Source organism: Nonomuraea sp. NPDC049649, assembly GCF_040675175.1.
Taxonomy (GTDB): domain Bacteria; phylum Actinomycetota; class Actinomycetes; order Streptosporangiales; family Streptosporangiaceae; genus Nonomuraea.
The window spans coordinates 1-55301 of sequence record NZ_JBFAOH010000023.1; the positions used below are offsets into that span (position 1 = coordinate 1).

The window sequence follows — 55301 nt, forward strand, 5'->3', positions numbered from 1 at the left end:
GTCAAGGGCGAGAACATTCCCGAGCCGGGTATTCCGGAGTCCTTCAAGGTCCTCATCAAGGAGATGCAGTCGCTCTGCCTCAACGTCGAGGTGCTCTCCAGCGACGGCATGTCCATCGAGATGCGCGACACGGACGAGGACGTCTTCCGCGCGGCGGAGGAACTCGGCATCGATCTGTCCCGGCGTGAGCCGAGCAGCGTGGAAGAAGTCTGAGGGGGAGATCGCACAAAATGCTGGACGTCAACTTCTTCGACGAGCTTCGGATCGGGCTGGCGACGGCCGACGATATCCGTCAGTGGTCGCACGGCGAGGTCAAGAAGCCCGAGACCATCAACTACCGGACCCTCAAGCCGGAAAAGGACGGGCTCTTCTGCGAGAAGATCTTCGGTCCGACCCGCGACTGGGAGTGCTACTGCGGTAAGTACAAGCGGGTCCGCTTCAAGGGCATCATCTGTGAGCGCTGCGGCGTCGAGGTGACCCGGGCCAAGGTGCGGCGTGAGCGGATGGGCCACATCGAGCTGGCCGCTCCGGTCACCCACATCTGGTACTTCAAGGGCGTCCCGTCGCGTCTGGGCTACCTGCTCGACCTGGCCCCGAAGGACCTGGAGAAGGTCATTTACTTCGCGGCGTACATGATCACGCATGTCGACACCGAGATGCGTGAGCGTGACCTGCCCTCGCTGGAGGCGAAGATCTCCGTCGAGCGGCAGCACATCGAGCAGCGCCGTGACGCCGACGTCGAGGCCCGGCAGAAGAAGCTTGAGAGCGACCTGGCCGAGCTGGAGGCCGCCGGCGCCAAGGGCGACCAGCGCCGTAAGGTGCGCGAGGGCGCCGAGCGCGAGATGCGCCAGATCCGCGACCGGGCCCAGCGCGAGCTGGACCGGCTCGAGGAGGTCTGGAGCCGCTTCAAGAACCTCAAGGTCCAGGACCTGGAGGGCGACGAGCTGCTCTACCGCGAGATGCGCGACCGTTTCGGCCGCTACTTCAAGGGCGGCATGGGCGCGCAGGCCATCCAGGACCGGCTCGCCAGCTTCGACCTGGAGGCCGAGGCGGAGAACCTGCGCGAGACGATCCGCAGCGGCAAGGGCCAGAAGAAGGCCCGCGCGCTCAAGCGGCTCAAGGTGGTGTCGGCGTTCCTCAACACCACCAACTCGCCGCGCGGCATGGTCCTCGACTGCATTCCGGTCATTCCGCCGGACCTGCGCCCGATGGTGCAGCTCGACGGTGGCCGGTTCGCGACCTCCGACCTGAACGACCTCTACCGCCGGGTCATCAACCGCAACAACCGCCTCAAGCGGCTTCTCGACCTCGGTGCGCCCGAGATCATCGTGAACAACGAGAAGCGGATGCTGCAGGAGGCCGTCGACGCGCTGTTCGACAACGGCCGTCGTGGCCGCCCGGTCACCGGCCCCGGCAACCGCCCGCTGAAGTCGCTCAGCGACATGCTCAAGGGCAAGCAGGGCCGCTTCCGGCAGAACCTGCTGGGCAAGCGTGTCGACTACTCCGGCCGTTCGGTCATCGTCGTCGGCCCGCAGCTCAAGCTGCACCAGTGCGGCCTGCCCAAGCAGATGGCGCTGGAGCTGTTCAAGCCGTTCGTGATGAAGAGGCTCGTGGACCTCAACCACGCGCAGAACATCAAGTCGGCCAAGCGGATGGTCGAGCGCGCCCGCCCGGTCGTGTGGGACGTGCTCGAAGAGGTCATCACCGAGCACCCGGTGCTGCTCAACCGCGCGCCCACGCTCCACCGCCTGGGCATCCAGGCGTTCGAGCCGCAGCTCGTGGAGGGCAAGGCCATCCAGATCCACCCGCTCGTCTGCACGGCGTTCAACGCGGACTTCGACGGCGACCAGATGGCCGTGCACCTGCCGCTGTCGGCTGAGGCCCAGGCCGAGGCACGCATCCTGATGCTCTCGACCAACAACATCCTCAAGCCGGCCGACGGCAAGCCCGTGACGATGCCGACCCAGGACATGGTCATCGGCCTCTACTGGCTGACGACCATGAAGGAGGGCGCGCTGGGCGAGGGCCGCGTGTTCGGCTCGGTGGCCGAGGCACAGATGGCCTTCGACCGCCGCGAGCTCGACATCCAGGCCAAGATCCAGGTCCGGCTCCGGGATGTCCTGCCGCCGCGTGACTGGGTCGCGCCCGAGGGCTGGGAGCAGGGCGACCCGATTCGCCTTGAGACGACGTTCGGCCGCTGCCTGTTCAACCAGACGCTGCCGATGAGCTACCCGTTCGTCAACTTCCAGGTCGGCAAGAAGCAGCTGTCCACGATCGTGAACGAGCTGGCGGAGACCTACCCGAAGATCGAGGTCGCCAACTCGCTCGACGCGCTCAAGGACGCCGGCTTCCGCTGGGCGACCCGCTCCGGCGTCACGATCTCGATCGAGGACGTCGTCGCGCCGCCCAACAAGACCGAGATCATGGAGAGCTACGAGCGCCGCGCCGACAAGGTGCAGCGCGAGTACGAGCGTGGCCTGATCACCGACGAGGAGCGCCGTCAGGAGCTCATCGAGATCTGGACGCACGCCACGGCCGACGTCGAGACCGACATGGTCAACGCCTTCCCGGCGACCAACCCGGTCTGGATGATGGTCAACTCCGGCGCCCGCGGTAACAAGATGCAGGTGCGTCAGATCGCCGGCATCCGCGGCCTGGTGTCCAACACCAAGGGTGAGACGATCCCGCGGCCGATCAAGGCCTCGTTCCGCGAGGGCCTGTCGGTGCTGGAGTACTTCATCTCCACCCACGGACAGCGGAAGGGTCTGGCCGACACCGCGCTGCGGACGGCCGACTCGGGTTACCTCACCCGTCGTCTGGTCGACGTGGCGCAGGACGTCATCGTCCGCGAGATCGACTGCGGCACCGACCGCGCGGTCCCGCTGGCGGTCGGCGAGCGCGACGCGGCGGGCAACCTGGTCAAGGCCGAGAACGCCGAGTCCAACGTGCACGGCCGCATCCTGGCCGAGGACGTCGAGGTCGACGGCAAGGTCATCGTGTCGGCCGGCACCGACATCAACGACCTGCACGTCACCAAGCTGGTCGAGGCCGGCGTGGAGACCGTCCGCACCCGCAGCGCGCTCGTCTGCGAGGCGAAGATCGGTGTCTGCGCCACCTGCTACGGCCGTTCGCTGGCGACCGGCAAGCTCGTGGACGTCGGCGAGGCGGTCGGCATCATCGCCGCCCAGTCGATCGGTGAGCCCGGCACGCAGCTGACGATGCGTACCTTCCACACCGGTGGTGTGGCGGGCGCCGACATCACCCACGGTCTGCCCCGAGTCCAGGAGCTGTTCGAGGCGCGCATCCCCAAGGGTGTCGCCCCGATCTCCGAGGCGGAGGGCCGGGTCCGCATCGACGAGACGGACAAGGCACGCAAGGTCGTCATCATCCCGGACGACGGCTCCGAGGAGATCGCCTACCCGGTCTCGATGCGGGCGCGCCTGCTGGTCTTCGACGGCGACCACGTCAAGGTGGGCCAGCAGCTCGTGGCCGGTGCGGTCAACCCGAACGAGGTGCTGCGCATCCTCGGCCCGCGGGCCGTGCAGCTGCACCTGGTGGCGGAGGTCCAGCAGGTCTACCGCTCGCAGGGTGTGTCGATCCACGACAAGCACATCGAGATAATCGTGCGGCAGATGCTCAAGCGCGTGAACGTGCTGGAGTCCGGTGACACCGACCTGCTGCCCGGTGAGCTCGTCGAGCGGCCGCGGTTCGAGCAGATCAACCGCGAGACCGTCGCCGAGGGCGGCGCCCCGGCGGCCGGACGCCCGGTGCTCATGGGCATCACCAAGGCGTCGCTGGCCACCGAGTCCTGGCTGTCGGCGGCCTCCTTCCAGGAGACGACCAGGGTCCTGACGGACGCGGCGATCCACGCCAAGTCCGACTCGCTCCTGGGCCTGAAGGAGAACGTCATCATCGGTAAGCTCATCCCGGCCGGCACGGGCATGCCCCAGTACCGCAACATCCGGGTGGAGCCGACCGAGGAGGCCAAGGCCGCCATGTACACCGTGGGCGGCTACGACGGTTCCGCGGCGGACTACACGTTCGGCACCGGCAGCGGCGAGGCCGTGCCGCTGGAGGAGTACGACTTCGGTCAGTACAACCGGTAAGACGAGCCGTGGGTGAGCGCCCGGATCCCGCAGGGGGTCCGGGCGCTCGCTCGTTCCGGGGCGAATTGTCACCTTCGCGCCGCGAGATGTTCTTGGTATGGTCGGCGGCAGACCAGATCTCGCTATATCATGAGTGGCGAGCAGTAGCCGGGCCCATGGTGGGTAGGGGCCACGCGACATCCGGAGCGGTAAGGGTTACAAGCCTTGCCGCGCCGTTTTGACGTGTCGCGGGGTCCTGGTAACCTAAACCATCGTGCCCGTAGTTTGCGGGCTCTCGATCGTGCGCTCTTTTATGGCAGCGCAGGTCGACTTCCTAGCTCGTGGCCCTCGCGGATGTGTCAGTGCGGACAGCGCGCGACACGCCCGAGCGCGGGGGCGTGGAGACGAGGGACAATCCGCAGGTCATGACACCGGCAGTGCCTGCGAATTGTGACAACTGACGTAACACCGGCCAGGCACGAAACGGAGTGGCAGTGCCCACTATTCAGCAGTTGGTCCGCAAGGGCCGGCAGGACAAGGTGACGGCGTCCAAGACGCCTGCCCTCAAGGGGAGTCCGCAGCGGCGGGGTGTGTGCCAGCGCGTCTACACCACGACTCCCAAGAAGCCCAACTCGGCACTGCGCAAGGTGGCCCGTGTGCGGCTCACCAACGGCATCGAGGTCACGGCCTACATCCCCGGTGTGGGCCACAACCTGCAGGAGCACTCCATCGTGCTCGTGCGTGGCGGTCGTGTGAAGGACCTGCCGGGTGTTCGCTACAAGATCATCCGTGGTTCGCTCGACACTCAGGGTGTCCGCAACCGCAAGCAGGCCCGTAGCCGTTACGGCGCGAAGAAGGAGAAGAGCTAACTATGCCTCGCAAGGGTTCTCCTGGCCGCCGTCAGCTCATGGCTGACCCGGTTTACAGCTCCCCGCTGGTCACCGCGCTGATCAACAAGGTTCTTCTGGACGGCAAGCGTTCGATCGCGCAGTCGATCGTCTACGGCGCCCTTGAGGGCTGCCGCGAGAAGACGGGCAACGACCCTGTCGTCACGCTGAAGCGCGCGCTCGACAACGTCAAGCCGACCCTCGAGGTCCGCAGCCGTCGTGTCGGTGGTGCGACCTACCAGGTGCCGGTCGAGGTGCGTGCCGCGCGCAGCACCACCCTGGCGCTGCGCTGGCTCGTGCAGTACGCGCGCGCCCGCCGCGAGAAGACCATGACCGAGCGCCTCATGAACGAGCTCCTCGACGCCAGCAACGGTCTCGGGGCGAGCGTGAAGAAGCGCGAGGACACCCACAAGATGGCCGAGTCCAACAAGGCCTTCGCCCACTACCGCTGGTAAACCCGGCGGGTTCGACGAGACGACGAGGACGCGAAGAAAGTGGCCACCACGACCGCACTTGACCTGGCCAAGGTCCGCAACATCGGGATCATGGCCCATATCGACGCGGGCAAGACAACCACGACCGAGCGCATCCTGTTCTACACCGGCATCAACTACAAGCTCGGCGAGACCCACGAGGGCTCGGCGACGATGGACTGGATGGAGCAGGAGCAGGAGCGCGGCATCACGATTACGTCGGCCGCGACCACCTGCATCTGGGACGGTCACACGATCAACATCATCGACACCCCGGGCCACGTCGACTTCACCATCGAGGTCGAGCGCTCGCTGCGTGTCCTCGACGGCGCCGTGGCAGTGTTCGACGGGGTCGCGGGTGTCGAGCCCCAGTCGGAGACGGTGTGGCGTCAGGCTGACGGCTACAACGTCCCGCGCATCTGCTTCGTGAACAAGATGGACCGGGTCGGCGCGGAGTTCCACCGCTGCGTCGACATGATGATCAACCGGCTCGGCGCCACGCCGGCCGTGATCCAGCTTCCGTGGGGCGTTGAGGCCGACTTCAAGGGCGTCATCGACCTCATCAGGATGAAGGCCCTCATCTGGAGCGCCGACGCGGCCAAGGGCGAGATGTACGACGTCGTCGACATCCCGGCCGACCACGCCGACGCCGCCCGTGAGTGGCGCGACAAGCTGGTCGAGACCGTCGCCGAGAACGACGACGAGCTCATGGAGCTCTTCCTGGAGGGCACCGAGCCCACCGAGGAGCAGCTGATCGCGGCCCTGCGCCGCGCCACGATCTCGGGTGCGGTCAACCCGGTGCTGTGCGGCACCGCGTTCAAGAACAAGGGCGTGCAGCCTCTGCTCGACGCGATCGTCGCCTTCCTCCCGGCGCCCACGGACATACCGGCAATAAAGGGTCACGCCGTTGGCGACGAGAGCGTTGCGATGGAGCGTCACGCGGACCCGAAGGAGCCGTTCTCGGCTCTGGCCTTCAAGATCGCGAGCGACCCGCACCTGGGCAAGATCACCTACATCCGCGTCTACTCGGGCACGCTCGAGGCCGGTTCACAGGTCATCAACTCTGTGAAGGGCAAGAAGGAGCGGATCGGCAAGATCTACCAGATGCACGCCAACAAGCGCGAGGAGCGCTCGGTGGCGGTCGCCGGTCAGATCGTCGCGGTGATGGGCCTCAAGGACACCACCACCGGCGACACCCTGTCCGACCCGGTCAAGCAGGTCGTGCTCGAGTCGATGACGTTCCCGGCTCCGGTCATCAACGTCGCGATCGAGCCCAAGACCAAGGGCGACCAGGAGAAGCTGTCGACCGCGATCCAGCGGCTGGCCGAGGAGGACCCGTCCTTCCAGGTCCGCCGTGACGAGGAGACCGGCCAGACGGTCATCTGGGGCATGGGCGAGCTTCACCTCGAGGTCCTGGTCGACCGGATGCGCCGCGAGTTCAAGGTCGAGGCGAACGTCGGCCGTCCGCAGGTCGCCTACCGCGAGACCATTCGCCGCAAGGTGGAGAAGGTCGACTACACCCACAAGAAGCAGACCGGTGGTTCCGGTCAGTTCGCGCGGGTCATCATCGACCTCGAGCCGCTGGGCGAGGGCAACGACGGTTACGAGTTCGAGAACAAGGTCACGGGTGGCCGTGTGCCGCGGGAGTACATCCCGTCGGTCGACGCGGGCGCCCAGGAGGCCGCCGAGTTCGGCGTGCTGGCCGGCTACCCGATGGTGGGCGTGAAGGTGACGCTCCAGGACGGTGCCGCGCACGACGTCGACTCCTCGGAGATGGCGTTCAAGATCGCTGGCTCGATGGCCTTCAAGGAGGCCGCGCGCAAGGCTGACGCCGTGCTCCTCGAGCCGATGATGGCCGTCGAGGTCACCACGCCCGAGGACTACATGGGTGACGTCATCGGCGACCTCAACGGTCGCCGGGGGCAGATCCAGGCGATGGACGAGCGGGCCGGCGCCCGCGTCGTCAAGGCGCTCGTACCGCTGTCTGAGATGTTCGGCTACGTGGGTGACCTGCGTAGCAAGACGCAGGGGCGGGCGAGCTACAGCATGCAGTTCGACTCCTACGCGGAGGTGCCGCCCGGCATCGCCAAGGAGATCGTCGCGAAGGCCCGGGGCGAGTAGCTTCGGTCCCTGGTGGGACGGCTGACAGGCCGTCCCACCGCCTAGGGGTTCGGGATCACCCGGGCCCGAGTGTGTAGACGAAAGTCAGTCAGATTCTCAAGGAGAGAACCAGTGGGCAAGGCCAAGTTCGAGCGGACCAAGCCGCACCTGAACATCGGCACCATTGGGCATATCGACCACGGTAAGACCACACTGACCGCGGCGATCACCAAGGTGCTCCACGACCGTTTCCCCGAGCTGAACGCTGCGACGCCGTTCGACAAGATCGACAAGGCGCCGGAGGAGAAGGCCCGCGGGATCACGATCTCCATTTCGCACGTCGAGTACCAGACCCAGAAGCGCCACTACGCCCACGTGGACTGCCCGGGTCACGCCGACTACGTGAAGAACATGATCACCGGTGCCGCCCAGATGGACGGCGCCATCCTCGTGGTCGCCGCCACCGACGGCCCGATGCCGCAGACGAAGGAGCACGTCCTCCTGGCCCGCCAGGTCGGCGTTCCCTACATCGTCGTGGCCCTCAACAAGTCCGACATGGTCGACGACGAGGAGATCCTCGAGCTCGTCGAGCTGGAGGTCCGTGAGCTCCTGTCCGCGCAGGAGTTCCCCGGCGACGACGTTCCGGTCGTGCGCGTCTCCGCGCTCAAGGCCCTCGAGGGCGACGAGAAGTGGGCCGACAGCATCGTCGAGCTCATGAACGCCGTCGACGAGAACGTGCCGGAGCCGCCGCGGGAGACGGACAAGCCGTTCCTCATGCCGGTCGAGGACGTCTTCTCGATCACCGGCCGCGGCACCGTCGTCACCGGCCGGATCGAGCGCGGCGTCGTCAAGGTCAACGAGCAGGTCGACATCATCGGCATAAAGCCGGAGAAGACGACGACCACCGTCACCAGCATCGAGATGTTCAACAAGATGCTCGACGAGGGTCACGCCGGCGACAACGCCGCCCTGCTGCTCCGCGGCATCAAGCGCGACGACGTCGAGCGCGGCCAGTGCATCATCAAGCCGGGCACGACCACCCCGCACACCGAGTTCGAGGGCCAGGTCTACATCCTGTCCAAGGACGAGGGCGGCCGCCACACGCCGTTCTTCAACAACTACCGCCCGCAGTTCTACTTCCGTACGACTGACGTGACCGGTGTCGTGCACCTCCCCGAGGGCACCGAGATGGTCATGCCGGGCGACAACACCGAAATGCGCGTTGAGCTGATCCAGCCCATCGCCATGGAGGAAGGCCTGAAGTTCGCGATCCGTGAGGGTGGCCGCACCGTCGGCGCCGGCCGGGTCACGAAGATCATCAAGTAGCACGACCGCGGGGCGGCGGTCGGCCCCCGAAGAAGGGGCCGACCGCCGCACCACGACCGGGGCGGGCGGCTGTGCAGCGGCCCGGCCCGCGGCTCCACGAGAAAGCCGTGATTCAGCAGTTCCTTCGGGACTACAACCGAAGTAACTGCCGGATCACGGAAGGAACGGCAGATCCACGCGTCTGTCACGTGGGGCCACACGCACCGAAAGCGGCATAAGCCGCACGATACTTTTTCTGACGACAGCGAAGGACACCGAGGCCACTATGGCGGGACAGAAGATCCGCATCCGGCTTAAGGCCTATGACCATGAGGTCATCGACGTTTCGGCCAAGAAGATCGTCGAGACGGTGACGCGGACTGGCGCGAAGGTCGCGGGCCCGGTGCCGCTGCCGACCGAGAAGAACGTGTACTGCGTCATCCGCTCGCCGCACAAGTACAAGGACAGCCGCGAGCACTTCGAGATGCGTACGCACAAGCGGTTGATTGACATCATCGACCCGACGCCCAAGACCGTCGACTCGCTCATGCGGCTCGACCTCCCCGCGGGCGTCGACATTTCGATCAAGCTCTGAGGGAACGCACTGACATGGCTAAGACGATCAAGGGCGTCCTGGGCAAGAAGCTCGGCATGACCCAGGTCTTCGACGCGGACAACCGGCTGGTTCCGGTGACCGTGGTCGAGGCCGGTCCGTGCGTGGTGACCCGCGTCCGCACCCCCGAGAAGGACGGCTACTCCGCCATCCAGCTCGGCTACGGGCAGGTCGACCCGCGGAAGGTCAACAAGCCGCTCGGCGACTACCTGCGTAAGCACAACATCACGCCGCGCCGCTACTTCGCGGAGGTCCGCACGGACGACGCGAGCGACTACGAGATCGGCCAGGAGCTGCTGGCTGACACCTTCGAAGCCGGCCAGTACGTCGACGTCACTGGCAAGAGCAAGGGCAAGGGCTTCGCCGGTGTCATGAAGCGCCACGGCTTCGGCGGTCTGAGTGCGTCGCACGGCACGCAGCGCAAGCACCGGTCGCCTGGTTCCATCGGTGGCTGCGCCACCCCGGGCCGCGTTTTCAGGGGCACTCGCATGGCGGGGCGGATGGGTAACGTCCGCACGACCGTGCAGAGCCTGAAGGTTCACGCCGTGGACGCCGAGAAGGGTCTGCTCCTTATCAAGGGTGCGATCCCCGGCGCCAACGGCAGCCTGGTCCTCGTCCGCACCGCTGCCAAGAAGGGGGCCGCGAAGTGACCAGCATCGACGTGCTCGACGCGAGCGGCGCCAAGACCGGCTCCGTCGAGCTGCCCGAAGACATCTTCGGCGCGAAGGTCAACGTCCCGCTGATCCACCAGGTTGTGGTGGCGCAGCAGGCGGCGCGCCGGCAGGGCACTCACAAGACCAAGTCCCGCGGCGAGGTCCGCGGTGGCGGCAAGAAGCCGTACCGGCAGAAGGGCACCGGCCGCGCCCGTCAGGGCTCGACCCGTGCGCCGCAGTTCACCGGCGGTGGTGTCGTCCACGGCCCGACGCCGCGCGACTACTCGCAGCGGACGCCCAAGAAGATGAAGGCCGCCGCGCTGCGCGGTGCCCTGTCCGACAGGGCGGCCGCGGGCCGCGTCCACGTGGTGAGCAGCCTGGTCCAGGGCGAGACGCCGAAGACCAAGGCCGCCCTCCAGGCGCTGCGCACCGTCACCCAGGCTAAGACCGTGCTCGTCGTCGTCGACGAGTCCGACGAGCTGACCTGGCTGAGCCTGCGCAACGCGCCTGAGGTCCACCTGCTGGACTCGGGGCAGCTCAACACCTACGACGTGCTCTGCAACGACGCCGTGGTCTTCACCCAGGAGGCCTACGACCAGGTCGTGGCCCGGCTGTCGGCGGGCGCTCGCACTGAGAAGGAAGACGCCTGATGGACAACACCGGTCAGCCGGTCGCGCGTAAGACGACCATGGAGCGGGTCTCCGACCCGCGCGACGTCATCATCAAGCCGGTGGTCTCCGAGAAGAGCTACGGCCTGATCGACGAGAACAACAAGTACACCTTTCTGGTGAAGAACACCGCGAACAAGACCGAGATCAAGATCGCGGTCGAGAAGATCTTCGGGGTCAAGGTCACCGGGGTGAACACGATCAACCGGCAGGGCAAGCGCAAGCGGACCCGGACCGGTTTCGGCAAGCGTCCCGACACCAAGCGCGCGATCGTGAGCTTGGCAGACGGCGATCGGATCGACATCTTCGGGCAGATCGGCTGACCTGATCAGCCGCGCGGGGGGTTCCGCCCCCCGCGTGCCCCCGGGGGTCGCCCTCGGCGACCAGGACCGGGTGCTGCGCACGAATGGTCAATTCGGAACCTGCGGTTTCGACTGGCGGAGCCCGAGGGCTCTGGCATTTGAACGCGGGGCGCTTGACAGGAAATGAGAGATCCGGCTCTCCGGGGCCGGATTCCGACGAAGGATGAACGAAAAAGATGGGCATCCGTAAGTACAAGCCGACGACCCCGGGTCGCCGCGGGGCGAGTGTCTCGGACTTCTCCGAGATCACCCGTAGCGAGCCCGAGAAGTCGCTGCTTGCACCCCTGCACAACAAGGGCGGCCGTAACGTACACGGCCGGGTCACCGCGCGCCACCAGGGCGGCGGTCACAAGCGCGCCTACCGGATCATCGACTTCCGCAGGCACGACAAGGACGGCATTCCGGCCAAGGTCGCTCACATCGAGTACGACCCCAACCGCACCGCCAATATCGCGCTGCTGCACTACGCCGACGGCGAGAAGCGCTACATCATCGCGCCCAGCGGTCTCCAGCAGGGCGACCGGGTGGAGAACGGCCCCTCGGCCGACATCAAGCCCGGCAACTGCCTGCCGCTGCGCAACATCCCGACCGGTACCTTCATCCACGCGGTGGAGCTCCGTCCCGGCGGCGGCGCCAAGCTCGGCCGCTCCGCGGGCGCGCAGATCCAGCTGCTCGCCAAGGAGGGCCTGTACGCCACGCTGCGCATGCCCTCGGGCGAGATGCGCATGGTGGACGTCCGCTGCCGCGCGACGGTGGGCCAGGTCGGCAACGCCGAGCAGGCCAACATCAGTTGGGGCAAGGCCGGACGCATGCGGTGGAAGGGCAAGCGCCCGTCCGTCCGCGGTGTCGCCATGAACCCGGTCGACCACCCGCACGGTGGTGGTGAGGGCAAGACCTCCGGTGGTCGCCACCCGGTGAACCCCAAGGGCAAGCCCGAGGGCCGCACCCGCCAGCCCAACAAGGCCAGCGACCGCCTGATCATTCGCCGGCGTAGCAAGAAGAAGCGGTAGGAGCAGCCAGAATGCCACGTAGCCTTAAGAAGGGCCCTTTCGTCGACGACCACCTGGCCAAGAAGGTGGCGGTGCAGAACGAGAAGGGCACCAAGAACGTCATCAAGACGTGGTCGCGGCGCTCCATGATCGTTCCCGACATGCTCGGGCACACGATCGCCGTGCACGACGGCCGCAAGCACGTCCCGGTGTTCATCACCGAGGCGATGATCGGCCACAAGCTCGGAGAGTTCGCGCCGCCGCGGACCTTCCGCAGCCACGTCAAGGAAGACCGCCGCAGCCGGCGATAGACAGCCTTCAGAAGTAAGAGGAGTAAGCGATGGAAGCCAGGGCTCAGGCGCGGTTCGTCCGCGTCACGCCCCAGAAGGCCCGCCGCGTGGTGGACCTTATTCGCGGGCTGCCCGCTTCGGAGGCGCAGGCCGTGCTGCAGTTCGCTCCCCAGTCGGCGAGCGAGCCTGTTTACAAGGTGCTCTCGAGCGCGATGGCGAACGCGGAGCACAACTTCGATCTCGACCCTCAGTCGCTGGTCGTCAGCCGCGCGTGGGTCGATGAGGGCCCGACCCTGAAGCGGTTCCGGCCGCGTGCGCAGGGTCGCGCCTATCGGATCAACAAGCGGACGAGCCACATCACCGTGATCGTGGAGTCCCGCGAGCCGAAGGGAAGGACCCGATAGTGGGCCAGAAGGTTAACCCGCACGGGTTCCGCCTCGGCATCACGACCGACTTCAAGAGCCGGTGGTACGCCGACAAGCTGTACAAGTCGTACGTGGCCGAGGACGTGGCGATCCGTCGCATGCTGCAGAGGGGCATGGAGCGGGCCGGCATCTCCAAGGTGGAGATCGAGCGTACGACCGACCGCGTCCAGGTCGACATCCACACCGCGCGTCCGGGCATCGTCATCGGCCGCCGCGGCGCGGAGGCCGACCGCATCCGCGGCGACCTGGAGAAGCTGACCAAGAAGCAGGTCCAGCTCAACATCCTCGAGGTGAAGAACCCCGAGACCGACGCCCAGCTCGTCGCGCAGGGCGTGGCCGAGCAGCTGTCCAGCCGCGTCTCGTTCCGGCGTGCCATGCGCAAGGCCATGCAGTCGGCCATGAAGAGCGGCGCCAAGGGCATCCGGGTGCAGTGCTCGGGCCGTCTGGGCGGCGCTGAGATGTCGAGGTCGGAGTTCTACCGCGAGGGCCGGGTGCCGCTGCACACGCTCCGCGCGGACATCGACTACGGCTTCTACGAGGCCCGTACCACCTTCGGCCGGATCGGCGTGAAGGTGTGGATCTACAAGGGCGAGGCCCCGACCAGCCGCGCCGAGCGCGAGGCGGCCGCCGCAGGCGCCCGTGCCGGCCAGCGCCGTGACCGGGACGACCGGAGGGGCGGCGACCGTCCGCGCCGTTCCGGCGCCCGTCGTGGCCGCGGCGACCGTGCCCCCAGGACTGAGGCGGCCGCTCAGGCCGCCCCCGAGACCGGCCCGGCCGCGCAGCCGGGTGCTGAAGGGAGCTGACCATGCTGATCCCGCGCAGGGTCAAGCACCGCAAGCAGCACCGGCCCGACCGCAGCGGAGTCGCCAAGGGCGGCACCAGGGTCGTGTTCGGCGAGTACGGCATTCAGGCGCTTGATCACGGCTACGTGACCAACCGCCAGATCGAGGCCGCTCGTATCGCCATGACGCGTCACATCCGCCGTGGTGGGAAGGTGTGGATCAACATCTACCCCGACCGCCCGCTCACGAAGAAGCCCGCCGAGACCCGGATGGGTTCCGGTAAGGGCTCGCCCGAGTGGTGGGTCGCCAACGTCAAGCCCGGACGCGTGATGTTCGAGCTTGCCGGCGTCGGGGAGTCGGTGGCGCGCGAAGCTCTGCAGCGCGCGATGCACAAGCTGCCGATGAAGTGCAAGATCGTAAAGCGTGAAGTGGGTGAGGCGTGATGGCTAAGGGCCTGACCGCCGGAGAGCTGCGGCTCGAGGACGAGGAAGCTCTCGTCCAGAAGCTGAAGGAGGCGAAGGAGGAACTGTTCAACCTCCGCTTCCAGGCGGCGACCGGTCAGTTGGAGAGCCACGGGCGGCTGCGTGCCGTCCGCCGCGAGATCGCCCGTATCTACACCGTGATGCGCGAGCGGGAGCTCGGCATCGTCACGGTCGAGAAGGAGTCGAGCGATGGCTGAGACCGAGACCACCGAGACCAGCACCGAGACCGGAGCCGAGGCCGCCGAGCGCGGCCGTAGCTTCCGCAAGGTCCGTGAGGGCCTGGTCGTCAGCGACAAGATGGACAAGACCGTCGTCGTCGCCGTCGAGGACCGGGTCAAGCACCGGCTGTACGGCAAGGTCATCCGCCGTACGACCAAGTACAAGGCGCACGACGAGTCCAACGCCTGCGGCGTGGGCGACCGTGTGCTTCTGATGGAGACCCGCCCTCTCTCCGCCACCAAGCGGTGGAGGGTCGTGGAGATCCTCGAGAAGGCCAAGTAGGCCGCCTCGGATAGATCGCGTCTCGTGGGGGTCACACCCCATGACGGCGTCCAAGGACGCGGGGCCGGCAGGCCTCGCGTCGCCTGCGGTGCGGCCTCAGGAGGCTGGTGCTCCGGGCCCCGGGAACCTTCGGGTTCCCTGGGGCCCGGAGGCCGTGCCTGCTGCGGTACGTAGCCGGGGGACCAAGACCATTTCAGGTTCCGCCAGGCTCAGTCGGGAGACCGGGTGAGAACCGGCGCGACTAACAGGAGTTAACGTGATCCAGCAGGAGTCGCGGCTCAAGGTCGCCGACAACACGGGTGCCAAGGAGATTCTCTGCATCCGTGTGCTCGGTGGCTCTGGCCGACGCTACGCCGGTATCGGCGACGTCATCGTCGCCACCGTCAAGGACGCCCTCCCGGGCAGCACGGGCGTCAAGAAGGGCGATGTGGTGAGAGCCGTCATCGTCCGCACCGCCAAGGAGCGCCGCCGGCCCGACGGCTCCTACATCCGGTTCGACGAGAACGCCGCCGTGATCATCAAGGACAGCGGCGACCCTCGCGGCACTCGTATCTTCGGCCCGGTCGGCCGTGAGCTGCGCGACAAGAAGTTCATGCGCATCATCTCGCTCGCTCCGGAGGTGCTGTAATGCCGAAGCTCCACGTCAAGAAGGGTGACCTGGTCACGGTCATCGCCGGCAAGGACAAGGGCGCCAAGGGCCGCATCATCGCCACGCTGCCGCGCGAGGACCGCGTGGTGGTCGAGGGCGTCAACATGATCACGAAGCACTCGAAGGAGACCGACCAGGGTCCGCGCGGCGCCAAGTCCGGCGGCGTGCAGACCATGGAAGCTCCGATCCACGTGAGCAACGTGAAGAAGGTCAAGGACGACAGCCCGAAGGGCAAGGCCGCCGACAAGCCCGCCGACAAGAAGGCTGAGAAGGCCGACGAGACGGGTGAGGACAGCTGATGACTGCTACGACCACTGAGACCGAGCGCCCGACGCCGCGCCTCAAGACGAAGTACCGCGAGGAGATCGCGGCCAAGCTTCGCGAGGAGTTCGGCATCCAGAACGTCATGGAGACGCCGGGCCTGGTGAAGATCAAGGTCAACATGGGTGTCGGCGAGGCGGCCCGCGACTCGAAGCTGATCGAGGGCGCCGTCCGCGACCTGACCGCGATCACCGGCCAGAAGCCGGCCGTCGTCCGCGCCCGCCGGTCCATCGCCCAGTTCAAGCTGCGCGAGGGCATGCCGATCGGTGCGCACGTCACGCTCCGCGGCGACCGGATGTGGGAGTTCCTCGACAGGCTGCTGTCGCTGGCGCTGCCCCGGATCCGTGACTTCCGCGGCCTGTCGCCGAAGCAGTTCGACGGCAACGGCAACTACACCTTCGGCCTGACCGAGCAGGTCATGTTCCACGAGGTCGACCAGGACAAGGTCGACCGGCCGCGGGGCATGGACATCACGATCGTGACCACGGCGAAGAACGACGACCAGGGCCGGGCGCTGCTGAAGCACCTCGGCTTCCCCTTCAAGGAGGCCTGATTCAGATGGCGAAGAAGTCTCTGATCGCCAAGGCGGCGCGCAAGCCGAAGTTCAAGGTGCGGGCCTACACCCGCTGCTCGCGCTGCGGGCGCCCGCGTGCCGTCTACCGGAAGTTCGGCCTGTGCCGGGTGTGCTTCCGCGAGATGGCCCACCGGGGCGAGCTGCCTGGCATCACCAAGGCCAGCTGGTAGTTACCCTAGGGGGCGGCGTGTGTCGCCCCCTCCGGGGTGACCACCCGCTCCACATATTCCGTAAGTCAGACCCCGGGAGCTCGCGCAGAGGGCTCCCATGACCACGCCGAAGGTCCACCGGCAGAGCAGTGCGCGTCACTGACACTCGGCCGACTGGAAACCGCGGCGAGGAAGGCCACTGGCCATGACGATGACCGACCCGATCGCAGACATGCTCACACGTCTGCGTAATGCGAACTCGGCGTACCACGACAGCGTGTCGATGCCGTACTCGAAGATCAAGGCACACATCGCCGAGATCCTCCAGCAGGAGGGTTACATTCAGTCCTGGAGCGTCGAAGACGCCAAGGTCGGCAAGAACCTCGTGGTGGAGCTCAAGTTCGGGCCGAGCCGTGAGCGTTCGCTCGCGGGCCTGCGCCGGGTGTCCAAGCCCGGTCTGCGGGTTTACGCCAAGAAGGACAACCTGCCTCGAGTCCTCGGTGGGCTGGGCGTCGCGATCATCTCGACGTCTCACGGCCTCATGACCGACAAGCAGGCCGGCAAGCGTGGTGTGGGCGGGGAAGTCCTCGCCTACGTCTGGTAGAGGGGAGGAACACAGCATGTCGAGAATCGGACGGCTGCCCATCCCTGTGCCCAGCGGCGTAGACATCACGATCAACGGTCAGGATGTCCAGGTCAAGGGCCCGAAGGGCACGCTCACCCACACGGTCGTCGAGCCCATCAAGGTGGCTCGCGACGAGGACGGCACCATTCAGGTCTCCCGTCCCAACGACGAGAACAAGGTCCGTGCGCTGCACGGGCTCTCGCGGACGCTGATCGCCAACATGGTGCAGGGCGTGACGCAGGGCTACTCGAAGTCCCTGGAGATCGTCGGTGTCGGTTACCGCGTCCAGGCCAAGGGGCCCAAGCAGCTGGAGTTCTCGCTGGGCTTCAGCCACCCGGTGATCGTGGACGCCCCCGAGGGCATCTCCTTCCGCGTCGAGAAGCCGACCCTGTTCCACGTGGACGGCATCGACAAGCAGAAGGTCGGCGAGGTCGCCGCGAACATCCGCAAGCTGCGCCGGCCTGACCCCTACAAGGGCAAGGGCGTGCGCTACCAGGGCGAACAGATCCGCCGCAAGGTCGGAAAGGCTGGTAAGTAGGCATGGCTCCGAAGACTGCGTTCGGCAAGCACACGGCTGCCCGCACCGTCTCGCGGGCCCGCCGCCACCGCCGCGTCCGCAAGAAGGTCGTCGGTACGGCCCAGCGTCCGCGCCTGGTCGTCAACCGCTCGTCCCGTCACATGTTCGTCCAGATCGTGGACGACACGGTCGGGCACACGCTGGTGAGCGCGTCCACCATGGACCCCTCGCTGCGTGCGCTGGAGGCGGACAAGACCGAGAAGGCGAAGAAGGTCGGCGAGCTCCTCGCTCAGCGGGCCAAGGAAGCCGGGATCACCGCCGTGGTGTTCGACCGTGGTGGCAACCGGTACGCAGGTCGGATCGCGGCGCTGGCCGACAGCGCACGCGAGAGCGGGCTCGAGTTCTGATGCGGGCCCGGAAGATGGCAACTGAGAAGAGGAACCACTGATGGCTGCAGCTCCGCGTCGCGGTGGCGGCACCGGTGGCGAGCGGCGTGACCGTCGTGACGATCGCCGCGGTGGCGCCGCTGACAAGGGCGTCTCGTACATCGAGCGCGTAGTTAAGATCAACCGAGTGGCCAAGGTCGTGAAGGGTGGTCGTCGCTTCAGCTTCACCGCCCTGGTCGTCGTCGGCGACGGCAACGGCATGGTCGGCGTCGGCTATGGCAAGGCCAAGGAAGTCCCGGCCGCCATCGCCAAGGGCGTCGAGGAGGCCAAGAAGCACTTCTTCAAGGTGCCCCGCATCCAGGGCACGATCCCGCACACGGTGCAGGGCGAGGAGGCGGCCGGTGTCGTCTTCCTGCGTCCGGCGTCCCCGGGTACCGGTGTGATCGCCGGTGGCCCGGTCCGTGCGGTCCTGGAGTGCGCCGGCATCCACGACGTGCTGTCGAAGTCGCTCGGTTCCGACAACCCGATCAACATCGTGCACGCCACGGTGTCGGCGCTGAAGGCCCTGTCCCGGCCTGAGGAGATCGCCGCCCGCCGGGGCCTGCCGATCGAGGACGTGGCTCCGGCCCGGATGCTCAAGGCTCAGCGTGAGGGCTTCGCCGAGGCAGCGGCCGCCAAGGCGGTGAGCTAGTCATGGCACGCCTGAAGATCACTCAGGTTCGCTCGAAGATCGGTGGCAAGCAGAACCAGCGTGACTCGCTGCGCTCGCTTGGCCTGAAGCGAATCGGCGACGTCGTCGTCAAGGAGGACCGGCCCGAGATTCGCGGGATGGTCTCCGTGGTGACGCACCTCGTCGAGGTGGAAGAGGTCGACTAGTCATGACGGACAAGGCTCCACTCAAGATCCACGACCTGCGTCCTGCCCCCGGTGCCAACAAGCCGAAGACCCGTAAGGGCCGCGGCGAGGCGTCGAAGGGCAAGACCGCCGGTCGCGGCACCAAGGGCACGCACGCCCGCACCACGATCCACCCCGGCTTCGAGGGTGGCCAGGTGCCGCTGCAGAGGCGTCTGCCGAAGCTGAAGGGCTTCTCCAACGCGCTGTTCAAGACGACCTACCAGGTCGTCAACCTGGACAGGCTGGGTGAGCTGTTCCCCGAGGGTGGCGACGTCACCGTCGAGGCGCTGGTCGCCAAGGGTGCTGTCCGCAAGAACCAGCCGGTCAAGGTGCTGGGCACCGGTGAGATCTCGGTCGCGGTGAACGTGCAGGCTCACGCCTTCTCGAACACCGCGAAGGAGAAGATCGCCGCGGCCGGTGGCTCCGTTACCGAGCTGTAAGAGCATTTACGTCGCGTGGGGGTTCTGACAATGGGCCCCCACGCGCGTAGTGCGTTAGAGTTCGCGAGACGGCAGGATTCCGTTCTGCCGATTCGACCTGATACACAGATGGCAGAGCCCCGCACCATCGCATACTCACACCGCCTCACAGGCGCGCAGGAGGGACCGTGCTGACCGCGTTTACCCGGGCGTTCCGGACGCCGGACCTGCGCAAGAAGTTGCTCTTCACCCTGGGCATCATCGCGCTGTTCCGCCTCGGCTCGGTTCTTCCGACTCCGGGCGTTCACGTTCAGAACCTTGCGGCCTGCTTCGATCAGGCCCGTTCAGGCGCCAACGGACAAATCTATGGAATGGTGCAGCTGTTCAGCGGTGGCGCCCTGCTGAAACTTTCAGTGTTCGCGCTCGGCATCATGCCGTACATCACCGCGAGCATCATCCTGCAGCTGCTGGTCGTCGTCATCCCACGGCTGGAGGCCCTCAAGAAGGAGGGCCAGTCGGGTCAGGCCAAGATCACGCAGTACACGCGTTATCTGACCGTCGGCCTCGGTGTGCTCCAGTCGACCGCGTTCATCGCGCTCGCGCGCTCGGGGCAGCTGTTCCCGAACTGTCAGCAGAGCGTGCTGCTCAACCCTGACAACGTCTTCCAGATCGTGACCATGGTCGTCATCATGACCGCGGGCACGTCCGTGATCATGTGGCTGGGCGAGCTGATCACCGACCGCGGTGTCGGCAACGGCATGTCCATCCTGATCTTCACGTCCGTCATCGCCGTCTTCCCGTCGGAGATGGCCAACATCTTCCAGGCCAACAAGGTCACCTTCGCCGCCGTGCTGGTGATCGGCCTGTTCCTCGTCGCCGCCGTCGTCTTCGTCGAGCAGGCGCAGCGGCGTATTCCGGTCCAGTACGCCAAGCGGATGGTCGGGCGCCGCATGTACGGCGGTACGTCCACGTACATCCCGCTGAAGGTCAACCAGGCGGGCATCATCCCGCTGATCTTCGCCTCGTCGCTGCTCTATCTGCCGCAGCTGGTGGTCTCGCTGTTCGCCAACACCGAGAACCCCCACCAGATCGTGCAGTGGATCTCGCAGAACCTCGCCACGGGCGACACGCCGATCTATATGGCGGTGCTGTTCCTCCTGATCGTGTTCTTCACCTACTTCTACGTGTCCATCACTTTCAACCCCGCTGAAGTGGCCGACAACATGAAGAAGTACGGTGGGTTCATTCCGGGCATCCGTCCGGGCCGGCCGACGGCCGAGTACCTCAGTTTCGTGCTCAACCGTCTGACCACGCCCGGTGCGCTCTATCTGGGTCTCATCTCCATGGTCCCGATCTTCGCGCTTGCGGTGTCCGGAGCGAGCCAGAACTTCCCGTTCGGAGGGGCGAGCATCCTGATCATGGTTGGTGTCGGATTGGACACGGTCAAGCAAATCGAAAGCCAGCTGCAGCAGCGTAACTACGAAGGTTTCCTGCGGTAGTGAGGCTCGTTCTAGTTGGGCCCCCTGGAGCGGGCAAAGGGACTCAGGCCCAGTACATCGCATCAAACCTGTCTATCCCGAAGATTTCGACAGGTGACATCTTCCGTGCCAACGTCTCCGGGGGCACGGAGCTAGGCAAGCTCGCCAAGACCTACATGGACCGCGGCGACCTGGTGCCCGACGAGGTCACCATCGCCATGGTCCGTGACCGCCTCTCGGAGGACGACGCGCAGGACGGGTTCCTGCTCGACGGCTTCCCGCGCAACGTGCCGCAGGCCGAGATTCTCAAGAAGATGCTCGCCGACTGGGGCACGGGGCTCGACGTGGTGCTGGAGCTCGTGGTCGACGACGACGAGGTGGTCAGGCGGCTGGCGGGCCGGCGCACGTGCAGCCAGTGCGGGCGCATCTGGCATGTGGAGTTCGACGACAAGCAGGACGATCGGTGCGATGCCTGTGGCGGCACGCTCTTCCAGCGTGACGACGACAGGGAGGAGACCGTCAGGCACCGCCTGGAGGTCTACCAGGAGCAGACCGCACCGCTGATCTCCTACTACGCCGACGAGGGCATCCTGGTCGGCGTGGACGCGACCGGGCCGGTCGAGGAGGTCACCCAGCGGGCGATGGACGCGATCCGTCCATTCCTGGGGTAGTTCCTGGAGAACATTCGCGGAGGTGGCACGGAGATCCGTGCCACCTCGCGGTTATTGTGGGGGGAATTGGGCTCCGATGTTGCCCGTTGAAGCCCTTGGGGGTGCGGTACGTGTTCAAGAGAAACCGGCACGGAATCCAGATCAAGACGCCTGAGCAACTGGAGAAGATGCGTGCCGCGGGACTGGTGGTCGGGCGCACTCTGGACCTGCTGAGGCGGTCCGTCGAGCCGGGCATGACACCGCTCGACCTGGACGTCATCGCCGAGAAGGCGATCCGGGACCAGGGCGCCATCCCGTCGTTCAAGGGCTACATGGGCTTTCCGGCGTCGATCTGCGCCTCGGTGAACAACGAGGTGGTCCACGGGATCCCGACCGACGCGCGCAAGCTGCGCGAGGGCGACATCATCGCGATCGACTGCGGCGCCATCCTGGACAGCTGGCACGGCGACTCGGCCATCACGGTCCCGGTGGGCGAGGTGGAGCCGGAGCTGCTGGAGCTGATCCGGATCACCGAGGAGGCGATGTGGGCCGGCATCAGGGCGCTCACGCCCGGCCGCCGCCTCTCCGACATCGGCTACGAGATCGAGCGGTACGTCACGTCGCAGGGCAGGTTCGGCATCCCGTCCGAGTACGGCGGTCACGGCATCGGCACCGAGATGCACATGGATCCGTGGATCGCCAACAAGGGCAGGCCCGGCCGCGGTCCGGTCCTGGCCCCGGGCATGTGCCTGGCGATCGAGCCGATGGTGAACCTCGGTACGGAGCAGACGCGGGTGCTGGCCGACGACTGGACCGTGGTGACGCTCGACGGCAAGCCGTCCGCGCACTTCGAGCACAGCGTGGCGGTGACACATAATGGACCTTGGGTGCTTACCGCCCTCGATGGGGGCAAGGAGCGCCTTTCGCAGCCGTAGACGGGAACCCCGGGAGTGGGCATGGCGCAGAGCCCCGAGATGCGTGCATCCGACGTCGAACGTGACCGGGTGGCCGCCCTACTGCGGGAGCACACCGCCCAGGGCCGCCTCACCATGGACGAGTTCCACCAGCGGCTCGAGGAGGTCTACCAGAGCAAGACCTACGGTGAGCTGGCCAGGGTGACGGCGGATCTCCCCGAGGTCGACCTGCGCAACCCGCCGGCCAAGGTCGAGCCGCAGCCGGTGGCCAAGCAGGGCATGCACACGGGCCTGAAGGCGGCCTGGGGCGCGTGGGCGGCCGCCAGCTCCGTCAACTGGGTCATCTGGCTGATCGTCAGCATCACCTCGGGTTCGTTCATCTACCCGTGGCCGCTCTGGGTAATGGGGCCGTGGGGCGCGATCCTGCTGGTCAGCACGGTGTTCGGGAGCAACCAGGAGCGGAAGTGAGCGACCGCTCCGTGTACTAGTGCGCTCTGCGGGTCGGCCACCGCCGGTGCCTGGGGCAAGTACTACTCGGCGAACAAGAGGGCCTACATCTACGACAAGACCGGCAAGCACTTCTACCGGTGGAACGGCTCGTACAAGCACACGTGGAGCGAGCGGAACATCAGGAAGCTCTACACCTGCACCTGCTGGTGTGCGGCGGGTAAGTACTGCGGCCCGGTGCACCGCATCTACTGAGAGACCTCACGAGGCCCGCCGGCTCCCGGCGGGCCTTCGTCCATGCCGGGGCGGCACGCGCGGCGGGCGGAACGGGGCGGCCGAGAATTCCGGTAGACTGTGCTCTGGTTGTGTCGGGACACCCGGCACGCGTTTCGCGATTCGCGCCGTGGTGTCGTACACTCCTTAGTCGGCTCACTATGACTATCACGTGTCGGCGCCCCTTGTCGGTCGTCGCTCTCTCCGAAGCGTGAAGGTCGCGGCTGCTAGTGAACCGGAGCCTCAGACGATCGATCAGTGAAACGCGAGGAATTTTGGCCAAGAAGGACGGCGCCATCGAGATCGAGGGCACTGTGGTCGAGTCGCTCCCGAACGCCATGTTCAGGGTGCAGCTCGACAACGGCCATAAGGTCCTGGCCCACATCAGCGGGCGGATGCGGATGCACTACATCCGGATTCTGCCGGACGACAGGGTTGTCGTGGAACTGAGCCCCTATGACCTCAGTCGTGGGCGGATCGTCTACCGATACAAGTAAGACGTCTGAGGACACAAAGGACTATGAAGGTAAAGCCGAGCGTCAAGAAGATCTGCGACAAGTGCAAGGTGATTCGCCGGCACGGTCGCGTCATGGTGATCTGCGACAACCTGCGCCACAAGCAGCGCCAGGGCTAGTCGCCGCAAGGCTTCTCCGAGTCCGCCTCCCAGCAGGGTGCGGACTCGACGCATGAGAAGTCTTGCTCCGTAAGCGCGTGCCACACCCGGGAAGGCAGGCCCCACAACGGGCCTGAACCTCTCGGGAGACCCCTGGTCGGAGGCCAGGGCCCTCCACCCCGGGCATTGGGGAGGGGAAGTGGCGCGCAAGACCTCCGCCACAACGAAGGAGAATGCCCGCCATGGCTCGCCTGGTTGGCGTCGACCTCCCCCGCGACAAGCGGCTGGAGATCGCTCTCACCTACATCTACGGCATCGGCCGCACCCGCGCCCAGGAGATCCTCCAGGCGACCGGTGTGAGCCCCGACCTGCGTGTGCACCAGCTCACCGACCAAGAGCTCGTCCCGATGCGTGACTACATCGAGGCGAACTTCAAGATCGAGGGTGACCTGCGCCGCGAGGTCCAGGCCGACATCCGTCGCAAGATCGAGATTGGCTGCTACCAGGGCATCCGGCACCGCAAGGGCCTGCCCGTCCACGGCCAGCGCACGCAGACGAACGCGCGCACCCGCAAGGGCAAGAAGAAGACCGTGGCCGGCAAGAAGAAGCCCGGCAAGAAGTAGTCCACCGGAGCGCGAACGGTCGGGCCCGGGAGCGGCGGTCCACGCGACCGCCCTCAAGGGCCCAGTAAGCGCGACCATTCAGCACAGCCGCGGACCGAAGACCTCAGGAGTTGAAGGCAAGCAATGCCTCCTAAGAGCCGCCAGGGCGCGCCGAAGAAGGTGCGCCGCAAGGAAAAGAAGAACGTCGCTCACGGGCACGCCCACATCAAGAGCACGTTCAACAACACGATCGTCTCGATCACCGACCCCAACGGGAACGTGATCTCCTGGGCCAGCGCGGGCCACGTGGGCTTCAAGGGCTCTCGTAAGTCCACCCCGTTCGCCGCTCAGATGGCCGCCGAGAACGCCGCCCGCCGCGCCATGGAGCACGGCATGCGCAAGGTCGACGTGTTCGTCAAGGGTCCCGGCTCCGGTCGTGAGACCGCGATCCGCTCGCTCCAGGCCACCGGCCTCGAAGTGGGTTCGATCCAGGACGTCACCCCGGTTCCGCACAACGGTTGCCGGCCGCCCAAGCGCCGCCGCGTCTGACTTAGCCCAGGAGATACAGAGAAATGGCTCGTTACACGGGCGCGGACTGCAAGCTCTGCCGCCGGGAGAAGACCAAGCTCTTCCTCAAGGGCAGCAAGTGCGAGTCCGCCAAGTGCCCCATCGAGATCCGTCCTTACCCGCCGGGTGAGCACGGCCGCGGACGCCCCAAGGAGTCCGAGTACCAGCTCCAGCTCCGCGAGAAGCAGAAGACCCGCCGCATCTACGGCGTCCTCGAGAAGCAGTTCCGCAACTACTACGAGGAAGCCGCCAGCCGGAGCGGTAAGTCGGGCGAGATCCTGCTCCAGATCCTGGAGAGCCGCCTCGACAACGTCGTCTACCGCGCCGGTTTCGCGCAGTCGCGCGACGCGGCCCGCCAGCAGGTCCGTCACGGCCACGTCATGGTCAACGGCAAGAAGGTGGACATCCCGTCCTACCGGGTGCGCGAGCACGACATCATCGAGATTCGTGAGAACAAGCGCAACCTGATGCCGTACGAGGTGGCCCGCGCCACCGCCGGCGAGCGCACGGTCCCGGCCTGGCTGGGCGTCGTGCCGGACAGGCTCCGCATCCTGGTGCACCAGCTGCCCGTCCGGCAGCAGATCGACACCCAGGTGCAGGAGCAGCTCATCGTCGAGTTCTACTCGAAGTAGTCACTCGTCGTTCTGGTTCTCGTACGGATTACTCCGTACGAGAACTAGGCTGTTTATCGGAGTGGCGTCATATAGCGGGCGCCACACGAAAAAGGGGAGAACCCAGTCATGCTGATCGCTCAGCGTCCGACTCTTCTCGAAGAGTCCATCGACGAGACGCGCTCCCGGTTCGTCATCGAGCCGCTGGAGCCCGGCTTCGGCTACACCATCGGCAACTCGCTCCGCCGCACGCTGCTGTCGTCCATCCCGGGCGCGGCCGTGACGAGCATCCGGATCGAGGGCGTGCTCCACGAGTTCTCGACCGTTCCCGGGGTCAAGGAAGACGTCACCGACATCATCCTCAACCTCAAGGAACTCGTCGTGTCCTCCGAGCACGACGAGCCGGTCGTGATGTACCTGCGCAAGCAGGGCCCGGGTGAGGTCACCGCGGCCGACATCGCGCCGCCGGCGGGCGTCGAGGTGCACAACCCCGAGCTGCGCATCGCCACGCTCAACAGCAAGGCCAAGCTGGAGATGGAGCTGACGGTCGAGCGCGGCCGCGGCTACGTCTCCGCCGCGCAGAACAAGCAGCCGGGCCAGGAGATCGGCCGGATCCCGATCGACTCCATCTACTCCCCGGTTCTCAAGGTCACCTACAAGGTCGAGGCGACCCGAGTCGAGCAGCGCACCGACTTCGACCGCCTCATCCTCGACGTCGAGACCAAGCCGGCCATGAAGCCCCGCGACGCGGTGGCCTCCGCCGGTAAGACCCTCGTCGAGCTCTTCGGCCTGGCCCGCGAGCTCAACGTCGAGGCCGAGGGCATCGACATCGGCCCGTCGCCGACCGACGCCGCCCTGGCCGCCGACCTGGCGCTGCCGATCGAGGAGCTCAACCTCACCGTCCGCTCGTACAACTGCCTCAAGCGCGAGGGCATCCACACCGTGGGTGAGCTCGTCGCGCGGAGCGAGCAGGACCTGCTCGACATCCGGAACTTCGGTGCGAAGTCAATAGAGGAAGTCAAGCAGAAGCTGCACGAGATGTCGCTGTCGCTCAAAGACTCACCGCCCGGATTCGACCCGAGCGCGGTAGCGGGCGGCGGCTACGAAGAAGACGACAGCGCGTACGTCGAGACCGAGCAGTACTGACCGTGGGGGCCCCTGAGAGGGGGCCCTTCGCGGGAGCCACCAGCGGTTCCCGTTGAGGGCGCGTTTCACGCGGCCTTCGACCCGCGGCAGGCCCAGGTGGCCTGCCGCCCGACCCCGGTGCCTGGCACGGCCGGGGCGGTTACCTCATCAAGGAGAGAGCTATGCCCAAGCCCACCAAGGGCACCCGTCTTGGCGGCAGCCCGGCCCACGAGCGGCGGATGCTGGCGAACCTGGCCACGGACCTGTTCCGCCACGGCAAGATCCGCACCACGGTCACCAAGGCCAAGCGCGTCCGTCCGCTGGCGGAGCGCCTGATCACCAAGGCGAAGAAGGGCGACATCCACAACCGTCGCCAGGTGCTCACCGTCATCCGTGACAAGAGCGTCGTGCACCACCTCTTCACCGAGCTCGCGACGACGTTCGCCGAGCGTCCCGGCGGCTACACCCGGATCACCAAGATCGGTGCGCGGAAGGGCGACAACGCCCCGCTGGCCGTCATCGAGCTGGTGACCGAGCCGCTGAACAAGGTCACCACCCGCACCACCGCGCCGGCCGCCGCGCCCGCGGAGGAGAAGCCGGCCGAGGCGAAGACCGAGGACGCCGAGAGCACGCAGGCCGCCGAGGCCGTCGAGGGCGCGAACGACGCCGCCGAGCCTGAGGCGAAGAAGGACGAGGCCTGATCTTCGAGGCCGACGGGCCCGGACCTCTTGGGGGGTTCGGGCCCTTTTCTGTTCGCGTGTCCTCTGGGAGGTGACCGTGCTACGGCTGAGGCTGGATCTCGGGTACGACGGGAGCGGGTTCTCCGGGTGGGCCCGTCAGCCTGGGTTGCGCACCGTACAGGGCGAGATCGAGCAGGCGCTCGGCCGGATCCTGCGGCTGGACGCGCCGATGCTGACGGTCGCCGGGCGGACGGACGCGGGCGTGCATGCGCGCGGGCAGGTGGCGCATCTGGACGTGCCCGGCGAGGCGCTGAAGGAGCTCGACGGGAACCGGCCCGGGCCGCTGGGGACGGAGGAGCGGCTCGCTGTGCTCGTCCGGAGGCTCGGGGGTGTCCTAGCCCCAGATGTCCGTGTTTTTCGCGTCTCAGTGGCTCCTGAGGGCTTTGACGCCCGGTTCTCCGCGCTGTCCCGGCGGTACGCGTACCGGGTGAGCGACCGTCCGGGCGGGGGCGACCCGCTGCGGCGGCACGAGGTGCTCTGGCACAACCGGCCGCTCGACCTGGACGCGCTGAACGCCGCCGCCTCCCGGCTGATCGGCGAGCACGACTTCGCCGCGTTCTGCAAGAAACGCGAGGGTGCCACCACGATCAGGGAGCTGCAGCGGCTCGACTGGGCGCGCGAACCCGACGGGACGCTGGTCGCGACCGTGGTGGCCGACGCCTTCTGCCATTCGATGGTGCGGGCGCTCGTCGGCTCGCTGCTGGCCGTGGGTGACGGGCGGCGCCCGGTCGAGTGGCCGGGGCAGGTGCTCGTTTCGGGCGTACGAGACAGTGGGGTGCATGTGGCGCCCGCGCGCGGACTCTGCCTGGAAGAGGTGCGCTACCCGCCGGACGGCGAGCTGGCTGCGCGCGCCAGCATGACGAGGCGGGTGCGGACGCTGGCGGCGGACGGATAGCTGGCGGGGCGCGGAGTATGACCAGGCGGGTGGGGACGCTGGCGGTGGACGGGTAGCTCGCGGGGCGCGCGAGCATGACCAGGCGGGCGCGGACGGCTAGCTGGCGGCGCGCCGAGTATGACCAGGCGGGTGCGGACGCTGGCCGTGGACGGTTAGCTGTTGTTGACGCGGCGCTCCAGGACCTTGGCGGTCTCGTCGCGGAACTCGCCGCTCACCTTCACCAGGGCTTTCTCCTTGCCGTCCGGGGTGTGGCCGTCGGCGTGGGTGGCGTAGCTGAAGACGATGTAGCGGCCCCACACCAGGCCCGCCGCGTAGCCGCCGGCGATGTGGACCCGGTCGCCGCCCGAACCGTCAGGACCGGCGAGCCCGCGGAACCACAGGTTGCGGCCGAGGTCCTTGGCCTGGTCGACCTCCACGGCGGCGTCCTTGCTGGGCAGGACCGCGATGCCGGTGGTCACCGCGTAGCGGCGCTTGCCGTCGACGTACGTGGCGCGCAGCACGCGGCTGCACTTCTGCTCCTTCAGCGCCGCGGCGAACGGGCCCGACGCGGCGTCGGTGCAGTCGTCGGCCACCTGCGTCTTGACGCGGGTGAAGGTGGCGCCCGCAAGTTTGATCTTTTTGTCCGGGAACGCTTCCTTGAGCGAGAGCGTCTTCGGGTCGGTGATCTCCGAGTTCAGCATGGCGCTGCCTGCCGGTTGGGCCGGGGTGGCGGCGGCGGTGGTGGGCTGCGGGGCGGGGGGTGTGGTCCGCGCGCTCGCGGTGACGCCTGACGCGGCTGAGGTGTCGGCGGACCGTACGGCGAAGAAGCCGCCGGTGGCGACGCCGGCGAGTACCAGGACCCCGAGCGTGGCGAACAGGGCTCGCTTGCTCTTCTGGGGTTGGATCTCGATGGGGGCGAAGGGCTGCTGTCGGTACGGGCCGCCCTGGTCGCCGTTGGCCGGCGGCGGGAGTTCGCCCTGGTTGGCTCCTGCGGGGAGGGGCGCGGGGCCTTGCTGGGGCGGGGCGCCGGTGGCGTGCGGCAGGGCCGCGGGCTTCTGCGGCGGGTGGGTGTTGTCAGGTGCGCCGGGGTTGGTCTGCGGTGGCGGGACCCGGGGGATGGTGGTCGGGGGCGGGATCGGGACGCCCTGGATCACGCTGCCGGGCGGATGTTCGGCGGGCTGCTGCTCCTCACCGGAGTTTTCCGGGGTGGAGCGGCGTCCCCAGACCTCGGGGGCGAAGGGGAGGTCGAGCTGGTCCTGGTCTTCGCCCTGTGGGGTGGGGGGCCATACGGGCACGTCGCCCGGTTCCGTCCGGCGGCTCGGGCCGTCGTCGGGGGCGTTCTCGGGATGGGCGCCGATGACGGGTGGCGCGGCCTCGGGTGGGGGGCCGCTCTGGTCGGTGGGAGCCGCCTGGGTGCCTTGCTGGGCCGCGGGTGAGAGCTTCGGGTCGAACAGCGGTGCGGGTGGTCCCTTCCGGCCGGTCGACGGCAGCGGCCCGGGGCGCGGCATGTGGCCTGGGCGGGTGGGCGCCTCGTCCTGGTCGTAGGAGGGGCGGGTCGGCTCGACGCCGTACGGCGGTCTCGGGTCCTCCGCCGGGTAGAGCTCTACGGCGTCCTTCGCGTACGGGGAGTTGGGGGCGGGCGGCGCGTCCTGGTCGGCGGGGGTCGGTGCGCTGAGCGGGACGGGGTGCCTCGGCTCGGCTGCCCGTCCCTCGGATGCTTCCGGTGTCGCGGATGGCGGTTGCGGGACGGGGCGGGCGGGCCAGGTCCCTGACGGGTCGGTGTGCTGCGCGTCGTCGAGTAGGGCCGGGGTGTCGTCGTCCGGCTCCAGCTCACCGGTGGCGGCAGGCCACGGGGGCGGGGAGCCGGTGGCCGGAGTGGGCCACACCTGCATCCCCGCCGCCGCGGCGGTGAACGCGGGCGGCGGCTCCCAGCGGGGCTCATCCGTGGCTCTCTGCGAGGACGGGGCCGCGGGCTCGTCGTCGGCATGCCAGTCGTACGCCGCGCCTTCCGCGGCCTGCACTTCCCAGGGCTGCGCGCCGGGGAGGGAGTGGGCGGCGTTGTCTCGTACGTCTGAAGGCGTGCCGGGGTAGGGCTGCGGGGCGCTGTCTCGTACTTCTGAAGACGCGTGGGGGTGGGGTTGCGCGGTGGTGTCCCGTACGCCGGGGTGGGGTTGTGGGGTGCTGTCCCGTGGGTCGGGGGACGCGCCGGTGGTGTCTCGTACGGGGGGAGGGTCGTTGTCGGCGGGCTCTTGGACGGAGAGCCAGGTGTCGGCGGGGGCGGCGCCGGTGGGTTGCCAGGCGTCTTCGCGGGGTTCGCCGTCGACCGTGAGCCAGGCTTGGGCCGCGGGGTCGTCGGGGAACGCCGATGGGCCCCCTGGGTCGCTGGGTGGTCGGCGGCCGAAGCTCGGCGGGGGCGTCGGAGGTGCGCCGCCCGCGTCCCTGCTCTCGTGCTCTGACCCGGGTCCCTGGCCACGCATAAGGCGAGCGTAGCGAGAGTCCCTAGATCGTTCCCTCCGTATGGCCGTTCCCGGCCGGATTGATCGTCACTTTTGCGATATTTTCTCGTACGAAGTGACGATCAGGCCGCCCGGCTGCCCGTCAGGCTGCGGGCGTCGAGAGCCTTGAAGACCGTCGACTTGGTGATGTCGTCGGCCGCCTGGAAGAGGCGCTTGGACACCTTCTTGTCGGGTTCGGACCCGTCCTTGAGCTGGAACCAGACCATGACGGCGTAGTGGCCGTGCGTCCACACCTTGGCGCCGCCGCTGCCCGAGCCGAGGAACTTGGTCACCTCGTCCTTGCCGGCGAGCGGCTTGACGTAGTTGGTCTTGTCGGCGGCCTTGGCGACTCTGGTGGCGTTCTTGGTCGTGCTGAGGTTGGCGACGCCGACCGTGCCGATGACCTCGCCCTTCTTGTCGCGGAAGCTGGCCCGCATCATCTGGGTGCACTTGCCGGACTTGAGGGCCTTGCCGAGCTTGTCGCCGTGGACGCCGTCGGCGCACTTCTTGTCCTTGCTGGTCACCGTCATCTGGTACGCGCGACCCGAGACGGTGATCTTCTTGGACCTGAAGAGCTCCTTGACGGTGAGCGGGTCGGGGTCGGTGCTGCGGCTGCCAGCGTAGCCGAACTTGCCGGGAGGGGCCGACGGCAGGGGGGCGGAGGTGCGGAGCTCCGCGCTGGAGACGGTCTCGGGGCTCTTGGTGTTGAACATGACCGCCAGGCCGCCGCCGAGCAGCACCAGCACGCCGAGGCCGGCGAGTGAGGCCCAGAGTGGCCCGCGGGAGCGGGGGCCCTCGTCGTAGGGGCTCCAGGTCTGCCGGGGGGTTTTGGCCTTCTCGTCCTTCTCGGGCTTCTCCTCGGACTTTCCGGGCTTGTCCGGCTTGGCCGCCTTGGACCTGCCGCGCCTGCCGCGTCCGCCGTCCTTCGGCTCCTGAGCGGCGTCGTCCGCGGGCGGCGGTGTGTCGCCGGCGGGGGGTTGCGTGAATGCCTCGGTGGGCGGCTGCGGAGCGCCGGGCGGCGGCTTCCTGCTGCCCGGCGTGAAGGCGTCGGACGGGCGGGAGGCGAAGGGGTCGGAACCGCCGGGCGGGCCGGAGGCGGCTCCCATCGGGCCGGTGGGCGGCCCGGAGGAGAGCGGATCGCGGGAGCCCGTCGGGCTGGACCCGAAGGGATCGGGGGAGCCCGTCGGGCCGGAGGCGAAGGGGTCGGGGGAGCCCAGCGGGCCGGTGGGCGGCCCGGACGCGAAGGGGTCGGGTGAACCTGCCGGGCCGGAGGTGAAGGGATCGGCGCCGAGCGGGCCGGTGGGCGGGCCGGAGGCGAAGGGGTCGGAGGAGCCCGGCCGGCCGCCGCGCGGGCTGAACGCGTCGCCCTGCTGACGGGGCGTGAAAGCGCTGCCGGCCTGGGGGAATGACCCGGTCGGCGGCTGCCCGTCGGTGTTCTGCTGCGCCGGCGTGAAGAAGCCGGAGCCGGTCGGGGGCTGGCGGTCTCGACGAGAACGACGCGGAGTACCGTCTGCGCCGGTTTGTGGTTCCTCGGGAAAACCCATGCGGAGACATTACCGTGAAGGTGGTCACGAACGTCCGAAGTCCTGCGTCCACCAAGGCCCGCCGGGGCCTGACACGACGCCGACGCCGACGGCGTTGAAGTCGCAGTTGAGCATGTTGCGCCGGTGGTCGCGGTTGGCGAGCCAGCTCTGGACGGCCTCCTTGGCGGAGGAGTAGCCGCGGCCGATGTTCTCGGCGGTGCCGTTGACGTACCCGGCCCGTTCCATGCGGTCCCAGGGCGACGCCCCGTCGGGTGATTCGTGGGTGAACTGCCCGGATTTCGCCATTTCCATGGAGTGGACGCGGGCGGCCCGGGTGAGCCTGGCGTCTATCTTGAGCGGGCGGCAGCCTTTCTTGGCCCGGGCGGCGTTGGTGAGGCGGACGACGTCGGCGGCGACGTCCGGCATGCTCTTGATCGACTGGTCGTGGCCGAGCACGTGGACCGGGTCGGGGTCGGTGAAGCCGGCGATCTCGCCGCCGGGGCTCCTGCTGGGCCGGGCGGTCACGCTGCCGCGCGGCGTGGCGGCGGCGACCTGCCGGGGGATGCGCTCGGCCTGCGGCTGGGCCTTCTCCGGCGTGGGCTCGGGGGAGGGCTCGGCGGTGGTGGTCGGCGTCGTCTCGTTGAGGAAGATGTGGTCGTCGGGCATCGACTCGCCGGACATGCGGCCGAGCAGCACGCCGGTGAACAGAGCCGCCGCGAGCAAGCCCACGACACCCAGGTGGCTCCGGCGCCGCTGGGTGTGCCGGTTGTGAGAGCTCTGCCGCATACCGTCACCAACGATAGAGATGCGGGGTCCTGGTAAAGAAGGGATTACCGGGAACCGAAATGGATTCGTTCTGTGATCAGGTAGAATCACGTCAGGTTACCGGTGTCTTTTGACTGCCCTCTCGGGGGCGGGTAGCCTCTCGTTCGTTGTGTGCATAGGTCCGCGTGACCGATGCGCGGCGCGTCCGGCGTCATCTCCCATGTCAAGGCCCATCGGGCCGGGAGACGGAAGGTCCGGGCCGTCGCGTGCCCGCACCGACCGACCCCATTGCGCCGCCGTTCCCGGCGGCGCGCCGAAGACGCGAGCATAAAGAAGGCTACGACCGTGCGCACGTACTCACCGAAGCCCGCCGACGTCCAGCGTCAGTGGTACGTCATCGACGCGACCGATGTCGTCCTGGGCAGGCTGGCCAGCCACGTCGCGACCCTGCTCCGCGGCAAGCACAAGCCGATCTTCGCCAACCATGTCGACACCGGTGACTTCGTCATCGTGGTCAACGCCGACAAGGTCGCGCTGAGCGGCAACAAGCTCGAGCAGAAGAAGGCGTACCGCCACTCGGGTTACCCGGGCGGCCTGCGTTCCGTCACCTACGGCGAGCTCATGGAGAAGCGCCCGGACAAGGCCGTCGAGAAGGCCGTCAAGGGCATGCTGCCGAAGAACTCGCTGGGCCGGAAGATGATCAGGAAGCTGAAGGTCTACGCGGGTCCCGACCACCCGCACCAGGCCCAGCAGCCCGTGCCTTTCGAGATCACTCAGATCGCCCAGTAGTCACCTGCGGGGTTTCCCCGCACGAACCGAGTTGATTTTTACGGGGGAAACCCCACGCCGTTGCCCCTGATGGGGCGAGCGAAAGATTCAGAGGAGAACCGTGGCTGAGCCCACCGGTGTCGAGACGGCCGTCGAGGCCGAGCAGGACGACTTCTCCGTCAGCGAGGAGTTCCCGTCCGAGTACACCACCGAATCCGCCGCCAGCGCTGACGCGCCTGTGCGCAAGCCCGTCACCACGGGCAACTCGTACGGCACCGGCCGCCGGAAGCAGGCGATCGCCCGCGTGCGCATCGTTCCCGGCACCGGCAAGTGGACGATCAACGGTCGTTCGCTTGACGCCTACTTCCCGAACAAGGTCCACCAGCAGATCGTCAGCGAGCCCTTCGCGGTGCTCGGCGCCGAGGACGCGTTCGACGTCATCGCCCGCATCGACGGTGGCGGCGTCACCGGCCAGGCCGGCGCTCTGCGCATGGGCCTGGCCCGTGCGCTGGCGCTCCTGGACGTCGAGGTCAACCGCCCGCCGCTGAAGAAGGCCGGCTTCCTCACCCGTGACGCCCGCGCCACGGAGCGGAAGAAGTACGGCCTCAAGAAGGCCCGTAAGGCTCCGCAGTACAGCAAGCGCTAAATTGGCGCGGCTGTTCGGCACCGACGGGGTGCGTGGGGTCGCCGGGCGCGACCTCACTGCCGAGCTCGCCATGGACCTCTCGGTCGCGGCGGCTCATGTCCTCGGCGATGCAGGCGTGTTCGCCACCGGCTCCAGCCGCAGGAGACCGGTGGCGGTCGTAGGCCGGGACCCGCGTGCCTCGGGGGAGTTCCTCGAGGCCGCCGTGGTCGCCGGCCTCGCGTCGTCCGGAGTGGACGTGCTGCGCCTCGGCGTGCTGCCCACCCCGGCCGTCGCCTACCTGACGGCAGCGCTCGGCGCCGATCTCGGCGTCATGCTGTCGGCTTCCCACAACCCGGCGCCCGACAACGGGATCAAGTTCCTGACCAGGGGCGGCTTCAAGCTGTCCGATGCGGCCGAAGACGAGATCGAGCGGCGGCTCGGCGAGTCGTGGAGCTTCCCCGTCGGCTCGTCCGTCGGGCGGGTGCGTGACGCGTACGGCGAGGCCGACCGTTACATCAGCCACGTGCTCGGCACGGTCGGCGGGCAGCTCGACGGGCTCGACGTGGTGGTCGACTGCGCGCACGGCGCCGCCCACATGGTGGCGCCCGAGGCCCTGCTGCGGGCCGGCGCGCGGGTCGAGGCCATCGGCGCCCGGCCCGACGGCCTCAACATCAACGACGGCCACGGCTCGACCCACCTCGACAAGCTGCGGCAGGTCGTGGTCTCGCGCGGCGCCGATCTCGGCATCGCGTACGACGGCGACGCCGACCGCTGCCTGGCCGTCGACCACACCGGCGCGGTCGTCGACGGCGACCAGATCATGGCCATCCTGGCCATGGACATGCACGAGCGGGGCTCGCTGGCCAAGGACACCGTGGTCGCGACCGTCATGTCCAACCTGGGCTTCAAGCTGGCCATGCGCGAGGCGGGCATCACCGTGATCGAGACCTCGGTGGGCGACCGCTACGTGCTGGAGCGGATGAAGGCCGAAGGCTACAACCTGGGCGGCGAGCAGTCGGGCCACGTCATCATGCTCGACCACGCCACCACGGGCGACGGTCTGCTCACCTCGCTCCACCTGCTGTCGGTGATGGCCAGGTCCGGCAAGTCGCTGCGCGAGCTGGCGTCGGTGATGACGGCGCTGCCGCAGATCCTGATCAACGTCAAGGACGTCGACCGGGACAAGGCCTCCGCGCCCGAGCTCAAGACGGCCGTGACCGAGGCCGAGGCGGAGCTGGGCGACACCGGCCGGGTGCTGCTGCGGCCCAGCGGGACCGAGCCGATGATCCGCGTCATGGTGGAGGCCTCCTCGGAGGAGCACGCCACCAAGGTCGCGGAACACCTCGCGGACGTCGTCCGCACCGTCTGCGCCTGACCGGCTCCGGGTACGGGATCCGTACCCGGAGCCGCTGTCATTCGTCGCCCGTCAGGGAGAAGACGCGCAGGCGGCGGCCTGCCCAGAAGACGGCGGCGGCGGTGACGACGAGGAGGGCCGGGACGGCGAAGCCGAGGGCGACCTCCGCCTCGAAGAACGGGGAGACGGTGATCTGGTCGGCGACGGTCTGGCCCCACTGCTGGATGGAGAAGCGCTTGGCGCCCGGTACGAGGCTGCCGACCAGCGACTCCCAGACGAGGGCGTAGATGACGCCGATCGTGACCGCGTGGCGGGTGACGACGCCGAGCAGCAGGAAGACGGCGGCGTAGGCGATGCCCGCGACGAGTGTGCCGGCGGCGAAGCCGGCGGCGATGCCGTCTTCGGTGCCCACGAGGATCCAGGCGGCGATGTAGGTCGGCACGGCCGCGAAGACGGCCACCAGCGAGGCGGCCACGGCGAACTTGGTCTGAGCGATGACGGGCCGGGAGATCGGCTTGGAGACCAGGTGGATGATGGTGCCGTCGTCGATCTCGGGCGCGATCACGCCGGTGCCGGCGATGAGGCCGAGCAGCGGCAGGAGCGTGCTGATGGCGAAGTTCTGCATCAGCAGCACGGCGGTGCGCTGGTCGCCGCCGCCGAAGAAGCTGAACATGAGGGCCAGGGCGATCAGCGCGAGGGGCAGCAGGAGCAGCAGCACGACCCTGCGCCTGCCCAGCAGCGCCCGGTAGGTGATGCCTGCCACGACGGTGTTCATGTCAGCTGCTCCTGTTGATCAGGTAGGAGAAGACGCTTTCCAGGTCCTCGTCGGCGGGGGACACCTCGTGCAGGCGCACGCCCTGGTCGCGGGCCACCTGGGGGAGCAGCCGGGCGAACCGGCGGAACTCGGTGGCCTGCACCTCCAGGCCGTCGCGGCCGAGGGTGACGCCGCCCGCGGACTCGTCGCCGATGAGGGCCGCGGCGAGCTTGCGGTCGTCGCTGGAGCGGATCCGGAACAGGTGGGGCCGGTCGGTCATGAGCCGGCGGATGTCGCGGAAGTCTCCGGAGGCGGCGTGACGGCCCGCCACCAGCACCTCGATGTGCTGGGCGACCCGTTCGACCTCCTCCAGGATGTGGGAGCTGAACAGGATCGTCTTGCCCGTGGCGCCCATCGACCGGATGAGGTCCATCAGGTGGAGCCGCTGGCGCGGGTCCATGCCGTTGAAGGGCTCGTCGAGCAGGAGCACGGCGGGGTCGTGGACGAGCGCGGCGGCGACCTTGACCCGCTGCTTCATGCCCTTGGAGTACGTCTCGACCCGGCGGTCCTTGGGCTCCTCCATCTCGACCGTGGCGAGGGCCTTGCGGGCCGCCTCCTCCGGGTTGGGCAGGCCGTGGAGCCGGGCCGCCGACAGCACGAACTGCCAGCCGGTCAGGAAGCCGTAGACGCCCTCGCGCTCGGGCACCAGGCCGATGTCGCGATAGACGTGGTGGTTCTTCCACACGGTGGTGCCGTCGAGGGTGACGGTGCCGCTGGAGGGGGCCAGGAACCCGGCCATCAGGTGGAGGAGCGTCGACTTGCCGGCGCCGTTGGGCCCGAGCAGGCCGGTGACGCCCGGCCCGATCGTCATGGTGACGTCGTTGACCGCGACGACGTTGCCGTACCAGCGGGAGACCTGGGAGAGCTCGATCCTCACTGCGAGGCCGCCTTCCGGTAGCGCGCGGACAGGACAGCCACGGCGGCGGCGATGAGGCCCAGCACGATCAGGGTCGGCACCGGGCCGCCGGGGTAGGCGTCGGGGGCGTGGGCCGGGGTGCCGAACAGGGCTGCCTGCACGGCGTCGACCAGCCAGAACGGGCTGATCAGGAGGCCCCAGGCGGAGGCCGAGTGGTAGCCGGACTCCGACAGCGCGCCCCAGACCATCGGCGCCGCGCCGGTGGCCAGCAGGTAGACGGTGATCACCGAGGCGACGCCGAGCCCGCGCCGGGGCGTCAGCGCGGCCAGGGCCAGCCCGACGGTGGACAGTAGCAGGGCCAGCACCGCGGCCATGGCCAGCGCGCCGAAGAACTCGCCGGTGGGCGGCGGGCCGGGCATGTCGATGAGGAGCTCGCCGAGGAACATCACCGTCAGCGGGACCGCCACCAGCATGAACAGCGCCAGGGTCATCGCCGCGACCTTGGCTCCCACGTACTCGGTGATGGTGACCGGGCGGGAGAGGTAGAGCGGCAGGACGCGGTGGCGCAGGTCGGGGGCGACCGCGGTGGGCGCCTGGGAGGCCAGGAAGATGGCCACCACGGCCTGCATGAGGACGGCGTAGCCGCTGTAGTCGCCGGCGCGCTGCTGGAGCGTCGCCATCGTGGCGATCGACACCACGACCGGGAACATCATGATGGCGGCCAGCGAGAACGGCATGATCTTGGAGCGGGCGGGACGGCCCAGCCCGAAGATGCCGCGCAGGGTGTGGACGCCCAGCGCCAGCGTGGTGTGGGAGCGGCCGAGCCGGGGGCCGTCGTAGTTGCGGTAGCCGATGTCGTAGATCTCAGACACGGGCGGCCTCCTCCCTGAAGACGTCCTCGATGCGGCCGCGGCGCTGCTCCAGGCGGATGAGGCAGAGGCCGAGGTCGGCGGTGGCGTCGCGGACGGCGTCGTAGGTCTCGGGGCCGCTCACCTTGACCAGGAGCGTGCGGCCGTGCGGGGTGACGGTCTGGCCGAGCTCGGCCAGCCGCCCGGCCAGCGCGTCGGCGCCCTCGTCGACCTCGACCGCGACGGTCTCGGTCGCCTGGGTGAACTCGGTGATCGCGGACGAGCGCAGCAGCCGGCCGCCGTCGATGACGATGACGTGGTCGCAGATCCGCTCCAGCTCGCCGAGCAGGTGGGAGGTCACGAGCACGCTGATGCCGAACTCGGCGCCGATGCGCCGGACCAGGGTCAGCATCTCGTCGCGGCCGCGCGGGTCGAGCCCGTTGGTCGGCTCGTCGAGGAAGATCAGCTTGGGGTCGTGGACGAGCGCCTGGGCGAGCTTGACCCGCTGCTTCATGCCCGTGGAGTAGCCCCCGATCGGGCGGTAGCGCTCTTCGGCGAGGCCCACGTGGCGCAGCACGTCGGCGGCGCGCTCGCGGGCGGCGGTGCGCGGCAGCCCGGACATGCGCGCCAGGTGGACGACGAACTCGGTGGCGGAGACGTCGGGGGGCAGGCATTCGTGCTCCGGCATGTAGCCGACGAGCCTGCGGATCTCCGGGCCCTGGGTGAAGGCGTCGAGGCCGAGCACGGCGGCGCGGCCCTCGGTGGCGGGCAGCAGACCGAGGAGGATCTTGATCAGTGTCGACTTGCCCGCGCCGTTCGCCCCGACGAGGCCGGTGACGCCGGGTCCGACGGTGACCGTGAGCCGGTCGAGCGCCGTGACGGTGGGGAAGCGTTTGGTCAGCCCCTCGATGGCGAGGATGTGCATGCCCCGGACCCTACCGGCCGGGTTGCCCCGAATCGTCGTACCAGGGGATGAATGGGGGTCATCCCTGAGTCCGGTTCGGGGGCCCGGCCGGGGTGGGGTCGGGGGTCAGGTCCTGCGCAGCACGAGGCGTTGTACGGAGTGGTCGCGGCCCTTGTGCATGACCAGGTCGGCACGGCCGCGGGTGGGGGCGATGTTCTCGACGAGGTTGCGCTCGTTGATGTCGCGCCAGACGTTGACGGCGAACTCCGTCGCCTCGTCGTAGGGCATGTCGGCGATGTACTTGAAGTAGGACTTGGGGTCTTCGAAGGCGGTGCGGCGGAGCTTGTGGAAGCGGTCGACGTACCAGGTGCGGATGTGCTCCACCTTGGCGTCGACGTAGATGGAGAAGTCGAAGTAGTCGTTGACTGCGAGGGAGGTGGGCGGGGCGGGCTGGAGGACGTTGAGGCCTTCGAGGATGAGGATGTCCGGACTTTTCACGACCTGGTGGGCGCCGGGGACGATGTCGTACTCCAGGTGGCTGTAGACCGGGGCGCGGACCTCGGCCGTACCCGCCTTGACCTCCGCCACGAACCGCACCAGCGCCCGGCGGTCGTAGCTCTCGGGGAAGCCCTTGCGGTGCATGATGCCCTTCGACTCCAGCACCGCGTTCGGGTAGAGGAAGCTGTCGGTCGTCACCAGCTCGACGTGCGGGTGCTCGGGCCATCTGGCCAGCAGCGTGTGGAGCAGCCGGGCCGTGGTCGACTTGCCGACCGCGACGCTGCCGGCGATGCCCAGGATGTACGGCACGGGCCGCTCCGCCCGCCCGAGGAACTCGCTCAGCACGCTGCTGCGCTGCTTGGATCCGGTGAAATGGAGGTTGAGGAGCCGCGTCAGCGGCAGGTAGATGTCGGTGACTTCGGTCAGATCGATGGGGTCGTCCACGCCGCGGAGCTCTTCCAGCTCGTCCGCGGTGAGAGTCAAGGGCGTGTTCTCGCGGAGCGCGCTCCACTGCTCCCTGCTCAGTTCAACGTAGCCGTTGTTCACCTTGGCAGAGTAACGACGTGGTGCGCGTCACCCATCGGCCGGGGTATCCACAGGCTGTGGATGAAATCGGGGGATTACCGATAATCAGTTCGGGGAATGAGTCCTCGTTCGCCGTCGGAGGGCGTATGGACCGTCGCAGCTTCCTCGCCGGAGCGGCCCTGCTGGCGGCCGGGCCGTTCGCCGGGGTGGCCTGCGCGGGCGCGAACGGCGGCGTCCGGCCGGTCCAGGGCGACGGGCCGCGCCGAGGCTACGGCAGGTTGCGGCCGGTGCGCGACCTGGCCGACGGCGAGGTCCGCTTACACCTGCCCGAAGGCTTCCGCTACCGCTCGTTCGGCGCGGCAGGCGAGCGGCTGCCCGGCGGCGGCGTCGTACCGGGCAGCCACGACGGCATGGCCGCCTTCCCCGGCCCGGACGGCACCGCGATCCTCGTACGCAACCACGAAATCGAAGGTCCGGTCGGCGCGTTCGGCGACCCGGCCCGCGCCTACGACAGGATGGCGGGCGGCGGCACCGTCACCCTGCGCGTCACCCGTGAAGGCGAGGTGCTCGCCATCAGCCCCTCACTCACCGGCACCGTGCGGAACTGCTCGGGCGGCCCCATGCCGTGGGGTGCCTGGATCAGCTGCGAGGAGACCGTCGACGGCCCCGACGTGACCGGCGCCGGCAACGCCCGGCTGACCAGGAAGCACGGCTACGTCTTCGAGGTGCCGCTGAAGGGCGTCGCGAGCGCCCGCCCGATCCGGGCCGCGGGACGGTTCTCGCACGAGGCGGCCGCCTACGACCCCGCCACCGGCACGCTCTACCTCACCGAGGACAACTACCACCACCCCTCCGGTTTTTACCGGTACGTGCCGCCCCGGGACCCGGCGCGGGCCGGGCGGCTCCTCGACGGCGGCAAGCTGCAGATGCTCGCGATCGACGGCGAGCCGAACGCCGACCTGTCCACAGGCCGCCCCGTCGGCACCGCCTCCGCCGTCACCTGGGTGGACATCGACGACCCCGACCCGTCACTCCCCGCCGGAACCTCCCGCGCCGAAGCCGGGCGGGCCGTCGGCGACCAGGGCAGAGCCGCGGGCGCCGCCGGTTTCGCCCGGCTCGAAGGCGCCGTCCACCACCAGGGCACCGTCTACTTCGTCTCCACCCAGGGCGGCGACCCCGACCCGGACCACGACCCGCCCGAGGGATTCGGCGACGGGCGCGGCCAGGTCTGGGCGTACGAGACGCGCAGCGGCGCCCTCAGGCTCGTCTACCAGTCGCCCCGCGCCGCCGCGCTCGACCTGCCCGACAACGTCACCGTCAGCGGCCGGGGCACGCTCGTGCTCTGCGAGGACGGCGACGGCGACAACCACCTGCGCGGGCTCACCCGGAACGGCGAGATCTTCGACTTCTGCCGCCTCGAACCCGTCCCGGGCGACCCGGGCGCCGAGTTCGCCGGCACCACGTTCGGGCCCGGCGGTCACACCTTGTACGTGAACGTCCAGGCCGAACAGGGCCGCACCATCGCCATCTGGGGACCTTGGCAGCGGGGTGCGTTCTGATCGGCGCTTCCCTGAGTAGCCTGGGACGATGATCCTCGGCATCGGGGTCGACGTGGTCGACATCGCGCGTTTCCGCGCCGCTCTGGAGCGCACGCCCGCGCTCCGCGAACGGCTGTTCACCGAGATCGAGCGGGATCTCGCGATCCAGTCACTGGCCGCGCGGTTCGCCGCCAAGGAAGCCGTCGCCAAGGCGCTGGGCGCGCCGCGCGGGCTCAGCCACCTGGAAGCCGAGGTGCGCCGCGACGCGAGCGGCAAACCCGAGCTCAGCGTCACCGGCGGGGCCGCCGAGGTGGCCCGCGAACTGGGGGTCAAGCGCTGGCACGTCTCGCTGAGCCACGACGGGGGCGTCGCGATGGCCTACGTGATCGCCGAAGGGTAGGGGCATGCTCACCGCGTACACCGCCGACCAGATCAGGACCGCCGAGCGGACGCTGATGGCCACCGTGCCCGAGGGCACGCTCATGCTGCGCGCCGCGATCGGCCTCGCCGCCGTCTGCGCCTCTCTGCTGCCCAGGGTGTACGGGAGCCGCGTCGTTCTGCTCGTGGGCAGCGGCGACAACGGCGGCGACGCCCTCTACGCGGGGGCGAGCCTCGCCAGCCGGGGCGCCCGGGTGACGGCGGTGCCGGCGGGGTCCAGGACCCACGCCGCGGGGCTGGCGGCCCTCCGGAGAGCGGGCGGGCGGGTGATCGGGCTCTCGGCGGGCGCATCGACCACGGGCGCTCACAGCTCCGCGGAGTCCGGTGGTGAGGGTCCCGCTGCTGTAGGGGCCGGGGGATTCTCGGGTGAGGTTCGGGAGGCTGTCGAGAAGGCGGAGCTGATCGTCGACGGGCTGGTCGGGATCGGGGTCTCCGGGGCGTTGCGGGAGCCGTACGCGGGGCTGGCGGAGATCGCCGGGCGGGCCGGGGCGCCGGTGGTGGCGGTGGACGTGCCGAGCGGGGTGGACGCGTCGACCGGGCGGGTCGAGGGGAGCGCGGTCCGGGCCGGGGTGACGGTGACGATGGGGGCGTGGAAGACCGGGCTGCTGGTGGAGCCGGGAGCCTCGTACGCGGGGCAGGTGGAGCTGATCGACATCGGGCTCGGACCGTACCTGCCTGAGCCGGACGTCGGCGCGCTCGACCGCGCGTCCGTGCGGGACATGCTGCCGCGCCCGGGCACCGGGACGGACAAGTACCGCAGGGGCGTGGTGGGGATCGTCGCGGGCAGCGACCTGTACACCGGCGCCGCCGTGCTGGCCGTCGGGGGTGCGCTGAACGCGGGCGCGGGCATGGTCCGTTACGTCGGGCCCGCCCGTCCGGCCGGCCAGGTGCGGGCGCGGTGGCCTGAGGCGGTCATCACGGAGCTGGACGAGCCCACGCTGGACGACGTCGGCAGGGTCCAGGCGTGGGTGCTGGGTCCCGGGCTCGGCACCGGGCAGTGGGCCAGGGAGATGGCCGGGCGGGTGCTCGCGACCGACGTGCCGGTGCTGGTCGACGCCGATGGCCTGAACATCGTGGCCGAGGACGTCCCGCTGCTCCGCCGTACCGCGCCTGTCCTGATCACCCCGCACGCCGGCGAGCTGGCGCGGCTGACGGGAGCGGAACGGCGCGACATCGAGGCGGCGCCGCTCGCGCACGCGCGGGCGGCGGCGGCCGGGCTGGGCGTCACCGTGCTGCTCAAGGGGTTCACCACGATCGTCGCCGAGGAGGGCGCGGTGACGCGGGTGAACCGCACGGGGACGCCGTGGCTGGCCACCGGCGGTACCGGCGACGTGCTGTCCGGCATCGGGGGATCGCTGCTCGCCCAGGGGCTCGGCCCGCAGGACGCCGGTTCGATCGCCGCCTACCTGCACGGGCTCGCCGGAAGCGTCGCGGCCGACGGGGCCCCGCTCACGGCCGCCGGGGTCGCCGACGCGCTGCCCGCCGCGATCCGGTCTCTCTGAAGCCGGACGTGCGTCCGGGAAACGCGGCGCGGGCCCTCTAGGTGGGGTGATGCGCGCTCGATCATGGACGGGAGCTGCCAAACTGGAAAGATGAGCTCCCCGATGGCGACGCCCGCCGAGGCGCGGGTGGACCTGGCCGCGATCAGGCACAACGTGTCACTGCTGCGCGAGCGCGCCCCCCGCGCCGAGTTGATGCCCGCCGTCAAGGCGGATGCGTACGGTCATGGGCTGGTGCCCGTCTCGCGGGCCATGCTGGAGGCGGGCGCGGGGCGGCTCGGCACCGCGTTCATCCAGGAGGCGCTCGAACTGCGGGCCGCGGGCGTGACCGCGCCGATCCTGGCCTGGCTGATCACGCCGGGCGAGCCGATCGGCGAGGCGCTGCGGGCCGACGTCGAGGTGTCGGCCTCCGACGAGCGGCTGCTCGGCGAGATCGCCGGGGCCGCGCGGGAGACCGGCGTGACCGCCCGGGTCCATCTGGAGGCCGACACCGGCATGACCAGGGGCGGCGCGCCGCTCGCCGCCTGGCCGGGGCTGCTGCGCAAGGCGCTGGAGCTGCGGGCGGAGGGCTCTGTGGAGGTCGTCGGTCTCTGGTCGCACTTCGCCTGCGCCGACATTCCGGGGCATCCATCCGTCGAGGCGCAGATCGACGCGTTCGAGACCGCGCTCAAGCTGGCCGAGCAGGCGGGCGTGGCGGGCTCCCACGTGATCAGGCACCTCGCCAACTCGGCCGCCGTGATGACGCTGCCCCGGGCCCACTTCGACATGGTGCGCCCCGGCATCGCCACCTACGGCCTCAGCCCCGTCCCCGAGCTGGGCGACTTCGGGCTGCGCCAGGCCATGACGCTGGTCGCGCGGCTCGCGCTGGTCAAGCGGGTGCCGGAGGGGGCGGGGGTGTCATACGGGCATCTGTACGTGACCGGACGGGAGACCACGCTGGGCCTGGTCCCGCTCGGTTACGCCGACGGCGTGCTGCGCCACGCGACCGGCCGGGCCGAGGTGCTGGCCGGCGGCAGGCGCAGACGGGTGGCCGGGCGCGTCTGCATGGACCAGTTCATGATCGATGTGGGTGACGATCCGCTGCGGGCCGGCGAGGAGGTCGTCCTGTTCGGGCCGGGCGACCAGGGCGAGCCGACCGCGCAGGAATGGGCGGATTCCCTCGGGACGATCACGCATGAGATCGTGACAAGGATCGGGTCACGCGTGCCGAGGGTGTACGAAGGACAGGGGTAATGACGACGACCACACGCCGCAAGTTCGGGATCGCCGGCGCGCTCGTCGGCGCCGCCTCCGCCGGGGTCGCGGCCGCCGCCATGGCCAAACGCTACGCCGTGGGCCGCATCCGCCTCCGGCCCGACCTGGAAGCCAGCGAGCCCTTCGGCGAACTGCGCGGCAGGGAGCACACGCTCATCACCTCCGACGGCGTGGCCCTGCACGTCGAGGTCGACGGCCCCGAGGGTGACGGCGGTGCGCCGCTGACGGTCGTCCTGTGCCACGGTTACTGCCTCAGCTCCGAGTCCTGGCACTACCAGCGCAGGGACCTGCGCGAGCAGCACCGCCTCGTGCTGTGGGACCAGCGCTCCCACGGCCGTTCGCAGCGCGCCGTCACCGGCGACACCTCGATCGACCGGCTCGGCGACGACCTGGCCGAGGTGCTGGAGACGTTCGTGCCGGGACCGTGCGTGCTCGTCGGCCACTCGATGGGCGGCATGACGATCATGGCGCTCGCCGACCGCCACCCCGAGCTGTTCGGCGACCGGGTGCGCGGCGTGGCCCTGCTCGCCACCTCCGCGGGCAAGCTGGCCGAGGTGACGCTGGGGCTGCCCGCGCTGGTGTCCAAGGCCGTACACAAGGTCGCCCCCACCACGGTGTCGATGCTGGGCCGCAGGGGCTCGCTCGTCGACCGCACCCGCCACGCGGGCAGCGACATCGCCTTCCTGCTGACCCGCTACATGGGCTTCGGCGACTCCAAGAACGTCAGCCCCACCCTCGTCGACTTCGCCGAGTCCATGATCCGGGCGACGCCGACCGAGGTGGTCGCCGACTTCTACCCCGCGCTGATGAACCACGACAAGCTGTCCGCGCTGCACGTCCTCGACCCGGTGCCGACCGCGATCATGGTCGGCGACAAGGACTGGCTGACGCCGCCCGACCACAGCCGCGCGATGGCCGAGGCGCTGCCCAAGGCCCAGTTCACCGAGGTGCCCGACACCTCCCACCTGATCCAGCTCGAACGCCCTGGAGCCGTCACCGACGCGCTGCGCGACCTGATCAAGAGGGTGAGCGTGTGAAGCTGCGCACCGCCGAGGAGACCCGCGCGTACGGCGCGCGGCTGGCCTCCCTGCTCCGCCCCGGCGACCTGCTGGTCCTGTCGGGCCCGCTCGGCGCCGGGAAGACCACGCTCGTGCAGGGCATCGCCGAAGGGCTCAAGGTGCGCGGGCCGATCACCTCGCCCACGTTCGTCATCGCCCGCGTCCACCCGTCGCTCTGCGGCGGCCCGGCGCTGGTCCACGCCGACGCCTACCGGCTCGGCGGCGACCTGGAGGTGGACGACCTCGACCTCGACGCGTCGCTGGAGGAGTCGGTGACGGTCGTCGAGTGGGGCGAGGGCCTGGTCGAGGGGCTGGCCGAAGACCGCCTGGAGATCCACATCGACCGCGAGTCCGGCGACGACGTCCGCACCGTGACGCTGCGCGGCGTGGGGCCGCGCTGGGCCGACACGCCGCCTGACGCCGCACAACAGTAAAACGCCCGCCATCGCCGCGCCGCCCTGGCACTCTTAAACCTGATCACCGGTAAGGGTCGGCCCAAGAATTCTGGGTATCAGGAGGGCGGTGTCCACGAAAACGGTGGATGCTAGGAGAAGAACGGCGGAGTGGGGTGCGGCGGTGCTCAGGGTCAGGCGAGTCGCGTGCGCGGGGGCCATACTCACGATCGGCCTGATGGGCTGTACGGCCGAGGCGCAGACACCCCCGGCGACCCAGACCCCCACCGCCGAGGCGAGCCCCACGCCCACGGAGACGCCCGCCGCGACCGCCAGCCCGGAGGTCTCGCGCATCTCCGTCCAGCTCAACCCCGACAGCGTCACCGCCGGTGAGAGCTCCACCGTGTGGATCCTGGCCAACTGCCCCGCCCCGCAGGGCGGGCCCGCCCACACCGGCACCGCCACCTCCCGCGCGTTCGTCAGCGGCGTCACGCTCAACCCGGCCACCTCCACCGCCTCGCCCGCCCCCACCGGCAACGCCGCCGGTGACTGGGTGCGCGGCCAGGCCCAGGTCTCCGGCACCGTCAAGCGCGGCTCGTACACCGTGGACGTCAAATGCGACGGCACCGGCCACTCCGGCCGCGCCACCCTCCGCCTGACCCGGCCCGAACCGCTGCCGAGCGACGTGCCCACCAAGGCGCCCAAGGCGGGCGGCGGCGGCACGTACGGCAAGGACGTCGACGAAGGCTCGCCGATCCCGCTGGGCGGCGTCGGCGCCGCACTCGCTCTCGCGCTGGCCGTCGGCGCCGGAGTGGCGGTCAAGCGCCGCCGGTCCTAGCCATGGCGGGTTCCGGACGCGTGGTGCTCGCGGGCGCCATCACGGGCCTGGTGCTGGTCGCCTTCGGCCAGAACCTGCAGCAGCCCGAGGAGGCCGCCGCCGCGGTCGTGCCAGAGACCATCGACATCCCCTCGATCGACGTCGAAGCGCCGCTGATGAAGCTCGGCGTGAAAAACGGCGAGGTCGAACTGCCGCCCTTCGAGAAACCGGGGACGGCCGGCTGGTTCACCGGCAGCGCGGTGCCCGGCGAGAAGGGCGCCTCGGTCATCATCGGCCACGTCGACACCAAGACCGAACCGGCCGTGTTCTACAAGCTCCGCCAGCTGCGCAAGGGCTCGAAGGTGCGGGTCAAACGGAGCGACGGCAAGGTCGCCACGTACAAGGTCGACGCCGTCGAACAGGTCCACAAGGACGACTTCCCGCTCAGGAAGGTGTACGTCGAGGACGGGCTCAAGCTCGTGACCTGCGGCGGCAGGTTCGACCGGGCCAAGGGCGAGTACGACGACAACATCATCGTGTACGCGTCGCGCGCCTGAAAACCGGTTGCCCCCGCCGGGATCCTGGAAGCATGAGCACCCCGCCCGCGACCGGCGTCCGCATGCCCTGGCAGGACGTCCACCCCGGCGTGCGCGCCGCCGTCGAGGACTTCCTCGGCGCCCCCGTGGCCCGGGTGGTCACCCAGGACGGCGGCTTCTCCCCGGGCGCGGCCGTCCGGCTGGTCACCGGGGACGGCCGCCGCGCCTTCGTCAAAGCGGTCGGCCCGGAGCCGAACCCCGACGCCGCCGGCATCTACCGCGCCGAGGCCGCGAACGCCGCCGCGCTGCCCGCCTCCGTGCCCGCGCCCCGGCTGCTCACCTCGTTCGACCTCGACGGGTGGGTGGCGCTGGTGTTCGAGGACGTCGAAGGCCGCCATCCGGCGACGCCGTGGCGGCGCGGCGAGCTCGACCTGGTGCTGGCCGCGGTGCGCCGGATGGGCGCCGCGCTGACGCCGTCGCCGGTCGAGGTGCCGTCAATCGAGGAGCGGTTCGACGACTCCTTCCGCGGCTGGCGCAGGCTGCTGGGGGAGGACACGGCCGGGCTGGACCCGTGGGCGCTGCGGCACCTCGCGGCGCTGGCCGAGCTGGAGGCCGGCTGGGCCGGCGCGGCCGCCGGCGACACGCTGCTCCACGCCGACCTGCGCGCCGACAACCTGCTCGTCGCCGGGGATCGGGTGTACGTGGTCGACTGGCCGTGGGCGTGCCGGGGAGCCGCCTGGTTCGACGTGCTGGCCATGCTGCCGTCGGTGGCCATGCAGGGCGGGCCGCCGCCGCAGGAGGTGCTGCCCGATCCGTGTTCGGGCATCACCGCGGTGGTTGCCGCGCTGGCGGGCTACTTCGTGCGGCAGAGCCGGCAGCCGGGGCCGCCGGGGCTGCCCACGCTGCGGGCGTTCCAGCACGCGCAGGGGGTGGCGGCCCTGGAGTGGCTGCGGCACCGTACGGGCTGGGATTGAGGTGAGGGGCCGCGGCCGTAGGTGATCGGAGAGAAGGCACAGGCGGGGGCGGGCCCGGGCAAGGGCGGGGGCGGGGCGCGGGCATAGGCCAGCTCGGGCGCGGGCGCGGGTGAGGCGGGCACGGGCAGGGGCGTTGCGCGGGTAGGCTAAACAGTCGTGCTGGTCCTGGCCTTTGACACCGCGACGCCCGCCGTCACCGCCGCTCTCCACGACGGCGAACGGGTGCTCGCCGAATCCACCACGGTCGACGCGCGCCGCCACGGCGAGCTGCTGGCGCCGACCATCGAGCGCGTCCTGACCGAGGCCGGGGTGGCGCTGCGCGACGTGACAGCCGTCGTCGCCGGGTGCGGCCCCGGGCCCTACACCGGGCTGCGCGTCGGGCTGATGACCGCGCAGGGGCTGGGGACGACGCTCGGCGTGCCCGCCCACGGGATCTGCACGCTGGACGCGCTCGCGTACGGCAGCGGTCTCGACGAGCCGTTCCTGGTCGCGACCGACGCGCGGCGCAAGGAGGTCTTCTGGGCACGCTACGCCGACCGGCGCACCCGCCTCGACGGGCCGAACGTGAACAAACCCGCCGACGTCCCGGTCGACGGGCTGCCGGTGGTCGGCGCGGGGGCCGGTCTCTACCCCGAGATCCTGGGGCCTGAGCGTGAGCCCGTCTATCCGTACGCCGGATTCCTGGCCGCGCTGGCGGCCGAGCGCATCACGGCGGGCACACCCCTCGACGAGGCCCGCCCGATCTACCTCCGCCGCCCCGACGCGGCCGTGCCCGGCGCGCCGAAGAAGGTGACAGCGTGACCGGCCGGCCGGAGACCGCCGGGGAGGTGGGCGGTGTGCGGCTTCGACAGATGACCGAAAGGGATCTGCCCGAGGTCATGGCCATCGAGCAGGCCACGTTCCCGCTCGACGCGTGGAGCGAGGGCATGATGCGCGGTGAGCTGGCCGACCAGCCGCGCACCCGGCACTACGTGGTGGCCGTCGTCGGCGGGACGATCGTCGGGTACGCCGGGGTGGCGGCGGCCGGCGACCAGGCCGACGTGCAGACGATCGCCGTGTCCCAGGCCCATCGCGGCACCGGCATCGGGGCCGCCATGCTCACCGAGCTGCTGGCCGAGGCGCGCCGGCGCGGGGCACGCGAGATCTTCCTGGAGGTCCGGGAGGACAACCCGGTGGCGCGCGGCCTGTACGAGCGGTTCGGGTTCGAGTCCATCGGCACCCGCCGCCGCTACTACGACGACGGCACCGACGCGATCATGATGAGAAGGAAGCTGGATGGCTGACGCACCCCTGGTCCTGGGCATCGAGACATCCTGCGACGAAACCGGCATCGGTCTCGTGCGGGGCCACACGCTGCTGGCCAACACCGTCGCGTCCAGCATCGAGGAGCACGCCCGGTTCGGCGGGGTGGTGCCGGAGGTCGCCTCGCGCGCCCACCTGGAGGCCATGACGCCCACCGTGGAGGCGGCGCTGGCGCAAGCCGGGGCGAAGCTCTCCGACGTCGACGCGGTGGCCGTCACCGCCGGGCCGGGGCTGGCCGGGGCGCTGCTGGTCGGGGTGGCCGCCGCCAAGGCGTACGCGCTCGGCCTGGGCGTCCCCCTCTACGGCGTCAACCACCTGGCCGCGCACGTCGCCGTCGACCAGCTCGAACACGGGCCGCTGCCCAAGCCGTGCATCGCCCTGCTGGTGTCCGGCGGCCACTCCTCGCTGCTGCTGGTGCCCGACGTGGCCCAGGACGTCATCTCCCTCGGGTCCACCGTGGACGACGCGGCGGGGGAGGCGTTCGACAAGGTGGCCCGGGTGCTGGGGCTGCCGTTCCCCGGCGGGCCGTACATCGACCGGGCGGCCCGCGACGGGTCCGGGACGGCCATCGCGTTCCCCCGCGGCAAGATCGACGACGGGACGCTCGACTTCTCCTTCTCGGGGCTCAAGACCGCCGTCGCCCGCTGGGTGGAGGCGCGTGAGGCCGCCGGTGAGAGCATCCACGTGCCCGACGTGGCGGCCTCTTTCCAGGAGGCGGTCGTCGACGTGCTGACCCGTAAGGCGCTGCAGGCCTGCCGCAAGTACGACGTCCACGACCTGCTCATCGGCGGCGGCGTGGCGGCCAACTCGCGGCTCCGCGCCCTGGCCCAGGAACGGTGCGACGCGGCGGGCGTACGCCTGCGGGTACCCCGTCCGGGGCTGTGCACCGACAACGGCGCCATGGTCGCCGCCCTCGGCTCCGACTTGGTGGCTGCCGGGACCACGCCCTCGACACTGGACATCCCGGCTGACTCTTCTCTCCCGATCACCACCATCCACGTCTGATCCGCGCGTCTTCGGGGGTGGGTGTCATCACGCGTCTGATCCGTGCGTTCTGTGTACGTGAAGGACGGGGGTGGACGTCACCAGCGCCCCCGTCTGCGTACGTCTAGGACGGGGACGGGCGAAAGGCGCATTTACCCCCGTTCTCCACGCGCGCAGGTGCGTGGTTCGCCCACGCGCCCTCCACGCGTGCAGGGCGCGCACTGTGACATCCACCGTCCTCGCGCACGATGACATGCACTGGTCTGCACGCATGCAGGGCATGACGTTCGGAGGCGTGCGGCCGCGTCATTGACGTGGGCGCTTGGAGCACGTAGCCCACGGGTGGGGGCGAGTAACCCACGGACGGGGGCGGGGACGCCGGCGCGGGGCACTTCACGCCCGCGTTGCTCGGCGCCGGTGCCCTGGTCGGCCGCCCAGCTGGCCGGCGTGCAGCAGCAGCATGGCGCCCCCGTCCGGGTGGTCAGTCTTTGACGCGGCTGGGGCGGAGGAGGGCCTCGGCCAGGGCCAGCATGGTTTCCTCCAGGGCGCCGAGGCGCTTGTTGAGGTCGGCGGTGGCGGGTTCGACGATGTCGGAGACGGTTTCGGCGAGGGTGTCGCGGTCGGGGCGGGAGCGGACGATCTCGGCCAGGGAGGCGGCGGCTTCCGTCAGGCGTTCGCCGTGGGTGTCGAGGAGTTCGCCGATGCCGAGGGCGGCGGGGAGGCCGTCGATGCGGCGGCCGACCGCTTCCAGGGTTTCGCCGGCCTGTTCGGCGCGGGTGTTGAGGCCGGTGAGGTGGGCGTCGAGGCCGTCGACGCGGTGGGTCAGGCGCTCCTCCGACTGGCCGAGGCGGCCGACGGTGTCGGTGAGGTGGCCGTCGATGGCGTCCAGGCGTTCGTCCTGGGCGGTCAGCCGGTCCTCGACGGTGTCGAAGCGCGCGATGTGGGAGATCAGCCGCTGGTCGAGGGTGTCGAAGCGGCCGGTGAGGCGTTCGTCCACGTCGTCGAGGCGGCCCGTGTGGCCGGTGAGGTGTTCGCCGAGGGCGTCGAGGCGGCCGGTCTGTGAGGTCAGGTGTTCGTCGATGGCGTCGAAGCGGCCGGCGTGGGCGGCCAGCCGGCCGTCGAGGGCGTCGAAGCGGCCGGTCTGTGAGGTCAGGCGTTCGTCGAAGGTGTCGAACCGGGCCGTCTGGGCGGTGAGGCGTTCGTCCACCCGGTCGAAGCGGCCCGCGTGGGAGGTCACGCGGGCGTCCACGCCGCGCAGGCGGGCGTCGACGTCGGCCAGGCACTCTTCGGCGGTCTCGAACCGGGTGTCGAGCGCCATGAGCCGGCTCTCCACCCGGTCGGCCCGCCCGTCGGCGCCGTCGAAGCGCGCGGACAGCTTCTCGCCGAGCTCCTCGATGCGGGCCCGCGTCTCCTGGGCGGCGCCGGCGGCCCGTTCGTCGAAGGTGTCGGACAGGTCGAGCACCACGCCTTCGACGCGGTCGGTGCGCGAGTTGAGCTCGGCCAGCGACTTGTCGATCCGGGTGAACCTGGTGGCGGCCACCTCCATGCCCGAGCTCACCTGCGCGAGCTTGGCGGTGAAGTCGCCCATCCGCTTGGCCATGTCGTCGGTGAACTCGACCACGGTCTGCAGCTTGCCGAGGGTTTCCTGCATGCCCTGGAAGACGGCGGTGACGTCGGCGCGGAGTTTCGGCAGCTCGGCGATGGGGTGGACGCGCTTGCCGACGGACTCCACGGCCGAGTCGACGCCGCCGACCTGCTCGCCCACCGCGTCGACGTGGTCGCGCACGGCCTCGACGTGCTGGGCCAGGCCCTCGGCCCACATGGGCGGCTTGGCGGCGATGTCGTCGAGGCGCCCGCTGACGGTCTCCAGGGTGCCGCTGAGGCCGCCGAGCTCGCGTTCGCGCACCTCGCGCAGGAGCCATTCCATCCCCTCCAGCCGCTGGCGGATCTCGTCGAGCACGGCTCCCTGCGTGCGTTGCTCGTACACGTGATCCTGGGCGGCACGTGCCAGCAGCTCCCGCATCCGCTCCGAGATGGCGGTCTGGCCACCCGCCGCCTGCAGCAGGGTGGTGTGGTTGGAATGGTCCACCGAAAGGCTCCTTCGCTGTCGACGGTCTGCCGCGTAGCGGTGGGAATGGTCCGATTTGCAGATAAGAAGGAGAACGCGGCTCACCGCAAGAGGGGGGAGGACTCCCGACCGCCCACCATAGCCTCTCGATCATGGTCCGTCAGGGGTGAGGAAAAAGATCGCGCTTATCGGTGAATCGCCCTAGTTTGCCATTTGCGCAGGTGGTCTGGGGTCACAGATCAGGACAGTGGGCTTATCGGATACGCGGGTCAGAATGACCACGGCGGTCTTGTCGCCGGACAGCCGGAGATCTCCCCGCAAACGCTCTATGTCGACAGCGGAGCCGCGTTTCTTTATGACGGCCTTTCCCACACCGTGCGCCCGGAGTGCGGCCCGCAGTTTCTTCAGCGAGAACGGCAGCGTCTCCCGCACCTCGTAACGGGTCGCCCAGCGGGTGTCGATCGGCTCGTCGCCGGAGATGTAGGCGATCATCGGGTCGGGCAGCCGCCCGCCCACCAGCGCGGCCACCTCTCCTATGAGATGAGCCCTCACAGCCGCCCCGTCCGGCTCGTACACGAACCTCCCGACCGGCCCGGTGGGCGCCCGCACGCCGGCCGCGGCGAGCGTCTGGCCGCCCGGCAGCAGCGTGGCCCGCCGCGCCGTCTCCGGCGCGTGGCCGGTCCACAGCGTCGCCTCTTTGACCTCGCCTTTGTACGAGACCCACTCGGTCTCCGCGCGATCGGGGATGAACTCGTACGGGATGCCCGGCGCGGCCTTGACGCAGCCCATCCGCGCCCGCCCCAGCAGGGCGAGCACCACGGGCCAGGACGGCGAGTAGGCCAGCGGGTCGAACGTGCGGCCCCTCGACGAGCGGCGGGCGGGGTCGGCGAACAGCACGTCGTAGGCCTCCGGCCGCGTCTCGGCGCCGTCGCCCAGCTTTATGGTCACCCGGTCGGCCACCCCGAGCGCCTCGGCGTTGGCCCTGGCCACGGCCACCGAGAGCGGGTCGGTGTCGACGGCCTCCACGGTGCACCCGGCCTGGGCGAGCGCCAGCAGGTCGCCTCCTATGCCGCAGCAGACGTCCGCCACCCGCATCCCGGGGGCGGCGCCCAGCCGGCGCGCCCGGTGGGCGGCGACCTCGGCCCGGGTCGCCTGCTCCAGGCCGTGCGGGGTGAAGAACATGCGCGCGGCGTCGGCGCCGAACTTGGCCTTGGCCCGCTCGCGGAGGCGGGCCTGGGTGAGCGCGGCCGAGGCGAGCGCGGCGTCGTGGCTCCTGCGCAGGCGCGTGGCGGCGGCGACGGGGTCGGCGCCGGACAGCTCCTCCGCCTGGGCGAGCGCCGCGCGGCCGCGAGGGGTCAGCAGCGCGGTGAAGGAGTCGAGGTCCACGGGATACGACGGTAGCGCCCGTACGGACGAATCCGGTCAGCGTTGCCGCTACCAGCTCCGACGTCCCTGGACATTCTCGTGCAAAGCTCTGACCCACGATCGCTCTCGGCAGACGCGTTCGTGTTGACTGTCAAGCCCCTCTTGCATATGTTTCCTGTTGGCACTCTCCCCTTGAGAGTGCCAACGTGCGACGAGGCAGGTCTGGCACCCGCGACGGCAGGCCCAGCTGGTCGCCTCTTCTAATCAGTCACATCTGAAGGGGAGGTCCGATCGTGACGACCGCCACCAAGGTTCCCGTTAAGCCGCTCGGCGACCGCATCGTGGTGCAGCCGCTTGAGGCAGAGCAGACCACCGCTTCCGGCCTGGTCATTCCCGACACCGCCAAGGAGAAGCCGCAGGAGGGCAAGGTCCTCGCGGTGGGCCCGGGTAACTGGGACGAGGACGGCGAGAAGCGGATTCCGCTCGACGTGAGCGAGGGCGACATCGTCCTCTACAGCAAGTACGGCGGCACCGAGGTCAAGTACGGCGGCGAGGAGTACCTCGTGCTCTCCGCCCGCGACGTTCTCGCGATCGTCGAGAAGTAAGCCGGTTGTGTCGGGCCCCGGGCGCTCTAGAGGGCACCCGGGGCCTTCGACGCTAGGAGAGGACTTTCAGCAAAAATGGCGAAGATCCTGGAATTCGACGAGGCCGCCCGCCGCGCTCTTGAGCGCGGCGTCAACGCCCTCGCGGACGCCGTCAAGGTAACCCTCGGCCCGCGCGGCCGTAACGTCGTCATCGACAAGAAGTTCGGTGCTCCGACGATCACCAACGACGGCGTCACCATCGCCCGCGAGATCGAGCTTGAGGAGCGCTACGAGAACCTCGGCGCCCAGCTCGTCAAGGAAGTGGCCACCAAGACCAACGACATCGCGGGCGACGGCACCACCACCGCGACCGTCCTGGCTCAGGCCATGGTCCGCGAGGGCCTGCGCAACGTGGCCGCCGGCGCCTCGCCGATGGCGCTCAAGCGCGGCATCGACAAGGCCGCCAAGGAGGTC

Annotated in this window: 66 protein-coding genes (1 of these 66 running past the window's edge); 56 read left to right on the forward strand and 10 right to left on the reverse strand. The window is 69.4% G+C overall.

All coding sequences use genetic code 11. The features are described from left to right. From AB0J42_RS25315 to truA, 39 genes are all read left to right on the forward strand, one after another. Nucleotides 1–213: hypothetical protein (locus AB0J42_RS25315; RefSeq protein ID WP_175600297.1), on the forward strand; the 213-nt coding region annotated here is incomplete at its 5' end. Nucleotides 214–230: 17 nt separating this feature from the next. Then, complete coding sequence (locus AB0J42_RS25320) at nt 231–4106, forward strand: DNA-directed RNA polymerase subunit beta' (RefSeq protein ID WP_364298497.1); 3876 nt, start codon at nt 231–233, stop codon at nt 4104–4106. Between the two features lie 473 nt (nt 4107–4579). After that, nucleotides 4580–4954, forward strand: coding sequence for a 30S ribosomal protein S12 (gene rpsL / locus AB0J42_RS25325; protein WP_364298499.1), 375 nt, complete (start codon nt 4580–4582; stop codon nt 4952–4954). 2 nt (nt 4955–4956) lie between these two features. After that, nucleotides 4957–5427 (forward strand): 30S ribosomal protein S7, encoded by a 471-nt coding sequence (rpsG, locus tag AB0J42_RS25330; protein ID WP_364068667.1) that lies wholly within the window; start codon nt 4957–4959, stop codon nt 5425–5427. A gap of 39 nt (nt 5428–5466) precedes the next feature. Next, nucleotides 5467–7566, forward strand: coding sequence for an elongation factor G (gene fusA / locus AB0J42_RS25335; protein WP_364298501.1), 2100 nt, complete (start codon nt 5467–5469; stop codon nt 7564–7566). 111 nt (nt 7567–7677) lie between these two features. After that, on the forward strand, nt 7678–8871 hold the full coding sequence (gene tuf, locus AB0J42_RS25340; protein WP_364298503.1) for an elongation factor Tu: 1194 nt from the start codon (nt 7678–7680) through the stop codon (nt 8869–8871). A 265-nt stretch (nt 8872–9136) separates the two neighbouring features. Further along, on the forward strand, nt 9137–9445 hold the full coding sequence (rpsJ, locus tag AB0J42_RS25345; protein WP_030912931.1) for a 30S ribosomal protein S10: 309 nt from the start codon (nt 9137–9139) through the stop codon (nt 9443–9445). Nucleotides 9446–9459: 14 nt separating this feature from the next. Next, nucleotides 9460–10113, forward strand: a complete 654-nt coding sequence (rplC, locus tag AB0J42_RS25350) for a 50S ribosomal protein L3 (RefSeq protein ID WP_364298505.1) — start codon at nt 9460–9462, stop codon at nt 10111–10113. Then, complete coding sequence (rplD, locus tag AB0J42_RS25355) at nt 10110–10766, forward strand: 50S ribosomal protein L4 (RefSeq protein WP_364298507.1); 657 nt, start codon at nt 10110–10112, stop codon at nt 10764–10766. Before rplC ends, rplD begins: the two co-directional genes overlap by 4 nt. A 38-nt stretch (nt 10767–10804) precedes the next feature. Beyond that, entirely contained in the window at nt 10805–11107 is a 303-nt protein-coding gene (gene rplW / locus AB0J42_RS25360) for a 50S ribosomal protein L23 (RefSeq protein WP_364298690.1), read from the forward strand. Nucleotides 11108–11322: 215 nt separating this feature from the next. Continuing rightward, nucleotides 11323–12156, forward strand: a complete 834-nt coding sequence (gene rplB, locus AB0J42_RS25365; RefSeq protein WP_364298509.1) for a 50S ribosomal protein L2 — start codon at nt 11323–11325, stop codon at nt 12154–12156. Nucleotides 12157–12167: 11 nt separating this feature from the next. Next, nucleotides 12168–12446 carry a 30S ribosomal protein S19 gene (gene rpsS / locus AB0J42_RS25370; protein WP_364298511.1) on the forward strand — a complete coding sequence of 93 codons (279 nt, stop codon included), beginning with the start codon at nt 12168–12170 and terminating at the stop codon, nt 12444–12446. A 29-nt stretch (nt 12447–12475) separates the two neighbouring features. Next, the gene (rplV, locus tag AB0J42_RS25375; protein WP_364298513.1) at nt 12476–12829 is read left to right on the forward strand and encodes a 50S ribosomal protein L22; all 354 of its coding nucleotides are present in this window, start codon (nt 12476–12478) and stop codon (nt 12827–12829) included. After that, nucleotides 12829–13653: a 30S ribosomal protein S3 gene (gene rpsC / locus AB0J42_RS25380; RefSeq protein WP_364298515.1), complete on the forward strand. Its 825-nt coding sequence runs from the start codon at nt 12829–12831 to the stop codon at nt 13651–13653. Before rplV ends, rpsC begins: the two co-directional genes overlap by 1 nt. Nucleotides 13654–13655: 2 nt before the next feature. Next, nucleotides 13656–14075, forward strand: coding sequence for a 50S ribosomal protein L16 (rplP, locus tag AB0J42_RS25385; protein ID WP_364298517.1), 420 nt, complete (start codon nt 13656–13658; stop codon nt 14073–14075). Then, nucleotides 14075–14311: a 50S ribosomal protein L29 gene (gene rpmC / locus AB0J42_RS25390; protein WP_364298519.1), complete on the forward strand. Its 237-nt coding sequence runs from the start codon at nt 14075–14077 to the stop codon at nt 14309–14311. Before rplP ends, rpmC begins: the two co-directional genes overlap by 1 nt. Then, complete coding sequence (gene rpsQ, locus AB0J42_RS25395; protein ID WP_364298521.1) at nt 14304–14615, forward strand: 30S ribosomal protein S17; 312 nt, start codon at nt 14304–14306, stop codon at nt 14613–14615. The genes rpmC and rpsQ overlap by 8 nt, the downstream gene beginning before the upstream one ends. 256 nt (nt 14616–14871) lie before the next feature. Next, the gene (rplN, locus tag AB0J42_RS25400) at nt 14872–15243 is read left to right on the forward strand and encodes a 50S ribosomal protein L14 (protein WP_148036785.1); all 372 of its coding nucleotides are present in this window, start codon (nt 14872–14874) and stop codon (nt 15241–15243) included. After that, nucleotides 15243–15563, forward strand: a complete 321-nt coding sequence (gene rplX / locus AB0J42_RS25405) for a 50S ribosomal protein L24 (RefSeq protein WP_364298523.1) — start codon at nt 15243–15245, stop codon at nt 15561–15563. Before rplN ends, rplX begins: the two co-directional genes overlap by 1 nt. Next, a complete protein-coding gene (gene rplE / locus AB0J42_RS25410) occupies nt 15563–16138 on the forward strand; it encodes a 50S ribosomal protein L5 (protein ID WP_364298525.1) in 576 nt (191 codons plus the stop codon). The genes rplX and rplE overlap by 1 nt, the downstream gene beginning before the upstream one ends. A 5-nt stretch (nt 16139–16143) precedes the next feature. After that, nucleotides 16144–16329 carry a type Z 30S ribosomal protein S14 gene (locus AB0J42_RS25415; protein WP_364298527.1) on the forward strand — a complete coding sequence of 62 codons (186 nt, stop codon included), beginning with the start codon at nt 16144–16146 and terminating at the stop codon, nt 16327–16329. A 184-nt stretch (nt 16330–16513) separates the two neighbouring features. Further along, the gene (gene rpsH / locus AB0J42_RS25420; protein WP_364298529.1) at nt 16514–16912 is read left to right on the forward strand and encodes a 30S ribosomal protein S8; all 399 of its coding nucleotides are present in this window, start codon (nt 16514–16516) and stop codon (nt 16910–16912) included. 16 nt (nt 16913–16928) lie between these two features. Then, nucleotides 16929–17471 carry a 50S ribosomal protein L6 gene (rplF, locus tag AB0J42_RS25425; protein ID WP_364298531.1) on the forward strand — a complete coding sequence of 181 codons (543 nt, stop codon included), beginning with the start codon at nt 16929–16931 and terminating at the stop codon, nt 17469–17471. Between the two features lie 2 nt (nt 17472–17473). Continuing rightward, on the forward strand, nt 17474–17857 hold the full coding sequence (gene rplR, locus AB0J42_RS25430; protein ID WP_364298533.1) for a 50S ribosomal protein L18: 384 nt from the start codon (nt 17474–17476) through the stop codon (nt 17855–17857). A 40-nt stretch (nt 17858–17897) separates the two neighbouring features. Beyond that, nucleotides 17898–18527, forward strand: a complete 630-nt coding sequence (gene rpsE, locus AB0J42_RS25435) for a 30S ribosomal protein S5 (protein ID WP_364298535.1) — start codon at nt 17898–17900, stop codon at nt 18525–18527. Nucleotides 18528–18529: 2 nt separating this feature from the next. Continuing rightward, on the forward strand, nt 18530–18712 hold the full coding sequence (gene rpmD, locus AB0J42_RS25440; protein ID WP_080043226.1) for a 50S ribosomal protein L30: 183 nt from the start codon (nt 18530–18532) through the stop codon (nt 18710–18712). Nucleotides 18713–18714: 2 nt separating this feature from the next. After that, nucleotides 18715–19170, forward strand: a complete 456-nt coding sequence (gene rplO, locus AB0J42_RS25445) for a 50S ribosomal protein L15 (RefSeq protein ID WP_364298537.1) — start codon at nt 18715–18717, stop codon at nt 19168–19170. A 167-nt stretch (nt 19171–19337) separates the two neighbouring features. Next, complete coding sequence (secY, locus tag AB0J42_RS25450) at nt 19338–20648, forward strand: preprotein translocase subunit SecY (protein WP_364298539.1); 1311 nt, start codon at nt 19338–19340, stop codon at nt 20646–20648. Next, nucleotides 20648–21298, forward strand: coding sequence for an adenylate kinase (locus AB0J42_RS25455; RefSeq protein WP_364298541.1), 651 nt, complete (start codon nt 20648–20650; stop codon nt 21296–21298). The genes secY and AB0J42_RS25455 overlap by 1 nt, the downstream gene beginning before the upstream one ends. Before the next feature lie 110 nt (nt 21299–21408). After that, nucleotides 21409–22212: a type I methionyl aminopeptidase gene (gene map / locus AB0J42_RS25460; RefSeq protein ID WP_364298543.1), complete on the forward strand. Its 804-nt coding sequence runs from the start codon at nt 21409–21411 to the stop codon at nt 22210–22212. A gap of 21 nt (nt 22213–22233) precedes the next feature. Continuing rightward, nucleotides 22234–22659 (forward strand): DUF1707 domain-containing protein, encoded by a 426-nt coding sequence (locus tag AB0J42_RS25465; protein WP_364298545.1) that lies wholly within the window; start codon nt 22234–22236, stop codon nt 22657–22659. A 527-nt stretch (nt 22660–23186) separates the two neighbouring features. Further along, on the forward strand, nt 23187–23408 hold the full coding sequence (gene infA / locus AB0J42_RS25470) for a translation initiation factor IF-1 (protein WP_012887858.1): 222 nt from the start codon (nt 23187–23189) through the stop codon (nt 23406–23408). A 23-nt stretch (nt 23409–23431) separates the two neighbouring features. Then, nucleotides 23432–23545 carry a 50S ribosomal protein L36 gene (rpmJ, locus tag AB0J42_RS25475; RefSeq protein ID WP_003956441.1) on the forward strand — a complete coding sequence of 38 codons (114 nt, stop codon included), beginning with the start codon at nt 23432–23434 and terminating at the stop codon, nt 23543–23545. 221 nt (nt 23546–23766) lie between these two features. Continuing rightward, entirely contained in the window at nt 23767–24147 is a 381-nt protein-coding gene (rpsM, locus tag AB0J42_RS25480; RefSeq protein ID WP_364298547.1) for a 30S ribosomal protein S13, read from the forward strand. Between the two features lie 123 nt (nt 24148–24270). After that, a complete protein-coding gene (rpsK, locus tag AB0J42_RS25485; RefSeq protein ID WP_020542285.1) occupies nt 24271–24675 on the forward strand; it encodes a 30S ribosomal protein S11 in 405 nt (134 codons plus the stop codon). A gap of 23 nt (nt 24676–24698) precedes the next feature. Then, complete coding sequence (gene rpsD / locus AB0J42_RS25490) at nt 24699–25325, forward strand: 30S ribosomal protein S4 (protein ID WP_364298549.1); 627 nt, start codon at nt 24699–24701, stop codon at nt 25323–25325. Between the two features lie 108 nt (nt 25326–25433). After that, nucleotides 25434–26450, forward strand: a complete 1017-nt coding sequence (locus AB0J42_RS25495; protein ID WP_364298551.1) for a DNA-directed RNA polymerase subunit alpha — start codon at nt 25434–25436, stop codon at nt 26448–26450. Between the two features lie 161 nt (nt 26451–26611). Beyond that, nucleotides 26612–27130, forward strand: a complete 519-nt coding sequence (gene rplQ / locus AB0J42_RS25500) for a 50S ribosomal protein L17 (protein WP_364298553.1) — start codon at nt 26612–26614, stop codon at nt 27128–27130. Nucleotides 27131–27206: 76 nt separating this feature from the next. After that, entirely contained in the window at nt 27207–28064 is an 858-nt protein-coding gene (gene truA / locus AB0J42_RS25505; protein ID WP_364298555.1) for a tRNA pseudouridine(38-40) synthase TruA, read from the forward strand. Nucleotides 28065–28216: 152 nt separating this feature from the next. Here the strand turns inward: truA and AB0J42_RS25510 are convergent, their stop codons facing one another. From AB0J42_RS25510 to AB0J42_RS25520, 3 genes are all read right to left on the reverse strand, one after another. Continuing rightward, nucleotides 28217–30520: a hypothetical protein gene (locus AB0J42_RS25510; RefSeq protein ID WP_364298557.1), complete on the reverse strand. Its 2304-nt coding sequence runs from the start codon at nt 30518–30520 to the stop codon at nt 28217–28219. A 101-nt stretch (nt 30521–30621) separates the two neighbouring features. Then, nucleotides 30622–32082: a hypothetical protein gene (locus AB0J42_RS25515; protein ID WP_364298559.1), complete on the reverse strand. Its 1461-nt coding sequence runs from the start codon at nt 32080–32082 to the stop codon at nt 30622–30624. Nucleotides 32083–32106: 24 nt separating this feature from the next. Beyond that, nucleotides 32107–32847: a CAP domain-containing protein gene (locus AB0J42_RS25520; protein WP_364298561.1), complete on the reverse strand. Its 741-nt coding sequence runs from the start codon at nt 32845–32847 to the stop codon at nt 32107–32109. A 324-nt stretch (nt 32848–33171) separates the two neighbouring features. On the opposite strand from AB0J42_RS25520, the gene rplM reads away from it, so the two are divergent. The 3 genes from rplM (at nt 33172) to glmM (ending at nt 35594) form a co-directional block, all read left to right on the forward strand. Then, nucleotides 33172–33615, forward strand: coding sequence for a 50S ribosomal protein L13 (gene rplM, locus AB0J42_RS25525; protein ID WP_364298563.1), 444 nt, complete (start codon nt 33172–33174; stop codon nt 33613–33615). 100 nt (nt 33616–33715) lie between these two features. Then, the gene (gene rpsI, locus AB0J42_RS25530) at nt 33716–34240 is read left to right on the forward strand and encodes a 30S ribosomal protein S9 (RefSeq protein WP_364298565.1); all 525 of its coding nucleotides are present in this window, start codon (nt 33716–33718) and stop codon (nt 34238–34240) included. A gap of 1 nt (nt 34241) precedes the next feature. After that, nucleotides 34242–35594, forward strand: coding sequence for a phosphoglucosamine mutase (gene glmM, locus AB0J42_RS25535; RefSeq protein WP_364298567.1), 1353 nt, complete (start codon nt 34242–34244; stop codon nt 35592–35594). A gap of 37 nt (nt 35595–35631) precedes the next feature. Here glmM and AB0J42_RS25540 read toward each other — a convergent pair whose 3' ends face one another. From AB0J42_RS25540 to coaA, 5 genes are all read right to left on the reverse strand, one after another. Next, nucleotides 35632–36348, reverse strand: coding sequence for an ABC transporter permease subunit (locus AB0J42_RS25540; RefSeq protein ID WP_364298569.1), 717 nt, complete (start codon nt 36346–36348; stop codon nt 35632–35634). Between the two features lies 1 nt (nt 36349). Then, complete coding sequence (locus AB0J42_RS25545) at nt 36350–37264, reverse strand: ABC transporter ATP-binding protein (RefSeq protein WP_364298571.1); 915 nt, start codon at nt 37262–37264, stop codon at nt 36350–36352. Further along, complete coding sequence (locus tag AB0J42_RS25550) at nt 37261–38115, reverse strand: ABC transporter permease (RefSeq protein ID WP_364298573.1); 855 nt, start codon at nt 38113–38115, stop codon at nt 37261–37263. Before AB0J42_RS25550 ends, AB0J42_RS25545 begins: the two co-directional genes overlap by 4 nt. Beyond that, a complete protein-coding gene (locus tag AB0J42_RS25555) occupies nt 38108–39016 on the reverse strand; it encodes an ABC transporter ATP-binding protein (RefSeq protein WP_364298575.1) in 909 nt (302 codons plus the stop codon). The genes AB0J42_RS25550 and AB0J42_RS25555 overlap by 8 nt, the downstream gene beginning before the upstream one ends. A 105-nt stretch (nt 39017–39121) precedes the next feature. After that, entirely contained in the window at nt 39122–40039 is a 918-nt protein-coding gene (gene coaA / locus AB0J42_RS25560; protein WP_364298577.1) for a type I pantothenate kinase, read from the reverse strand. A 125-nt stretch (nt 40040–40164) separates the two neighbouring features. On the opposite strand from coaA, the gene AB0J42_RS25565 reads away from it, so the two are divergent. The 12 genes from AB0J42_RS25565 (at nt 40165) to tsaD (ending at nt 50831) form a co-directional block, all read left to right on the forward strand. After that, entirely contained in the window at nt 40165–41577 is a 1413-nt protein-coding gene (locus tag AB0J42_RS25565) for an alkaline phosphatase PhoX (protein ID WP_364298579.1), read from the forward strand. A 28-nt stretch (nt 41578–41605) separates the two neighbouring features. Continuing rightward, nucleotides 41606–41956, forward strand: coding sequence for a holo-ACP synthase (locus tag AB0J42_RS25570; RefSeq protein WP_364298581.1), 351 nt, complete (start codon nt 41606–41608; stop codon nt 41954–41956). A 4-nt stretch (nt 41957–41960) separates the two neighbouring features. Further along, entirely contained in the window at nt 41961–43496 is a 1536-nt protein-coding gene (locus AB0J42_RS25575; protein ID WP_364298582.1) for an NAD(P)H-hydrate dehydratase, read from the forward strand. A gap of 102 nt (nt 43497–43598) precedes the next feature. Beyond that, nucleotides 43599–44726, forward strand: a complete 1128-nt coding sequence (alr, locus tag AB0J42_RS25580; RefSeq protein ID WP_364298692.1) for an alanine racemase — start codon at nt 43599–43601, stop codon at nt 44724–44726. Further along, nucleotides 44726–45784 carry an alpha/beta hydrolase gene (locus AB0J42_RS25585; RefSeq protein WP_364298584.1) on the forward strand — a complete coding sequence of 353 codons (1059 nt, stop codon included), beginning with the start codon at nt 44726–44728 and terminating at the stop codon, nt 45782–45784. The genes alr and AB0J42_RS25585 overlap by 1 nt, the downstream gene beginning before the upstream one ends. Then, a complete protein-coding gene (tsaE, locus tag AB0J42_RS25590; protein WP_364298586.1) occupies nt 45781–46239 on the forward strand; it encodes a tRNA (adenosine(37)-N6)-threonylcarbamoyltransferase complex ATPase subunit type 1 TsaE in 459 nt (152 codons plus the stop codon). The genes AB0J42_RS25585 and tsaE overlap by 4 nt, the downstream gene beginning before the upstream one ends. 196 nt (nt 46240–46435) lie before the next feature. Continuing rightward, the gene (locus AB0J42_RS25595; protein ID WP_364298588.1) at nt 46436–47035 is read left to right on the forward strand and encodes a hypothetical protein; all 600 of its coding nucleotides are present in this window, start codon (nt 46436–46438) and stop codon (nt 47033–47035) included. A gap of 2 nt (nt 47036–47037) precedes the next feature. Next, the gene (locus tag AB0J42_RS25600) at nt 47038–47571 is read left to right on the forward strand and encodes a class F sortase (protein ID WP_364298590.1); all 534 of its coding nucleotides are present in this window, start codon (nt 47038–47040) and stop codon (nt 47569–47571) included. A 32-nt stretch (nt 47572–47603) separates the two neighbouring features. Further along, entirely contained in the window at nt 47604–48524 is a 921-nt protein-coding gene (locus AB0J42_RS25605) for a hypothetical protein (RefSeq protein WP_364298592.1), read from the forward strand. Between the two features lie 156 nt (nt 48525–48680). After that, on the forward strand, nt 48681–49325 hold the full coding sequence (gene tsaB, locus AB0J42_RS25610) for a tRNA (adenosine(37)-N6)-threonylcarbamoyltransferase complex dimerization subunit type 1 TsaB (protein ID WP_364298594.1): 645 nt from the start codon (nt 48681–48683) through the stop codon (nt 49323–49325). A gap of 50 nt (nt 49326–49375) precedes the next feature. Beyond that, the gene (rimI, locus tag AB0J42_RS25615; protein ID WP_364298694.1) at nt 49376–49807 is read left to right on the forward strand and encodes a ribosomal protein S18-alanine N-acetyltransferase; all 432 of its coding nucleotides are present in this window, start codon (nt 49376–49378) and stop codon (nt 49805–49807) included. Beyond that, on the forward strand, nt 49800–50831 hold the full coding sequence (tsaD, locus tag AB0J42_RS25620; protein ID WP_364298596.1) for a tRNA (adenosine(37)-N6)-threonylcarbamoyltransferase complex transferase subunit TsaD: 1032 nt from the start codon (nt 49800–49802) through the stop codon (nt 50829–50831). Before rimI ends, tsaD begins: the two co-directional genes overlap by 8 nt. A gap of 460 nt (nt 50832–51291) precedes the next feature. On the opposite strand, the gene AB0J42_RS25625 is transcribed toward tsaD, so the two are convergent. Continuing rightward, nucleotides 51292–52899 (reverse strand): hypothetical protein, encoded by a 1608-nt coding sequence (locus tag AB0J42_RS25625; RefSeq protein ID WP_364298598.1) that lies wholly within the window; start codon nt 52897–52899, stop codon nt 51292–51294. A 180-nt stretch (nt 52900–53079) separates the two neighbouring features. Continuing rightward, entirely contained in the window at nt 53080–54264 is a 1185-nt protein-coding gene (locus tag AB0J42_RS25630; RefSeq protein WP_364298600.1) for a methyltransferase domain-containing protein, read from the reverse strand. A 269-nt stretch (nt 54265–54533) separates the two neighbouring features. On the opposite strand from AB0J42_RS25630, the gene groES reads away from it, so the two are divergent. Both groES and groL read left to right on the forward strand, forming a co-directional pair. Then, nucleotides 54534–54848 carry a co-chaperone GroES gene (gene groES / locus AB0J42_RS25635; protein WP_207550165.1) on the forward strand — a complete coding sequence of 105 codons (315 nt, stop codon included), beginning with the start codon at nt 54534–54536 and terminating at the stop codon, nt 54846–54848. A 75-nt stretch (nt 54849–54923) separates the two neighbouring features. Then, a protein-coding gene (gene groL / locus AB0J42_RS25640) for a chaperonin GroEL (protein WP_364298602.1) crosses the window boundary here: on the forward strand, nt 54924–55301 show its 5' portion. Its footprint extends 1242 nt past the window's final position; only the first 378 of its 1620 coding nucleotides appear in the window; the start codon lies at nt 54924–54926; its stop codon lies off the right edge, out of view.

Bases quoted from the DNA above. Each gene is read 5' to 3' on its own strand.
- AB0J42_RS25320 (WP_364298497.1), top strand. From the start codon at position 231: ATGCTGGACGTCAACTTCTTCGACGAGCTTCGGATCGGGCTGGCGACG.
- rpsG (WP_364068667.1), top strand. From the start codon at position 4,957: ATGCCTCGCAAGGGTTCTCCTGGCCGCCGTCAGCTCATGGCTGACCCG.
- rpsJ (WP_030912931.1), top strand. From the start codon at position 9,137: ATGGCGGGACAGAAGATCCGCATCCGGCTTAAGGCCTATGACCATGAG.
- rplC (WP_364298505.1), top strand. From the start codon at position 9,460: ATGGCTAAGACGATCAAGGGCGTCCTGGGCAAGAAGCTCGGCATGACC.
- rplW (WP_364298690.1), top strand. From the start codon at position 10,805: ATGGAGCGGGTCTCCGACCCGCGCGACGTCATCATCAAGCCGGTGGTC.
- rplB (WP_364298509.1), top strand. From the start codon at position 11,323: ATGGGCATCCGTAAGTACAAGCCGACGACCCCGGGTCGCCGCGGGGCG.
- rpsS (WP_364298511.1), top strand. From the start codon at position 12,168: ATGCCACGTAGCCTTAAGAAGGGCCCTTTCGTCGACGACCACCTGGCC.
- rplV (WP_364298513.1), top strand. From the start codon at position 12,476: ATGGAAGCCAGGGCTCAGGCGCGGTTCGTCCGCGTCACGCCCCAGAAG.
- rplP (WP_364298517.1), top strand. From the start codon at position 13,656: ATGCTGATCCCGCGCAGGGTCAAGCACCGCAAGCAGCACCGGCCCGAC.
- rpmC (WP_364298519.1), top strand. From the start codon at position 14,075: ATGGCTAAGGGCCTGACCGCCGGAGAGCTGCGGCTCGAGGACGAGGAA.
- rpsQ (WP_364298521.1), top strand. From the start codon at position 14,304: ATGGCTGAGACCGAGACCACCGAGACCAGCACCGAGACCGGAGCCGAG.
- rplX (WP_364298523.1), top strand. From the start codon at position 15,243: ATGCCGAAGCTCCACGTCAAGAAGGGTGACCTGGTCACGGTCATCGCC.
- rplE (WP_364298525.1), top strand. From the start codon at position 15,563: ATGACTGCTACGACCACTGAGACCGAGCGCCCGACGCCGCGCCTCAAG.
- AB0J42_RS25415 (WP_364298527.1), top strand. From the start codon at position 16,144: ATGGCGAAGAAGTCTCTGATCGCCAAGGCGGCGCGCAAGCCGAAGTTC.
- rpsH (WP_364298529.1), top strand. From the start codon at position 16,514: ATGACGATGACCGACCCGATCGCAGACATGCTCACACGTCTGCGTAAT.
- rplF (WP_364298531.1), top strand. From the start codon at position 16,929: ATGTCGAGAATCGGACGGCTGCCCATCCCTGTGCCCAGCGGCGTAGAC.
- rplR (WP_364298533.1), top strand. From the start codon at position 17,474: ATGGCTCCGAAGACTGCGTTCGGCAAGCACACGGCTGCCCGCACCGTC.
- rpsE (WP_364298535.1), top strand. From the start codon at position 17,898: ATGGCTGCAGCTCCGCGTCGCGGTGGCGGCACCGGTGGCGAGCGGCGT.
- rpmD (WP_080043226.1), top strand. From the start codon at position 18,530: ATGGCACGCCTGAAGATCACTCAGGTTCGCTCGAAGATCGGTGGCAAG.
- rplO (WP_364298537.1), top strand. From the start codon at position 18,715: ATGACGGACAAGGCTCCACTCAAGATCCACGACCTGCGTCCTGCCCCC.
- AB0J42_RS25465 (WP_364298545.1), top strand. From the start codon at position 22,234: ATGGCGCAGAGCCCCGAGATGCGTGCATCCGACGTCGAACGTGACCGG.
- rpmJ (WP_003956441.1), top strand. From the start codon at position 23,432: ATGAAGGTAAAGCCGAGCGTCAAGAAGATCTGCGACAAGTGCAAGGTG.
- rpsM (WP_364298547.1), top strand. From the start codon at position 23,767: ATGGCTCGCCTGGTTGGCGTCGACCTCCCCCGCGACAAGCGGCTGGAG.
- rpsK (WP_020542285.1), top strand. From the start codon at position 24,271: ATGCCTCCTAAGAGCCGCCAGGGCGCGCCGAAGAAGGTGCGCCGCAAG.
- rpsD (WP_364298549.1), top strand. From the start codon at position 24,699: ATGGCTCGTTACACGGGCGCGGACTGCAAGCTCTGCCGCCGGGAGAAG.
- AB0J42_RS25495 (WP_364298551.1), top strand. From the start codon at position 25,434: ATGCTGATCGCTCAGCGTCCGACTCTTCTCGAAGAGTCCATCGACGAG.
- rplQ (WP_364298553.1), top strand. From the start codon at position 26,612: ATGCCCAAGCCCACCAAGGGCACCCGTCTTGGCGGCAGCCCGGCCCAC.
- AB0J42_RS25510 (WP_364298557.1), bottom strand. From the start codon at position 30,520: ATGCGTGGCCAGGGACCCGGGTCAGAGCACGAGAGCAGGGACGCGGGC.
- AB0J42_RS25515 (WP_364298559.1), bottom strand. From the start codon at position 32,082: ATGGGTTTTCCCGAGGAACCACAAACCGGCGCAGACGGTACTCCGCGT.
- AB0J42_RS25520 (WP_364298561.1), bottom strand. From the start codon at position 32,847: ATGCGGCAGAGCTCTCACAACCGGCACACCCAGCGGCGCCGGAGCCAC.
- AB0J42_RS25540 (WP_364298569.1), bottom strand. From the start codon at position 36,348: ATGAACACCGTCGTGGCAGGCATCACCTACCGGGCGCTGCTGGGCAGG.
- AB0J42_RS25555 (WP_364298575.1), bottom strand. From the start codon at position 39,016: ATGCACATCCTCGCCATCGAGGGGCTGACCAAACGCTTCCCCACCGTC.
- AB0J42_RS25565 (WP_364298579.1), top strand. From the start codon at position 40,165: ATGGACCGTCGCAGCTTCCTCGCCGGAGCGGCCCTGCTGGCGGCCGGG.
- AB0J42_RS25570 (WP_364298581.1), top strand. From the start codon at position 41,606: ATGATCCTCGGCATCGGGGTCGACGTGGTCGACATCGCGCGTTTCCGC.
- AB0J42_RS25575 (WP_364298582.1), top strand. From the start codon at position 41,961: ATGCTCACCGCGTACACCGCCGACCAGATCAGGACCGCCGAGCGGACG.
- alr (WP_364298692.1), top strand. From the start codon at position 43,599: ATGGCGACGCCCGCCGAGGCGCGGGTGGACCTGGCCGCGATCAGGCAC.
- AB0J42_RS25585 (WP_364298584.1), top strand. From the start codon at position 44,726: ATGACGACGACCACACGCCGCAAGTTCGGGATCGCCGGCGCGCTCGTC.
- AB0J42_RS25595 (WP_364298588.1), top strand. From the start codon at position 46,436: ATGGGCTGTACGGCCGAGGCGCAGACACCCCCGGCGACCCAGACCCCC.
- AB0J42_RS25600 (WP_364298590.1), top strand. From the start codon at position 47,038: ATGGCGGGTTCCGGACGCGTGGTGCTCGCGGGCGCCATCACGGGCCTG.
- AB0J42_RS25605 (WP_364298592.1), top strand. From the start codon at position 47,604: ATGAGCACCCCGCCCGCGACCGGCGTCCGCATGCCCTGGCAGGACGTC.
- rimI (WP_364298694.1), top strand. From the start codon at position 49,376: ATGACCGAAAGGGATCTGCCCGAGGTCATGGCCATCGAGCAGGCCACG.
- tsaD (WP_364298596.1), top strand. From the start codon at position 49,800: ATGGCTGACGCACCCCTGGTCCTGGGCATCGAGACATCCTGCGACGAA.